This is a genomic window from Peribacillus saganii (assembly GCF_003429095.1).
GTDB lineage: Bacteria > Bacillota > Bacilli > Bacillales > DSM-1321 > Peribacillus > Peribacillus saganii.
Window position 1 is genome coordinate 1 of record NZ_QVTE01000056.1, and the last position, 57671, is coordinate 57671.

The 57671-nt window shown below is 39.7% G+C and carries 52 protein-coding genes; 20 read left to right on the plus strand and 32 right to left on the minus strand.

The annotated features are described in order from the left end of the window. Nucleotides 1-90: 90 nt before the first annotated feature. From D0469_RS18585 to hemE, 4 genes are all read right to left on the minus strand, one after another. Nucleotides 91-1626, minus strand: coding sequence for a solute symporter family protein (locus D0469_RS18585; RefSeq protein ID WP_117328230.1), 1536 nt, complete (start codon nucleotides 1624-1626; stop codon nucleotides 91-93). 14 nt (nucleotides 1627-1640) lie between these two features. Continuing rightward, nucleotides 1641-1982 (minus strand): DUF485 domain-containing protein, encoded by a 342-nt coding sequence (locus D0469_RS18590; RefSeq protein ID WP_117328231.1) that lies wholly within the window; start codon nucleotides 1980-1982, stop codon nucleotides 1641-1643. 307 nt (nucleotides 1983-2289) lie between these two features. Then, on the minus strand, nucleotides 2290-3219 hold the full coding sequence (hemH, locus tag D0469_RS18595; protein WP_117328232.1) for a ferrochelatase: 930 nt from the start codon (nucleotides 3217-3219) through the stop codon (nucleotides 2290-2292). Nucleotides 3220-3307: 88 nt separating this feature from the next. Then, nucleotides 3308-4351, minus strand: a complete 1044-nt coding sequence (hemE, locus tag D0469_RS18600; protein WP_117328233.1) for a uroporphyrinogen decarboxylase — start codon at nucleotides 4349-4351, stop codon at nucleotides 3308-3310. A gap of 471 nt (nucleotides 4352-4822) precedes the next feature. Between hemE and D0469_RS18605 the strand changes: the two genes are divergently transcribed. The 4 genes from D0469_RS18605 to D0469_RS18620 all read left to right on the plus strand — a co-directional run bounded on the left by D0469_RS18605 (nucleotide 4823) and on the right by D0469_RS18620 (nucleotide 9366). Further along, entirely contained in the window at nucleotides 4823-5335 is a 513-nt protein-coding gene (locus tag D0469_RS18605) for an antibiotic biosynthesis monooxygenase family protein (protein WP_117328234.1), read from the plus strand. Nucleotides 5336-5575: 240 nt separating this feature from the next. Beyond that, the gene (locus D0469_RS18610; protein WP_117328235.1) at nucleotides 5576-6970 is read left to right on the plus strand and encodes a hypothetical protein; all 1395 of its coding nucleotides are present in this window, start codon (nucleotides 5576-5578) and stop codon (nucleotides 6968-6970) included. A 270-nt stretch (nucleotides 6971-7240) separates the two neighbouring features. Next, nucleotides 7241-8437: a M20 family metallopeptidase gene (locus tag D0469_RS18615; protein WP_117328236.1), complete on the plus strand. Its 1197-nt coding sequence runs from the start codon at nucleotides 7241-7243 to the stop codon at nucleotides 8435-8437. A 116-nt stretch (nucleotides 8438-8553) separates the two neighbouring features. Then, entirely contained in the window at nucleotides 8554-9366 is an 813-nt protein-coding gene (locus tag D0469_RS18620; protein WP_117328237.1) for a nucleotidyltransferase domain-containing protein, read from the plus strand. A gap of 206 nt (nucleotides 9367-9572) precedes the next feature. Here the strand turns inward: D0469_RS18620 and D0469_RS18625 are convergent, their stop codons facing one another. Then, nucleotides 9573-10283, minus strand: coding sequence for an EcsC family protein (locus D0469_RS18625; protein ID WP_117328238.1), 711 nt, complete (start codon nucleotides 10281-10283; stop codon nucleotides 9573-9575). A 753-nt stretch (nucleotides 10284-11036) separates the two neighbouring features. Here D0469_RS18625 and D0469_RS22190 point away from each other — a divergent pair. Further along, a complete protein-coding gene (locus tag D0469_RS22190; protein ID WP_117328239.1) occupies nucleotides 11037-11309 on the plus strand; it encodes a superoxide dismutase family protein in 273 nt (90 codons plus the stop codon). A gap of 166 nt (nucleotides 11310-11475) precedes the next feature. Here the strand turns inward: D0469_RS22190 and D0469_RS18635 are convergent, their stop codons facing one another. From D0469_RS18635 to D0469_RS18650, 4 genes are all read right to left on the minus strand, one after another. Next, the gene (locus D0469_RS18635) at nucleotides 11476-12150 is read right to left on the minus strand and encodes an NAD(P)H-dependent oxidoreductase (protein ID WP_117328240.1); all 675 of its coding nucleotides are present in this window, start codon (nucleotides 12148-12150) and stop codon (nucleotides 11476-11478) included. 1052 nt (nucleotides 12151-13202) lie between these two features. Beyond that, nucleotides 13203-13337, minus strand: coding sequence for an FbpB family small basic protein (locus D0469_RS18640; protein ID WP_117328241.1), 135 nt, complete (start codon nucleotides 13335-13337; stop codon nucleotides 13203-13205). A 547-nt stretch (nucleotides 13338-13884) separates the two neighbouring features. Continuing rightward, nucleotides 13885-14694: an endonuclease I family protein gene (locus D0469_RS18645; RefSeq protein ID WP_117328242.1), complete on the minus strand. Its 810-nt coding sequence runs from the start codon at nucleotides 14692-14694 to the stop codon at nucleotides 13885-13887. Beyond that, a complete protein-coding gene (locus D0469_RS18650; protein ID WP_117328243.1) occupies nucleotides 14691-15656 on the minus strand; it encodes a S8 family peptidase in 966 nt (321 codons plus the stop codon). The genes D0469_RS18645 and D0469_RS18650 overlap by 4 nt, the downstream gene beginning before the upstream one ends. Before the next feature lie 382 nt (nucleotides 15657-16038). On the opposite strand from D0469_RS18650, the gene D0469_RS18655 reads away from it, so the two are divergent. After that, nucleotides 16039-16281: a hypothetical protein gene (locus tag D0469_RS18655; RefSeq protein WP_117328244.1), complete on the plus strand. Its 243-nt coding sequence runs from the start codon at nucleotides 16039-16041 to the stop codon at nucleotides 16279-16281. A 556-nt stretch (nucleotides 16282-16837) separates the two neighbouring features. Here the strand turns inward: D0469_RS18655 and D0469_RS18660 are convergent. Next, entirely contained in the window at nucleotides 16838-18046 is a 1209-nt protein-coding gene (locus D0469_RS18660; RefSeq protein ID WP_117328245.1) for an ABC transporter permease, read from the minus strand. After that, nucleotides 18043-18783: an ABC transporter ATP-binding protein gene (locus D0469_RS18665; RefSeq protein ID WP_117328246.1), complete on the minus strand. Its 741-nt coding sequence runs from the start codon at nucleotides 18781-18783 to the stop codon at nucleotides 18043-18045. The genes D0469_RS18660 and D0469_RS18665 overlap by 4 nt, the downstream gene beginning before the upstream one ends. A gap of 627 nt (nucleotides 18784-19410) precedes the next feature. Between D0469_RS18665 and D0469_RS18670 the strand changes: the two genes are divergently transcribed. The 3 genes from D0469_RS18670 (at nucleotide 19411) to D0469_RS18680 (ending at nucleotide 21720) form a co-directional block, all read left to right on the plus strand. Further along, nucleotides 19411-19836: an HIT family protein gene (locus D0469_RS18670; RefSeq protein WP_117328247.1), complete on the plus strand. Its 426-nt coding sequence runs from the start codon at nucleotides 19411-19413 to the stop codon at nucleotides 19834-19836. 111 nt (nucleotides 19837-19947) lie between these two features. After that, nucleotides 19948-21054 carry a 3-phosphoserine/phosphohydroxythreonine transaminase gene (serC, locus tag D0469_RS18675; RefSeq protein WP_117328248.1) on the plus strand — a complete coding sequence of 369 codons (1107 nt, stop codon included), beginning with the start codon at nucleotides 19948-19950 and terminating at the stop codon, nucleotides 21052-21054. A 132-nt stretch (nucleotides 21055-21186) separates the two neighbouring features. Further along, nucleotides 21187-21720: a tryptophan transporter gene (locus D0469_RS18680; RefSeq protein WP_117328249.1), complete on the plus strand. Its 534-nt coding sequence runs from the start codon at nucleotides 21187-21189 to the stop codon at nucleotides 21718-21720. A 131-nt stretch (nucleotides 21721-21851) separates the two neighbouring features. On the opposite strand, the gene D0469_RS18685 is transcribed toward D0469_RS18680, so the two are convergent. Continuing rightward, nucleotides 21852-22010, minus strand: a complete 159-nt coding sequence (locus D0469_RS18685) for a hypothetical protein (RefSeq protein ID WP_407675755.1) — start codon at nucleotides 22008-22010, stop codon at nucleotides 21852-21854. A 913-nt stretch (nucleotides 22011-22923) separates the two neighbouring features. Here D0469_RS18685 and D0469_RS18695 point away from each other — a divergent pair. From D0469_RS18695 to D0469_RS18705, 3 genes are all read left to right on the plus strand, one after another. Continuing rightward, nucleotides 22924-23322 carry a YtxH domain-containing protein gene (locus D0469_RS18695; RefSeq protein ID WP_117328251.1) on the plus strand — a complete coding sequence of 133 codons (399 nt, stop codon included), beginning with the start codon at nucleotides 22924-22926 and terminating at the stop codon, nucleotides 23320-23322. A gap of 178 nt (nucleotides 23323-23500) precedes the next feature. Next, nucleotides 23501-24079, plus strand: a complete 579-nt coding sequence (locus D0469_RS18700) for an HTH-type transcriptional regulator Hpr (RefSeq protein ID WP_117328252.1) — start codon at nucleotides 23501-23503, stop codon at nucleotides 24077-24079. Between the two features lie 423 nt (nucleotides 24080-24502). Then, nucleotides 24503-24715 (plus strand): hypothetical protein, encoded by a 213-nt coding sequence (locus D0469_RS18705; RefSeq protein ID WP_199478570.1) that lies wholly within the window; start codon nucleotides 24503-24505, stop codon nucleotides 24713-24715. 172 nt (nucleotides 24716-24887) lie between these two features. Here D0469_RS18705 and D0469_RS18710 read toward each other — a convergent pair whose 3' ends face one another. Next, nucleotides 24888-24977 carry a YjcZ family sporulation protein gene (locus tag D0469_RS18710; RefSeq protein WP_117328298.1) on the minus strand — a complete coding sequence of 30 codons (90 nt, stop codon included), beginning with the start codon at nucleotides 24975-24977 and terminating at the stop codon, nucleotides 24888-24890. A gap of 207 nt (nucleotides 24978-25184) precedes the next feature. Further along, nucleotides 25185-25271: a YjcZ family sporulation protein gene (locus tag D0469_RS18715; protein ID WP_117328254.1), complete on the minus strand. Its 87-nt coding sequence runs from the start codon at nucleotides 25269-25271 to the stop codon at nucleotides 25185-25187. A gap of 194 nt (nucleotides 25272-25465) precedes the next feature. Between D0469_RS18715 and D0469_RS18720 the strand changes: the two genes are divergently transcribed. Next, the gene (locus D0469_RS18720; protein ID WP_117328255.1) at nucleotides 25466-26335 is read left to right on the plus strand and encodes a peptidylprolyl isomerase; all 870 of its coding nucleotides are present in this window, start codon (nucleotides 25466-25468) and stop codon (nucleotides 26333-26335) included. Nucleotides 26336-26461: 126 nt separating this feature from the next. On the opposite strand, the gene D0469_RS18725 is transcribed toward D0469_RS18720, so the two are convergent. The 4 genes from D0469_RS18725 to D0469_RS18740 all read right to left on the minus strand — a co-directional run bounded on the left by D0469_RS18725 (nucleotide 26462) and on the right by D0469_RS18740 (nucleotide 32086). Further along, nucleotides 26462-26641: a sporulation YhaL family protein gene (locus D0469_RS18725; RefSeq protein WP_117328256.1), complete on the minus strand. Its 180-nt coding sequence runs from the start codon at nucleotides 26639-26641 to the stop codon at nucleotides 26462-26464. A 186-nt stretch (nucleotides 26642-26827) separates the two neighbouring features. Next, on the minus strand, nucleotides 26828-27772 hold the full coding sequence (yhaM, locus tag D0469_RS18730; protein ID WP_117328257.1) for a 3'-5' exoribonuclease YhaM: 945 nt from the start codon (nucleotides 27770-27772) through the stop codon (nucleotides 26828-26830). 81 nt (nucleotides 27773-27853) lie between these two features. Beyond that, nucleotides 27854-30847, minus strand: coding sequence for an AAA family ATPase (locus tag D0469_RS18735; RefSeq protein WP_117328258.1), 2994 nt, complete (start codon nucleotides 30845-30847; stop codon nucleotides 27854-27856). A 24-nt stretch (nucleotides 30848-30871) separates the two neighbouring features. After that, a complete protein-coding gene (locus D0469_RS18740) occupies nucleotides 30872-32086 on the minus strand; it encodes a metallophosphoesterase family protein (RefSeq protein WP_117328259.1) in 1215 nt (404 codons plus the stop codon). 677 nt (nucleotides 32087-32763) lie between these two features. On the opposite strand from D0469_RS18740, the gene D0469_RS18745 reads away from it, so the two are divergent. Then, nucleotides 32764-32952, plus strand: coding sequence for a YhzD family protein (locus D0469_RS18745; RefSeq protein ID WP_117328260.1), 189 nt, complete (start codon nucleotides 32764-32766; stop codon nucleotides 32950-32952). 101 nt (nucleotides 32953-33053) lie between these two features. Here the strand turns inward: D0469_RS18745 and D0469_RS18750 are convergent, their stop codons facing one another. Beyond that, on the minus strand, nucleotides 33054-33821 hold the full coding sequence (locus D0469_RS18750) for an enoyl-CoA hydratase (RefSeq protein ID WP_117328299.1): 768 nt from the start codon (nucleotides 33819-33821) through the stop codon (nucleotides 33054-33056). Between the two features lie 298 nt (nucleotides 33822-34119). Between D0469_RS18750 and D0469_RS18755 the strand changes: the two genes are divergently transcribed. Then, the gene (locus D0469_RS18755) at nucleotides 34120-34716 is read left to right on the plus strand and encodes a biotin transporter BioY (RefSeq protein WP_117328261.1); all 597 of its coding nucleotides are present in this window, start codon (nucleotides 34120-34122) and stop codon (nucleotides 34714-34716) included. Nucleotides 34717-34891: 175 nt separating this feature from the next. Then, nucleotides 34892-35893: a biotin synthase BioB gene (gene bioB, locus D0469_RS18760; RefSeq protein ID WP_117328262.1), complete on the plus strand. Its 1002-nt coding sequence runs from the start codon at nucleotides 34892-34894 to the stop codon at nucleotides 35891-35893. A 309-nt stretch (nucleotides 35894-36202) separates the two neighbouring features. Here bioB and D0469_RS18765 read toward each other — a convergent pair whose 3' ends face one another. The 12 genes from D0469_RS18765 to D0469_RS18820 form a co-directional block, all read right to left on the minus strand. Next, a complete protein-coding gene (locus D0469_RS18765) occupies nucleotides 36203-37483 on the minus strand; it encodes an MFS transporter (protein ID WP_117328263.1) in 1281 nt (426 codons plus the stop codon). Nucleotides 37484-37987: 504 nt separating this feature from the next. Then, complete coding sequence (locus tag D0469_RS18770) at nucleotides 37988-39151, minus strand: levoglucosan dehydrogenase (protein WP_117328264.1); 1164 nt, start codon at nucleotides 39149-39151, stop codon at nucleotides 37988-37990. A gap of 79 nt (nucleotides 39152-39230) precedes the next feature. After that, the gene (locus tag D0469_RS18775) at nucleotides 39231-40037 is read right to left on the minus strand and encodes a sugar phosphate isomerase/epimerase family protein (protein WP_117328265.1); all 807 of its coding nucleotides are present in this window, start codon (nucleotides 40035-40037) and stop codon (nucleotides 39231-39233) included. Nucleotides 40038-40445: 408 nt separating this feature from the next. Next, nucleotides 40446-41417, minus strand: coding sequence for a sugar phosphate isomerase/epimerase family protein (locus tag D0469_RS18780; RefSeq protein WP_117328266.1), 972 nt, complete (start codon nucleotides 41415-41417; stop codon nucleotides 40446-40448). Continuing rightward, nucleotides 41414-42586, minus strand: coding sequence for a Gfo/Idh/MocA family protein (locus tag D0469_RS18785; RefSeq protein WP_117328267.1), 1173 nt, complete (start codon nucleotides 42584-42586; stop codon nucleotides 41414-41416). Before D0469_RS18785 ends, D0469_RS18780 begins: the two co-directional genes overlap by 4 nt. Before the next feature lie 380 nt (nucleotides 42587-42966). Continuing rightward, a complete protein-coding gene (locus D0469_RS18790) occupies nucleotides 42967-43767 on the minus strand; it encodes an SDR family NAD(P)-dependent oxidoreductase (RefSeq protein WP_117328268.1) in 801 nt (266 codons plus the stop codon). Beyond that, nucleotides 43764-44084 (minus strand): putative quinol monooxygenase, encoded by a 321-nt coding sequence (locus D0469_RS18795; RefSeq protein ID WP_117328269.1) that lies wholly within the window; start codon nucleotides 44082-44084, stop codon nucleotides 43764-43766. Before D0469_RS18795 ends, D0469_RS18790 begins: the two co-directional genes overlap by 4 nt. A gap of 571 nt (nucleotides 44085-44655) precedes the next feature. Next, nucleotides 44656-45648, minus strand: a complete 993-nt coding sequence (locus tag D0469_RS18800) for an ABC transporter permease (RefSeq protein WP_117328270.1) — start codon at nucleotides 45646-45648, stop codon at nucleotides 44656-44658. Next, nucleotides 45629-47128 carry a sugar ABC transporter ATP-binding protein gene (locus D0469_RS18805; protein ID WP_199478572.1) on the minus strand — a complete coding sequence of 500 codons (1500 nt, stop codon included), beginning with the start codon at nucleotides 47126-47128 and terminating at the stop codon, nucleotides 45629-45631. The genes D0469_RS18800 and D0469_RS18805 overlap by 20 nt, the downstream gene beginning before the upstream one ends. A 150-nt stretch (nucleotides 47129-47278) precedes the next feature. Then, nucleotides 47279-48451: a substrate-binding domain-containing protein gene (locus D0469_RS18810; protein WP_117328271.1), complete on the minus strand. Its 1173-nt coding sequence runs from the start codon at nucleotides 48449-48451 to the stop codon at nucleotides 47279-47281. A gap of 428 nt (nucleotides 48452-48879) precedes the next feature. Beyond that, nucleotides 48880-49887, minus strand: coding sequence for a LacI family DNA-binding transcriptional regulator (locus D0469_RS18815; protein WP_117328272.1), 1008 nt, complete (start codon nucleotides 49885-49887; stop codon nucleotides 48880-48882). Between the two features lie 341 nt (nucleotides 49888-50228). Continuing rightward, nucleotides 50229-51599 carry a glycosyltransferase gene (locus tag D0469_RS18820; RefSeq protein WP_117328273.1) on the minus strand — a complete coding sequence of 457 codons (1371 nt, stop codon included), beginning with the start codon at nucleotides 51597-51599 and terminating at the stop codon, nucleotides 50229-50231. Nucleotides 51600-51883: 284 nt separating this feature from the next. Here D0469_RS18820 and D0469_RS18825 point away from each other — a divergent pair, with 284 nt between their 5' ends. Continuing rightward, entirely contained in the window at nucleotides 51884-52681 is a 798-nt protein-coding gene (locus tag D0469_RS18825; protein ID WP_117328274.1) for a glycosyltransferase family 8 protein, read from the plus strand. Nucleotides 52682-52986: 305 nt separating this feature from the next. After that, nucleotides 52987-53505 carry a P-loop NTPase family protein gene (locus D0469_RS18830; RefSeq protein WP_117328275.1) on the plus strand — a complete coding sequence of 173 codons (519 nt, stop codon included), beginning with the start codon at nucleotides 52987-52989 and terminating at the stop codon, nucleotides 53503-53505. A gap of 237 nt (nucleotides 53506-53742) precedes the next feature. Here the strand turns inward: D0469_RS18830 and D0469_RS18835 are convergent, their stop codons facing one another. Next, nucleotides 53743-54762: an NAD-dependent epimerase gene (locus D0469_RS18835; RefSeq protein ID WP_117328276.1), complete on the minus strand. Its 1020-nt coding sequence runs from the start codon at nucleotides 54760-54762 to the stop codon at nucleotides 53743-53745. 427 nt (nucleotides 54763-55189) lie between these two features. On the opposite strand from D0469_RS18835, the gene galU reads away from it, so the two are divergent. Continuing rightward, on the plus strand, nucleotides 55190-56095 hold the full coding sequence (gene galU / locus D0469_RS18840; RefSeq protein ID WP_117328277.1) for a UTP--glucose-1-phosphate uridylyltransferase GalU: 906 nt from the start codon (nucleotides 55190-55192) through the stop codon (nucleotides 56093-56095). Between the two features lies 1 nt (nucleotide 56096). Then, a complete protein-coding gene (locus tag D0469_RS18845; protein WP_117328278.1) occupies nucleotides 56097-57407 on the plus strand; it encodes a UDP-glucose dehydrogenase family protein in 1311 nt (436 codons plus the stop codon). Nucleotides 57408-57671: the final 264 nt, after the last annotated feature.

Sequence of the window (57671 nt, forward strand, 5' to 3'; positions counted from 1 at the left end):
GGGACTCACACCCTATAGACTGCACCCATGCCGGGCGCACAATAAAGACCCTCAGCGGAATTTCCGCTAAGGGTAATGGTTAGCCTAACTCTACAAGCTTTTAATGCCTGTGTTCGCCTTAACAAGGATTTCATCAAATTTCTTTTCATCCGCTTTTTTGCTTGATAGCAATGTGCCGACCACGGCTGCAATGAAGCCTAGCGGGATAGAAACAATTCCTGGATTGCTAAGTGAGAACAGCGGCTCGCCAACCAAAATGGCCACACCTGCTTCAGGAGACCAAACATTTGGCGATATTGCGACAAGAATAAGTGCACTAAAAAGTCCAACTACCATTCCGGTCACAGCGCCTGTCGTGTTAAAGCGCTTCCAGAAAATAGTAAGCATAATAATTGGCAGGTTTGCACTGGCCGCTACCGCAAAAGCCAGGGCAACTAAGAATGCAACGTTCATCTTTTGTGCAAACAGCGCCAGTATAATTGACAAAATGGACACCCCAATAGAAGCCCATCTTGCTGCAACCACCTGCTCCTTATCAGTAGCTTTCCCCTTTCGGAGGATATGGCTGTAAAAATCATGGGCAAATGCCGATGCTGCAGATAAAACCAAGCCAGCAACAACTGCAAGTATTGTTGCAAATGCCACTGCAGAAATAAAGGCAAACAAGAAATCTCCCCCAAGGGCTTTAGCAAGCAATGGAGCTGCCATGTTTCCTGCTGCGTTTGCTGCAACGATTTCGTCATACCCAACAAAAGCAGCTGCACCAAACCCCAAGAAAATTGTAAAGACATAAAAGATTCCAATGATCCAGGTTGCGTAAACTACCGATTGACGTGCTGTGATGGCATCTTTAACGGTGAAGAAACGAATTAAAATGTGTGGAAGTCCTGCTGTGCCCAGAACAAGTGCAAGATTTAGAGAGATTGTATCTAACGGGTTTTTAAATTTATTCCCCGGGTTTAAGAAGTTTTCACCTAAAGGAGTGGCTGTTTGCATTTGTCTAAACATTTCAGCTACACTGAAGTCAAATTTTGCAAACACGATGAAGGAAATGATAAATGTGCCTCCCATTAATAAAACAGCCTTAACAATTTGTACCCATGATGTTGCCATCATGCCCCCGAAAACAACATAAATAGTCATAAGAATTCCAACGATGAGGACGGAATAAACGTAATCGATTCCAAGCAAAAGCTTTATTAAAGCTCCTGCACCAACCAATTGAGCTATCATATAAAAAATAGAAATAGCGATGGTATTCATGGCCGCTACGCCCCTGACCTTTTTCTCATCAAACCGGGCCGCAATCATGTCAGCCATAGTATACTTACCCAGATTCCTCAAAGGCTCAGCTACTACATAAAGAACTACCAAGTAAGCAACGAGGAAACCAATGCTGTAAAAGAAGCCATCAAACCCTGAAAGCGCTACCATTCCAGCGATCCCTAAAAATGATGCAGCTGACATATAATCACCAGCAATGGCCAAACCATTTTGCCAGCCTGTTAAGCTGCCATCTGCAGTATAAAAGTCGCTCGAGGTTTTTGTCTTTTTTGAGGCCATATACGTGATTACCAGTGTTAATGCAACAATGATTAAAAATAATGTAAATGCTAATCCATTCATACTATAGCCCCCTTTTATTTACCTGTTTCAGCGCTTATTTTTTCTACAATTTCATCAAATTTGGCGGCTTTTCGTGAATATATTATGCAAAGTGCCCAAGTCATAATAAACTGCGCCCCGGCAAATACCCAAGCCCATGAAATGGCTCCTATTGCCGGCTTATTTAGAACGGAAGTATAGGATGTCAGAACAGGCAACGTAAAATAGAAAATCATAAAGAAGATTGACATAGGTAAAATAAAATTGCGTTTCTGGCGCATCAGTTCTTTAAAAGAAGCTGAAGCCACAATGCTTGAATAGTTAACTGATTCCGTTTCCGAGCTTTTTTTCGCAAGCGAATTTTGATTATTCACCATGATAATCCCCCATTCATGTTTTGTATAAAACTGCCCTCCTTAATAGATTTTTCTTGTACGATAATATTATAATATAATTCAGAATAGATTGTAAATTCTGTGCTATAACAAAAGACATTTTTACCATAATGTAAATTATATTAACCATGCTTCAAGATAGCTGGAGCATATTGAAAAACAAGCAAGGCTATAACTTTAGATGTAAAAAAAACCGCCCGTTAATACGGACAGTTTCTGTCTGAATCATGTTTTCAGTAAATATGGCGTTCACGATTTTTTGTTTTGCTTTTGAGATTATAAACTCGTGTTATGCTAGTTTCTTTAAAATAACCTCAGCCAATGCATCGATGAATTCTGGATTTGTGTTTGGCATGTCCGGACGGTAGTAGGAAGCACCGATTTCATCAGTAACAACCTTGCATTCATAGTCGTTGTCATAAAGTACTTCCAGATGTTCTGAGACAAACCCTGCCGGCACATACACAAACGCTTTATAGCCTTTTTCACGGTATAGCTCCCTAGTCAGGTCCTGAACATCTGGCCCTAACCAAGGTTCTGGCGTATTTCCTGCACTTTGCCAGCCTACCGCATACTCGGTAATCCCCGCTCCATCAGCAATCATTCGAGCTGTTTCCTTAAGCTGATCAGGATATGGATCTCCCAATTGGAGTATCTTTTCAGGCAAGCTGTGGGCCGAAACGATCAAAACAGCCTGATTGCGTTCTTCTTCCGTCATCTTTCCGAAAGTTTCTTTTACTCGTTCTACCCAATAGCCGATAAACTTCGGCTCGTCATACCAGCTCTCGACGGATGTCAGCGACATCCCGCCAGCTTTTTCAATTTGTGCCTGTGCCCGTCCATTATATGATTTTACGCTGAAAGTAGAAAAGTGCGGTGCAAGTACAATGCTGACAGCTTCAGTTATTCCGTCTCGCTTCATTTCGTCTACTGCATCTTCCACAAATGGTTCAATATGCTTAAGCCCCAGGTAGGCCTTGAATTCTGCTTCATCTTGTATTTCATTGAGACGTTTTTCAAGAGCAACTGCCTGGTCCTGTGTAATTTTTGCAAGCGGTGATATTCCGCCAATTGCTTCATAACGGTTCTTTAAATCTTCGAGCATTTCAGGAGAAGGTGACCGTCCATGCCTGATATGTGTATAGTAACGTTCGATATCGTCTTCTTTATAAGGAGTTCCATATGCCATTACAAGGAGTCCTAATTTCTTTTTCGCCATTATAAATGACACCCCATTCTTTTTTGTCTATTCCTATATTTTTGTATATCCTCGCTGTTTTTAGCAATAAATTTGCTTATGGGCGTGCTTACTTAAGCTGGCTTTGGGAATATTCATGAATAAAAACTGTCAATCGTTTCAGTGTTTCCGGTTTGACCTGCGGGAACACGCCATGCCCAAGGTTGAAAATATACCCAGAAGTTTCCATCCCTTGGTCAAGGATGGCTTTCGCTCTCTCCTCAATAACCTCCCAAGGCGATAGCAGGATGGCAGGATCGAGGTTGCCTTGAACAGTTTTCGTAATGCCCATTGCTCTTGCTTCTCTGATTGGCAGTCTCCAATCTAGTCCGACAACATCAAGGGGAAGATCATGCCACTCTTTCGCCAAGTGGCTTGCCCCAACACCAAACATAATCAAAGGTACATTGTCTTCGCGTAATGCCATGAAAATACGGTTCATAACCGGCTTGATAAACGTCCGGTAATCCTCTACATTTAATGCACCGACCCACGAATCAAAAATCTGGATGGCTCTTGCACCTGCTTTAATTTGGGATTTTACATATGTAATGGTGGTTTCCCCAAGCTTGTCCATTAAAGCGAACCATGCCTTTGGTTCGGAATACATAAAGGCTTTGGTTTTATTATAATTTCTTGAAGGCCCGCCTTCGATCATGTACGACGCAAGCGTAAACGGTGCGCCTGCAAATCCAATAAGCGGAACATTCAATTGCTCAGTAGTAAGCAGCTTAATGGTTTCCAGTACGTAGGGAACATCGTCTTCAGGAGATATTTCCCCAAGCTTTTCCACATCGCTTAAGGAAGTGATCGGGTTCGATATAACTGGGCCAATCCCGGATTTAATCTCTACATCAACGCCGATTGCTGGCAGCGGGGTCATGATATCTTTATAAAGAATTGCAGCGTCCACTCCATATTGCTCAACCGGAAGCCTTGTAACATAAGCGCACAGTTCTGGCTGATGAGTAATCTCAAACAGAGAATATTTTTCTTTAATCGCCCGGTATTCAGGCTGTGACCGGCCGGCCTGGCGCATATACCAAACCGGTACATAATCCGTCTTTTCCCCCCTTGCCGCTTTTAAAAATGTTTCATTTATTTCCATAGCCATAAAAATCCACCTTTCAACCTAATAAACCGTTCTCATTATTTTAATATACTCTTAATAGAATATCATGGGCAGATAAATTTACAAATGATATATTTAAGTAAAGAGCAAGCCCCTTGGTATAAGGAAAGTCAAGGCCAGAACATCCTCACAAAGCTGTCCCTTTGTTTCGTGGCAATGTAGCGCTGCAGAAGCTTTCCTCGTCCTGCAGTAGCTCGTCGTGTAAGTCGGGCTTTATTTCTACTACGTTACTGGCCGCTGGAGCTGTACAACTGTACATGTATATATTGAGAAGGTTATAACTTCTAATACCTTAAAATATAGCCTTTTTTTACTATCCATGTATAGATAACAACACCAATTGTCAAAAATTCTCCGTTTTTGGAAAAGGGGTTTTTGTTTTTTTAAAGAGGGAAACATTAAAATATGTCTAAAACTAATGATGTTATGTAATTAGTGAAAAGAGGTGATGGTGTGTACATCTATATGACGAATGGGACCTACGAATTTATGAAAAATAAGAAAGATAAAGCAGCGGGTGAAAACATGATCTTGATGCAGAACATGGAAACAACGCTGCTGCTTCATGAAACGAACGGTAAAACAATATTTAGTTCCCCCCGTAAATTTGAATCAATCGATTCGGTTGGCGAATTGCGGCAGGGCGGCTTTATTGTGATGAATAACATACCGGTTACTGATGAAGGAAGACCAGTTTTTGAATACCGATTCAAAAACCGGGCCGGGATGATCGAGAAAGAATCTGGATTTATTGCAATCCGGGTGCTCCGCCCGCTTAATTCAGATACGTATGTAATTTTAACGCAGTGGGATAACGAACAGTCATTCCGAAATTGGCAAAATTCAAAGAGCTTTGAAAATGCCCATGCAAACAAAGCCCCTGGAGCAGGAGGCGACACTGCCAAAAAGATTTTTTCCGGTTCCTCCTATGTGACCCACTACGTATTGGCAGAGGAAGATAATTAGAAAAAACAGCTAAATTTTTATGGAACCTTGTTATATTTACTGACAAGGTTTTTATTATGTATTAGTAAACAGTTTATCTCCCCCGCTATTCCCACAGCCTTTCATTTTTCCGAGCAAAAATGAATTTGCAGTCTGTTTTCACAAACTTTTCTCATTTTCATATTGTGTAGTAGGGATTCACACGGGCGTATGTCACGGTTTGCGCTCTTTGTTTCACCTATCACACAAGGAGGAATGTTTATGGGCATAGAGCTTGTGGCTCTTCACTGGATATATATCCTGTTTATTGTTTTAATCATAGGTTTTATGATAGCACGAAGAGATACCACTCTCGTTTGTATCATAGGAATTTTCACTATTGCCCTGACTGCAACAGGAAGTTTGCCTGCTTCTGTTAGCGGCATTTTTGGGAGCTTTATCTATGCGATAACTGAGCTGCTGCCGACGATTGTTGTCATTTCGCTGATTGTGGCTATGAGCCGCGTGCTGACGAAAACCGGGATCAATGATGTAATGATTTCCCCATTTGCAAGGCTGATCAGAACTCCGGGTCTTGCTTATTGGACGATTGGAATTTTAATGATGCTGATATCCTGGTTTTTCTGGCCCTCTCCTGCAGTTGCATTGCTCGGGGCAGTATTACTCCCTGTAGCTGTACGGGTTGGGCTTCCTGCTCTTGGCGTTGCGATTGCGATGAACCTTTTCGGCCACGGGATTGCCCTTTCAGGTGACTTTATCATCCAAGCTGCGCCAAAACTGACTGCTGACGCTGCTTCCCTTCCTGTCGGAGAAGTGATAAGCGCGAGTGTACCACTTGTATTCACAATGGGCCTTGTTACAACCGTGACTGCTTTCTTTCTATTAAAAAGAGATATGAAACTGGGAAGGCTTTCAACAAAAGTGGTGGAAACAGAAAAGGATCATGATACCAAGGTTGACCACTCTTTACTTTCAAGCGGGCAAAAGAAGTTTTTCGCTTTGCTTATTCCGGTAGCCTTTATTCTGGATGTAGCTGCAATGTCTATCCTAAACCTGCAGGGTGGAGATGCCACTGCGCTGGTTGGAGGAACTTCTATATTCATTTTAATTCTTCTCTCTCTTGCAGCGCATAGCCATCGTGGACTTGAAAAAACGACAGCCTATTTAATAGATGGTTTTCAATTTGGTTTCAAGGTATTTGGACCAGTCATTCCTATTGCAGCCTTCTTCTATCTTGGAGATTCTGGTTTTATCAAGATTCTTGGAGAACATCTGCCAGCCGAGTCCCAGGGGATTGTTAATGACCTTGGTATAGCCCTGGCCCATACCGTTCCTTTATCAAAAGAAATTGCTGCTATTACCCTCACCTCCATTGGAGCCATCACAGGATTGGACGGTTCTGGCTTCTCAGGAATCTCGCTTGCGGGCTCCGTTGCCCATCTCTTTTCTGAAGCAATTGGCTCTGGCGCTGCTACACTGACTGCTCTCGGCCAGATTGCTGCCATTTGGGTAGGCGGCGGTACCATCGTTCCGTGGGCTCTTATACCTGCTGCGGCAATCTGTAATGTAGACCCCTTTGAACTGGCGCGAAAAAACCTTCTCCCGGTCGCAATCGGTCTTGTAGTCACAACCATAGTTGCGATGTTTTTAATGTAAAATGTCTGAAGCTGTATCCAGGTTGGTTTACAGGCGGAAAGCAATGCGCCTGTGCTCACCGGTGCAGCTTTTTCCATTAATAAGCTGAGGAAATTGTAACTTTTCTTTTTTCTTTTTTATTCAATTTCCACTAAGTTTTTATTTAATTTTCCTCAAGATAAACGCTTGCTTCCTTTGCTGATGAGGTGGTTTACATCCCGCTTTTTCTGCCACTGTGCTATAATTGTCATAAAATTCAACTTACTCAATTTTAAAAAAGGAGGCAGAATCATGTGTAGCAAACTTGAATCTCTTTTAGAAGACTCTATGGAAGAAATGATTTCAATTCGCCGCTATCTACATAGACATCCTGAATTATCCTTTCAGGAAAAGCAGACCGCAGCTTATATTTCCGATTACTACACAAAGCAAGGCATCAAGCATCGGACAGGTGTCGGAGGCAATGGGGTAGTTGCCAAAGTAACAGGCGCAAAACCCGGTAAGACAATAGCGCTGAGGGCTGACTTTGATGCACTGCCAATCCAGGATGAAAAAGAAGTGGCGTATAAGTCTACGGTTCCTGGCGTAATGCACGCTTGCGGCCATGATGGCCATACTGCCGCATTACTTGTCCTGGCTAAAGTGATGAACCAGATGAAGAGTGAGCTTGAAGGTACGTATGTATTCATACATCAGCATGCAGAGGAGTATGCTCCAGGAGGCGCAAAGCCAATGATTGAGGATGGCTGCCTTGACGGAGTTGATGCTATTTTCGGCACTCACCTATGGGCTACAGTTCCAACCGGAAAAATTCTTTATCGTGTTGGTCCCATAATGGCAGCAGCAGACCGCTTTGAAATCGAAATTAAGGGTCAGGGCGGTCATGGTGCACAGCCTCATACTACAAAGGATTCAATCGTTATTGCATCCCAGTTAGTACTTGCCCTGCAGCAAATAGTCAGCCGCCGTATAAATCCAATCGAACCAGCTGTTATCACTATAGGTTCTTTTACAGCCGAAAACGCGTTCAACGTGATCGCCGACAAAGCCAGGCTGATTGGGACAGTAAGAACGTTCAGTGAAGAAGTCCGTGATTTTATTGAAGCAGAAATTGAAAAAATCACCCGTGGAATTTGTCTTGCATCCGATAGTGACTACAATTACACGTATTTCCGTGGCTACCCCCCTGTGGTTACACACGAAAAAGAGACACTTCATTTAGCCGAAGTATCCCGAGGAATAAAAGAGGTCGATTTAGTTGAAGAAAAAGAACCTGAGATGACTGGCGAGGATTTCGCCTACTATTTGCAAAAGGTGAAAGGAACCTTCTTTTTCACCGGAGCAAAGGCAGAGGGAGTCGAAGTTGCCTATCCCCACCATCATCCCAAGTTCGATTTTGATGAAAAGGCAATGCTAATAGCCGCTAAAACCCTTGGAATAGCAGCGATTACTTATCACGTGAAGGAAGCCCAAAAAGCATTGGTATAAAAATTCAATCTGGCAATAATACAAAGGAATCGATGATTTTGACATTAAAGTCCACCACAAAATGAAAACTAATGCTCTTGCGCAGCTAGGGATCGAGCGAAACGAGGATAGATTTGATGAAGGAACATATTGTTAAAACCCTCAAACAAATCGAAACAGAGCATGAAGTTAAAATTCTTTATGCCTGCGAAGCAGGCAGCAGAGCCTGGGGATTTCCATCAAAGGGCAGTGATTATGATGTGAGGTTTATCTATATCCATAAAACAAATTGGTACCTATCCATCGATCAAAAAAGAGATGTGATTGAAATTCCAGCACAAGATTCTATTTCTGCCACTGTACACAATTTGCTCGATATCACCGGTTGGGATTTAACCAAAGCATTGAGGCTGTTCAGGAAATCCAATCCCGCTTTACTTGAGTGGCTTCGCTCAAATATTGTCTATTACGAAGCTTATTCAACAATTCCAAGGATGAAAGCTTTAACTAAAGATATTTTTTCACCTGTTTCATGCTTGCATCATTATTTAAATATGGCCAAAAAGAATTTACGTGCCTATTTGCAAAGCAGTGAAGAGAAAACAAAAATATATTTTTATATGCTTCGTCCTGTTATGGCTGCCAGATGGATTGAAAAGCACAACTCTATTCCACCGATAGAATTACAAAGCTTGTTAGAGGATGTTCTTCCAGAAGGGGATCTTAAAGAAGAAATTACAACTATTATCAAGCGGAAAATAGCTGGAAAAAATCTTAAAACAAAACCGAGGAATGAGGGGATTCTTCATTTTCTAACTGAAGAAATAAACTTTCTTGAAACATACACAAGGAACTTAAAGACAGAAATTCCCGATCCAACTAAACTGCTTGATCAATTATTCAGAGACTCGTTGAAAGAAATTTGGAATGAATCCACTCGCGATGACTAATAGCGGTTAGGCGGAATTATTCTATGGGCATTGGGTGCTGTCTCCCATCAATACACATAAAAAATAAAAAAACCTCCTGTGCAATGAGCCAGGAGGTGAACCATTTTTTTATTTAAGCTGCGGACTTACTATAAAATATGCAGCCGGAGGACGAGCGTATAGACACATGTCCTTATGGTGAGAAATTTTCTTATTTTTAAATGTCACTATTTATCTAACATCCTCATCCTATAACAGTTCATTGCGGTATTTCCGAGGTGCTGCACCAAATTGTAATTGGCATACGCTCCAACCATAGCTCCTATACCGGGAACCATCTGGAACATTTTTATCAAATCAATATAATCCCGGTATTCCTGCTGAAACACCCTCCAATCAACCTCAAGATACTGTTCTTTTTCTTGCTCCCAGTTTTCCAAAATACGGTATGTTTCCATTCGTTTTTCATCGCTGGAAAAAGCAAGCTGAAACACATAAAGCAGATATACACGTTCCTCATAGTCCTTTACATTAAAACCATATAGGGTTGCCATTTCAAAAAGAAGCTTCATTTTTATACTTAACAGCAGCGGGAAGTCTGCAAGTCCGAGCAAGAGTCCTCCCGCACCTGTCCCTGCGCCTTCAATCGTTGCAGTCTTCTGGTAGACAGCAATCTTCTTCATAACTTCCTTTTCCTTTTGTTCAAAAGTAAACCCGGTTACATCTTTGGCTTTTGTTGTTAAATCACTTCCGGCTAATGTTGTCTTCACCATGTTTTTTATACTTTCCGTGATTATCCCATGAATTTTTTCCGGTATAACGCTATTAATCTTATTTTGGGTAGTTTTTGAAAACCTTGATAACATCCCAGTCCGTTTCATTAGCTTTTTCTTCCATGCCTCAACTTCGTGATAAGCATTTATTTCATATACTTCCATTTAACTATCTCCTTTAATTTTCCTTTCATTATTTACGTTTATATTAATAAATAAGTTTCATTATGATCGTTCAGAACTAAAAAAGACGGGAAGCGGTTTTTAGGATGTGTGTAATTAATGAAGTTGTTTTATCGGTTCTATTTCATCCTATGTATAGCTGGGTTCAGTTTAATTAGAATCTAAAAAATAAACCATTATAAATCAATAAACGTTTTCTTCTGCTGCTAAAATTTTATTCAATGTACTTTTACTGCACTTCAGTTGATCTTTTCATTATTCACTCCATGTTTCCGTATTTTAATCGAATTATTGTTAAGCTTTCCATTTGTACCTTTGTTCTTTTTGCAGGTATACCTTGTTGTAAAACCATGGGATAATATTGTTGCTAAAATGCGCTATATTGTAAATGCTGTTAAATTTTTTCTCGTCACATTTATTCGGTAAAAATCGGGGAACTACTTTAAGGAATACATAAGTTTGTAGAGAGGGGCAAAACAAATGAGTAAATGCTCGGAAAAAGCTCTACTGCTGGCAGGCATACTCTTATTGCTTGCTGGATGTAGTGGATAGGATACGAAAATCCAATAGATGTGGAAACAGAAGAATCAGCTGCAATGTCCAAGGGAAAATCTATACAGAAGAACGTCAAGGCTTCAGCAGAAGTTAAAGATATGGAAGGCAATAAGTTCGGCAAAATATAATTTTCAGTACATGATAATCATATTATTGAAGCAAGCATGAAAGGATTGAAGCCTGGCTCATGGGTTTCATCTTCATGAAACGGGTGTTTGTGAGCCAGATGCTCCAGATGGACAATTTGCTACAGCGGGTTGCCACTTTAACCCGGCTGGTGAAAAGCATGGCGACCACAGCGGTGACATGCCGCTTCTTTATGTGAATCCAGACGGCACAGCTGAATTCTCTGCAGCTTTCAATCGTTTTACGATCGTACAATTGATGGAAAATAAATTGGCCGTGATGATACATAAAAACCGGATAACTTCGGAAATATACCTGTTCGATTAAAGGAACATACAGAAAGAAGCTGGAGAACTATGATCTGTTTTCTCCAGTTTTTTTACTGTTTTAGATAACTAATCAATGCCGTTGCTATTAAATAATGACATTTGACCGGCAAAACCTCCTGCCTTATATCGGTTCGGTTAATATCCTCGTACTAAGTTTTATTAAGTTAAACCCACAGAACTATATCATCCCTGTCCTTTCTAGTTTTAGGACGGGGTTCATTTTTCCGGTAACCGAATGCTGCCATTACGGAGACAGCTAAATGACCATCTTCAAGCAAACCTTCCTCTGCTAAAATCTTTTGGACCTTGTTAAAATGAAATCCTTCAATCGGACAAGAATCTATTCCAATTAGAGCCGCAGCTGTCATCATATTCGCCAAGGCAAGATACGTCTGTTTACTTGCCCAGTCGAATGCCGTTCGTTCATTCTCAAGAATATTGAGATCCTCTTCCTGAAACTCCCTGTATCGGATTTTCATTTGCTCAAAAACATCTTCAGGAATCTGTTTTACGCTTAGCATCTGGTTTTTTACATATTCACTATCATATTTAGTGTCTTTAATCGTTCTTGCAAGTATAACGATGAAATGGCTTGCTGTTGGAAGCTGTCCACGTGCTCCCCATGAAACTTCCCGCAGCTTATCCCGCAATTCTTTGTTTTGAATAATTAAAAATTTCCATGGTTCATAACCGACTGAGCTAGGCGACAGCCTGGCTGCTTCTAAAATAAAGTTAAAGTCATCTTCAGATATTTTTTTATTTGGGTCAAATTCTTTTGTTGCATGCCTGAATTGAAATGCTTCAAGTATTTCCTGCTTTTTATCCTCACGACTTCCCATCATGCATTCTCCTTTTGCTAAGATTGATCTTAGATAAATGAATGTGAACCGATATATTTTACAGATTACATTAATGCTCAAGTGCGTCTTCACATGATGAGCTCAATATTGCCTTCAACTCCTCTGCACTGAATTCAAGGGATATTATTGTCAATTTTAAATCTAACTATTACCAGGTCGATTATAAAGAAAGCAAAAGAAAAGACAATTTATATGCCTATGTTTTGTGAGGTGTTCTTCAGAAAGGGTTAGACAAAGGAAAAAAGAAGTAAAAGGTTGAAACATACCCTTATAAAGCCATATAAAAGTTTATTTCCTGTAAGAAAGAGAAACAAACAAAAAGCGACACTCCTTGAGTGCCGCAGTAGTTAGTTACACATGAATTGTCGTGCTATTAAAATAATGACATGTGTAATCACGAAATAAGATTCATATCAATTTACCATATTTATTGTTAATTTTAACTTTAATAACCCTTTGAAACAAAAGTGTAACTCCTCTTTATTATGAATGTCACTTCCCAGTAATGTTATATTGATATACTCAATCCATATTCCCCTTAAATATAAAACTTTGGTTGGTAAAACTGATCCAGCTTTCGGGCTGGATTATTTTATTTTAAACAAGTTATCCTTATTCTTGCCCCTCCAAAATGAGGAATTTTCATAGCCCTTTGCAGCTAATCCCCCGAAAAACCGATGCTACTCCTTTAACATTAATGTTTTAATTTACTAATTATTTCCCCCATACTAAATTAGTAAAATCTTACAAGGAGGAATAGTAATGAAAAAGCTGGTTAAATTCTCTTTCTGAATCATTTTAGTTTTTGCTTAATTAATATCAATAGGAGCGAATTTCAAAGAAGCTGTGTGATCCCGCTTCAAAGTAGATAGTCAAAACCCGATATCGTACCAATTGTCCCTCCTTCACTGAATCTGAACAAGAAAAAACACAGCTTTTATTGTCCACGGAACATGGGTTCTGGTTCAATGATATTAAAAAGCGATCAGATGTTTGATCTGACCGCTTTTTTAGAAATGTGTACTAGTTATTCATGCAAGTTTTTTAATTTCATGACGTTTTTCAATTCGTTTTTCTATACTTTCAATTGCTTTTCTGTCGTTAAGTAATTCTTGTTTATTCATTTTAACTAGTTCTTGGAACGATTTTGTATTTTTTCGGCGCATTGAGGACTCCAATCTTCTACTAAAGTAGTAATATTCAGAAAATAATTATATTTCAATAATACAACAACTTAGTGTCCTTCCACTTTAAAGTTATGACAATTTTATGAATATTTCGTGATAATCCGGCTGAAATTAGGAGAATATATGCCTATAGACTACACTCTACTATTTTCTGGCTACCGACATTACAAAAGTAACCTAAAATTCCTTTGCTTTGAAAAGATGATTCTATACCACTGCCTTTAGGCCATATGCAGACTATAAAATGACCGGAAATTTCTTACCCGCATCCTTTTTCCATATACCTCAAACAACTTACAAAATTAATCCAAATCCTTCTTAAAAAGGTTTTGACTATTTATAAACAAAAACAAAACACTCATTCTCATGAACAAAGACATGTGTATTTAGAGAACACATCCGTTCAATACAAATAAGTGTTTTCATTAATCTCTTCTGCAAATACTTTCCTTTGCACACGGTACTATAATACTGCAGTACTCAAACGACTACTGTAGATTCTCCACTTCAAGTGAGTATAACACAGTTATAATCCTAACATCTTTTCAGCCATTTCCGGATAATCTATAAATGGGTTCCTGTTTCCCTGCAGTTCATAGACTGCCAGATTGCGGTGCTTTTCATAAACTGAAACAGAAAATTGATTATGCCATTTAATTAGTAGAGGAATATTGACGTTTTTGCTGTCAATCAAGTTTATATATCGAATTAAAAAATACAATGTTGCCCTGGCGACAATTCCTTTACCGTATTCCGGTTCGAAATGGCCATCCTCTGCCTTGCCACAGCCTTCCTTTACTCCCAATATCTGCGTTTCCGGGATATAATCAGTGAAGTCAAAATAAGGATTGTTTCCGCGGCAGCTGTTGCAGCCGGGTTCACAGGCAAAAAGATGATGGAGGTCACCCCTCATCGGCTCTTTTTTGTTAAACCAAGATTGAGGAACAACATGCTCACAGTTTAATAGATTGGTTCCAGAGAAGGCGCTAAAGCCGCTTTTCCGTAATTCGAGGAGCCTGATATCATGTTCAATAACTGCTGCCGGCTCCATCCCTTTACCTGAATATAAACTCTTCAGTTTACCGTTCTCCTGTAAATCGACCCATGGGTAAACATAACGATGCGGGGAGTAATTGAGTTTTTCTGTATGCGTTTTATCCAGCAACCTATGCATACTATTTATAAGTTTATTATCATCAAATGAGATACTCTTATAGTACATATACCTGATATCGATGTCTTTATTTGCATCATAGTAGGTGCGTTTTTCTATATTCTCTTTTACAGCCATCGTCAATTCTTCCAACTCTTGTGACAGGAAGTTTGAACTTTTCATGATATATTCATCACTTGGGCGGTTAATTTCTGGCTGAATACTTGAGATAAGTGGTCAACTACGGTTAAATACAACAAACCATTTCCTTCAAGTTTTGGCGAGTTCCCCAATGGCACTGTCCGTTTAATCAGCTGTGCATATAGCTCAGGTACTGTAAGGTTTCGTTCGAAGCTTCTGTTGGAGATTTCTTTTATAAGAGCAAGGGCCCCGGATACATGCGGGGTAGCCATCGAGGTACCTCTTAATGTTGCATACTTTCCATCTAAATAGGTCGATAGTATACCTTCACCGGGAGCAACCAAGTCGACTTCGTTATTCGAATTTGTAAATTGTGAGGATCGGCGCTCCAAGTCAATCGCTCCGACACTGATAACTTCGTTATAGCATCCAGGATACGCTAACTCATCTGTTGCATCCTTTCCGTCGCCTTCATTACCCGCTGCACAGACAACAAGGATATTGTTCGCAATGGCCTTTTTAATGGCATCATGCAATTCAGGAACATCCACCGGCCCGCCCAGACTCATAGATATAACATCCGCCTTTTGTTCAATGGCGTATAAGATTCCCTTGATAATCCAATCATATTGTCCCGAACCATTCTCATCGAGAACCTTAACAATTAATAAGTTTGCTTCGGGCGAAACACCAACAACTCCAGTATTGTTCTGCACAGCTGCCACTGTGCCAGCCACATGAGTCCCATGGCCGTTGTAGTCCTTATAAATTTCAGGGTTTCCCTGGTCATCGCCAGTAAAATTCCGTCCTCCAATAATGCGATCCTTAAGGTCAGGATGGCTGATATCACAACCTGTATCCAAAACGGCTACTGTCATCCCCGCCCCCTGACTCTGTTCCCAAATCTTAGGAGCCTGAATGAGTTCAATACCCCTTGGAATTTCTGCAGCTTCATCCACTTCGTTCATAACCTGGTACGGAATTAAACGCATTTTGTGTTCCATTTATATTCCCCCTGTTTAGAATTACAATGAAGCAAACGCATGATGTTACCATTATTTTACCAGCGGAGGACACACCTAAACAGCTACCATTGGAGTGTTTTTGATAGCGGAAAGAACTATTTTCAATAGAGTGACTATAACAAAAAAATTATAGCTTCATGTTTGCAGATTGCTGAAAATGTGTATAAGTAATGAAATGAAGGTATCAGGGTTGGCATAAGGAAATATTGAAATGGTTACACCAGTGTTTTCCACAATTTGCTGTTTGACCACAAGGTTGATGGTATTCAGTCACTTGGTCTCCATGTAAATTTAACTGAATTATGAAAAAGTACGGAATCTGCAACAACCAAAATCAAACTGTACATAAGGAGGAACTAAATTGAATGAGATAACTGCCACAACCATAGGTGAACTAAAGCAGGAACTAAAACCATTTTTAACAAATAGCAATGCCCTCGATATTACAGTAAACACGAAGACACCGAATCATACAATTGATTTAGTAGGTGTGAGTGAATGGGCGAAAAGAAACTTCAAAGCTGTTCTTTATTCAGCAACAAAAGAAGATACATTAAGTAGGATGGTCCTGAAATTCAAGGAATGTGACAAAAAAATGTCCTAACGCATCTTTTCGCAAGATGGCCATGATAATATTTGGCCACTTCTTGTTTATTGCGGATTCTGGTACATCCTCAAATAAGCTTATCGCTTCCTTGAAAAATTCGTTTCCTTTTTCTATGACATTCAGTTCGACATAGTTATTCCCCTCATTGAATGTACAGTTCCTTTAAAGGATAGGTGTATCCTATTGTATGCTGAACTCAATTCCTTCTTTGCAGTCTATAAGGAAATCTCTAATCCCCTTCCGCTGTTAACGCTTGAGCCAATCCAATTAAAACCCGTAAAAACCCTTTTATATCTGTTATTTTGGAGAGCCTTTAAATACCTTTCTGAAAATTTTCGACAACTTCGGATACTTATACCACATCTTCCGAATTTTATCGTCACCTTTTACAATATATCGATTTCTCGACACACATCGGCAATTTTTGCAGTATACTGAGCAGATTCTTTAATAGAATAAATATGATTTCAACTCCCAGTAAATAAATTAAATAACCTGCCAGGAGACGGTTTCCTGGCAGGTTGACGTTATACGGTTCAATTAGATTTGCACCTTAAAGAGCAGATATTTTTTTTGCAGCATAAGACCTGAAAAACAGGATAAACGCTAATCCTGCTGCCAATGTGGCGAAGGCGGTTATCCATTCTCCTGTAAACAAAACCACAACAGCGAAAATAACCGTTTCAACGAGCAGCATAAGCTGCAATAAGTTTATGATTGACTGAAGCCGCTTTTCTTGCGGCAATGGATACAAGTTAATCCAAATTTTCATTTCGTGGTTCCGCCCCACCGCCATTAACTGCAAGCCAGTCATATACAAAAACAATACAGCTGTAAAGAGCACAGGCAACATCGATGTAAATGCGAGAATTACGAACGAACCAATTACGGTAAGCCGCAGAAAAAGGCCAAAATAATCATCTGTCCGAAGCAGTGACCTGGCATAAAGATAGGTATAGGAAGAAGTTTGCCGATACGGAATGAATGACAGCAGCCAATCAAGCCATTTCCGGCGGGACACTTTTTCCTTAAGCTTCGGCACGTCAGTAAACATATTGGCCAACCGGTAAAACGACATGAGGCGCTTGCCTTCAAGGTCGATCAGCCGCTCCCATTTTAACCCTTTTTCTTTTCCAGCCTGACGGTAATACAGCATTAGGCCAATCAGCAACGCTAAAGTAATGATAGTTAAAAATAAGTTTGCTCTTGAAAGCAAAAAGTAGAGCAGCACAATATTAATAGCAAGCCTTACACCATTATCGAGCCAAAGGGTGGAAGTTTCCTGGAATTTCAGGACATGCCAGCGAATCACCAAATTCATATACTTTATGACCAGCATGAGCATGAAAATAAGCACAAAATCCTGAAATGATGCCCCAGTTACCTTGGAGTGCATCGGGAAACCCGCAGCTAAGACCATTAAAAGCAAATACCCCTGAATCACAAGGCTCAAAATAATGGAACGCTTGAAATAATCGTCCAATCGCTTTTCTAACGGCAAAAGAAAAATCATATCCGCCTCTCTCAAGAATGTATATATTGGACTGGACGTAATCATTAAGCCAAGTAGAACTGCCAGGATAATGGCTGATGGAAATCCGCTATCAAGCGTTTTAATCCATTCGCTATAGTAATAAGCCAGTCCCCCCACTGCAAAAATGAGTACAAACAAGAGATGACCGTTAAATATATACCGTAAATATTTCTGGAGCTCCTTACTGAAGGTTTGAAACCTTTCCTTCCAAAAATTTACGCTGTTCATGATTCATTCTCTTCCTTTGTCAGCTGGATATATAAATCATCCAGGGTCGCACCTGGCATTGAAAACTGAGTTCTTAATTGTTCCAAATCACCTCTTGCACGGATCTCGCCATTATGCAGGATAACGAAAGAATCACAATAACGCTCAGCGGTTGCAAGGATATGGGTTGACATTAAGATACCCGCTCCACTTTCCTTCATTTTGCCCATTAAATCCAGAAGTGACTGAATGCCAAGCGGATCGAGACCGACGAACGGCTCGTCAACTATGTAAAGCGACGGCTGAACAAGAAATGCGCACATGATCATCACTTTTTGTCTCATCCCTTTTGAAAAATGGGCCGGAAACCATCCAAGCCGCTTCTCCATTCGGAATTCTTTTAACAGTGCCGCTATCCGTGCCTTAAAGACAGCTTCCTCAAGTCCATATGCCATTGCAGTAAGCTTTAAATGCTCTTCAAGAGTTAGCTCATCATAAAGAATTGGGGTTTCAGGGACATAAGTAAATTCTTTGCGGTATTCTTCTGGCTGTTCCGTAAAGGTTTTGCCGTTAATCATAATGCTTCCGTTTTTAGGCTCCATTAAACCGATAATATGTTTAATTGTTGTACTTTTTCCAGCGCCGTTCAATCCTATTAGGCCAACAAGCTCCTTAGGTTTTACATCAAAGCTGATGCCTTTTAGCACTGGCGTTTTTGTATAGCCGCCGGACAGATTTTGTATTTGCAATAAGGACATGTCAAGATTCCTTTCTTTTCTCATCTTCTCTATATATTATCAAAAATTCTACGGCCGTTATAGTCATCGTTACTAAAATTCCAACTTTAACCAGGTAAGTTATCGTGATGACTGGCTATCATAATTAAAGAAGCAGGGAGCTTCCTAAGATCAATTGATTCAAAATCAAATTGTGAATGGGGTGCCAGTTAAAGACCTATAACTGAAATATAAGCAGCTTCATTATTTTAACGTTTCTATGCAAGGGGATGGTCATCTTGCGCTCAAAGGTTGAAATAGACATTCTTATTTAAAATTCCTCTATTAAAAATGGGGTGTTTGTAAAAGACCAATCAGACGCTTTATACGTTGAGAAACGATATAGATGAGGAGATGGTCGCCTTGAATGTAATTTCTCCAATAGTATTTCACCTGTACACATTCTAATGTGAATGAGGTGTTTGCAAAAGAGGAGAACAGCCTGATGTAGAACGTGAAATTGAAGCCTCCCTCTTCCTCCAGCAGGGTGCAACGATCGGTTGCATCCTGCTTTTTTTTCATTTTTTTCCCAATGCTTATTATGACTAAAATTCCGCGCTATGGTAATATAAAGCCAATAAACCATTTTATGAAAGGTGCTGTGTGATTATGATCGATTGTATTTTCTGTAAGATTATTAACGGAGAAATTCCCGGTTCAAAGATATATGAAAATGAGCATGTGCTGGCGTTTCTTGATATTAGCCAGGTCACAAAGGGTCATACCCTTGTCATTCCAAAAATACATAAAGAAAATATTTATGAACTGACTCCGGAGATCGCAGGCCATGTCTTTGAAGCCGTTCCTAAAATTGCAAAGGCAATTAAAGAGGAATTTAAGCCGATTGGGCTTAATATCGTCAACAATAATGGAGAAGCCGCTGGACAAACTGTGTTCCACTATCATATGCACTTACTGCCTCGCTATGGTGAGGGAGATGGATTCGGAGCTATATGGAACACTCATACAAATGAATACAGGCCGGAAGATCTTCAAAGAATGGCTGCTTCTATTTCCAGCCATATAAACGAATAATTGCAATTGTAAAGAAAATTTCAAAAAGATTGCCCAAAAGTAGTTGCGATTCTGTTAAGATAGAAACAATTATTTTCACTTTAATGCATCACCGTATAGGGAGGGAATATTTTGAAACGAGCATACAATTTTAACGCTGGTCCTGCAGCATTACCTGAGGCAGTATTGGCCAAAGCACAAGAAGAATTTCTTAACATCAATGGATCAGGCATGTCTGTAATGGAAATCAGCCACAGAAGCAAGGACTTTGAATCCATTATTAATAAGGCTAAGAGCCTTCTGATTGAATTAATGGATATCCCAGAGGACTATGATGTGTTATTTTTGCAGGGAGGAGCAAGCCTGCAGTTTTCGATGATCCCAATGAATCTTCTGCCGGAAGGAAAGACCGCAAGCTATGTATTAACTGGATCATGGTCTGAGAAAGCATTAAAGGAAGCGGAAAAAGTCGGTACATGTGAAGTTGCTGCTTCCGCCAAGGAAACCAATTACTCAACTATCCCTGCATTGGACGAGCTGAATGTTGCAGAAAATGCCGCCTACTTGCATATCACCAGTAATAATACAATTTTCGGTACCCAGTGGAAAGATTATCCCGAAACAGTAGAAGTACCTGTAATTGCGGATATGTCCAGCGATATTCTTAGCAAAAAGATCGATGTTAGCAAGTTTGGGCTCATTTACGCCGGAGCCCAAAAGAACCTCGGCCCATCCGGGGTTACAGTGGTTATCATCAGAAAAGATTTAATTCAAAAGAATGCCGGCCTGCCGACTATGCTTTCTTTCCAAACGCATGCAGACAACGATTCCCTTTATAATACACCGCCTACTATGTCTATTTACCTGCTATCCCTTGTTCTTCAATGGGTTAAGGACCTTGGCGGATTAGAAGAGATCGAAAGACTGAATGAGCAAAAGGCAGCCTTGCTGTACAATACGATTGACGAAAGCAATGGTTTTTATAAAGGGCACGCACGTCCAGACAGCCGTTCATATATGAATGTAACCTTCACCCTGAAGAATGAAGACCTGACAAAACAGTTCCTTGCAGAAGCAAAAGAAGCTGGTTTTGTGGGCTTGAACGGCCACCGTTCTGTCGGTGGATGCCGGGCATCTATTTATAATGCGGTGCCACTTGTACATTGCGAGGAACTCGCTTCTTTCATGAAGAAATTCCAGGCGGCTCATACACGGAAAACATCTGAACAGACAGTATAAGCAAAAAGAAATAAAAGCTTCAAAATATTTAAAAGCCATGATATACTAATTAAAAGCTTTTCGCGTCAGGCAATGAGTGCACTGCCGGAGGGGCTTTTAAATTAGTTGAGCTCAGAAGAGGAGAGATGAGAATTGAATACAAAGATACTGGTATCTTTATCACTTTTAATCGGGATCGGTGCAGCGCTTCACATGTTTGTACCCGGGTTTTTCATGGGCATGAAGCCTGATATGATGCTAATCATGACCTTTTTGGGCATTATCCTGTTTCCTGAAAAAAAGAATGTACTGCTTTTAGGGCTGGCAAGTGGAATTATTTCAGCTTTGACTACATCATTCCCTGGAGGATTCCTGCCGAATATTATTGATAAATTCTTTACAGCGTTTATCTTTTTCTTTCTTTTAATGGCAATCAAAAAATTCCGCCATTCCATTATCAGTGTAGGTGCCTTAACAGCAATTGGCACAATTATTTCAGGCATTATCTTTTTAGGCTCTGCCTTCTATCTAGTTGGACTTCCTGGTCCGTTCGTAGCACTATTTGCGGCAGTTGTACTTCCGGCAGCGGCATTTAATACGGTAGCGATGATAATCATTTATCCAATCGCCGGGGGAATCGTAAAAAAATCAAACATCGGTTCCAACGTTACACATCAACATAGCTGACGCTTCGCCTACTCGGCAAGCTGATTTAAAATATCATAGAATTTCTTAAAAAAAGAATGGATAAAGCAGTTAAATGCTTTATCCATTCTTTTTATTTTGGTCTTTAACCACTTCAACTTTGCTAAAATGCTTTATTTTCCGACATGCATCCAATGTTCAGGCGTCCTTACAATCGACGGTAAGTTTGTTTGCATATCTCCCTTAGCCGAGTTCAGTTGGACCTGAGTAAGAAAAATACAGCCGGTAGATTCGCACTGCTTTAAATCAGCGTCTCTTAAGTTTGCACCGATTAGATCAGCTGAATCTCATAGCAGCTTCTCTTAGGTCTGCTGCTATAAGCAGTGTTCCCCTTAAGTTAACCTCAATAAGGTCACTCGTCATGGCAGAGGAAGTACGGCTAAGACCGCCACGCCCTAACAAAGCTGTCGCTTTGTTTCGTGCGATATATCACTACTGAAGCATTTTTCTCCTTTGGCGACGTCGGAACTGCACGTCGTGTGCGTCAGGGCTTTATTTTCCTGCGGAAAAAAGTTGCCGGGCGCTGGAGCTAGACACATGTACTTATTGAAAAACATAAATTTTACTTATCCAGGAACAAAAAATGCACCACTAATTATTAGTGATGCTCACATTTTCATATCCTGCTTGACAGCAAGGGGGTTTTTACACTACCTTTCATTTCTCCTTTTTATTACAGAGAAGGATCTTATTTACACAGAGAAATGAATTAATACAGCTATAACCAACAGCAATGCTCCTCCTAGCCCGAGGAAGCCTGCTCTTTTCCTCAACAGCTTTTTGGGAGGATAGATGCCTGGCCTTTCTGCTGACAATAAAAAATGAATCATCCCGGCAAAAAAAAGAAAACATATAGTAAATAACGCATATTCTACTGTAGCCAAGGCGCAACCTGCCTCTCTTTTAGACCAATATATGCTGACAGGCTATTTCGTATACCCAGATTCCCCTCTTTGCATTGATAAATGTGTTCAAACTATTTTTATATATTAAAAAAAATGAATTAATGTTTGAGAAAAAATTTTTGTGATATAAAAACTAGAGGGAAATTAATTTAACCTGTCCCTTTGTTTTGAAGCGCGTTTCCCGAGAATTCGATAATTAACTTTTATAGTGGCATTAAAAGGATTTTAAAATGTTTTGTAGAAAAACTAACCAATAACATTGAATGAGGTGACGAAAAATATGAAAGCCAAATCTTTATTATTCGGTTTTGTGGCTGGTACATTAGTTGCGGGTGCTGCAGTCCTCCTTTCCGCACCGTCCTCTGGAAGAGACTTGCGGGACAGGATCAAAATTAACAAAGATGAAGCAGTTGATATCTTGGCCGAAATCAAGGCCCGAGCCACAGAACTAAAGGATGATACCGTTTACGCAACAAAGGTAAGCAAAGAGACAATCAACCAATTCCTATCAGAGGTAAAAGCAAGAATTGAGTATTGGAAACTTGAGATTGAGCCTCACAAAAACGAACTTTCCAGCCAAATTCAGGAAATTGAGTCTGCTGTTGGAGAACTCGAAGGAATTGTAGGGAGTTCCCCAACTCCTAAAAAAATGGCAAATAAAGATCCTGAAAACCAGTAACTCTTTATGCGCAGCCGGCATGATTCTCTGCCTCTGCGCATATTTTTTTTCACTTCTTTTGAAAAAACAACTCTTGATAAAAAAATTTCTAAAAATTTAGCAAATTTTTATCTTTATTAATTTTTATTTTATTGTCATAATAAATGTATTAGAATTTTTTTAGGTAGGTGAGACACGTATGCAGGAAAAAAACTATACTATGAAAGAAGCTATGCTCTTTAGCCAGAGAGTCGCCCAACTAAGCAAGGCTTTATGGAAATCTGTTGAAAAGGATTGGCAGCAGTGGATTAAGCCATATGACCTAAATATTAACGAGCATCATATTTTATGGATCGCTTATCATTTGAACGGCGCTTCCATTTCTGATGTAGCTAAATTCGGTGTTATGCATGTTTCTACTGCGTTCAATTTCTCAAAAAAACTGGAAGAAAGAAAACTGCTGCAGTTTTCTAAAAAGGAGGATGACAAACGGAATACGTATATACAAATTACCGATGAAGGTGAGAAAATTCTGCTGGCATTGATGGAAACTTATGATCCTGGGAAAAATGCCGCTTTTACCGGTGCTCTCCCACTACGGGAACTATACGGCAAATTCCCTGATATGATTGAAATGATGGCCGTAATCAGAAATATATATGGCGAAGATTTTATGGAGATTTTTGAACGTTCTTTTTCCAACATCGATAATGAATTTTCCGTGGAGAACGGCCGCCTCTCCAAAAAGAAAGCACCAAAAGAGGCAGAACCAGTATAAATAGCAATAATGCTTTCATTATTGCCCACTTCCGGGTGAGAAGAAATTGGCATTTCATATTTAGATGCCGAACCCTACTCCTTCCCCAGATTTCAAGAAGCGGATTAGAAAACTGAATCCTCCGCTTTTTGCTTTTCATCCATTATGTTCATTACTTCACAATTTTCCCATCTCCATTTGGAACTCCACCCCCTGCTATACTTAAAGTTCTTTATCTTCGTGTAACAAGCTTAACCTGAAGGCAAAATACTTTCGATTTTAATCCGCCCGAATGACATATTCATCTTAAAGATATGTAATATTAAAGTAGGTATAAGCATTCGGAATTTGAAAGGTTTGAGTTTACTTAAAACCATGGTGCACTTACATTTAGCATTCGAAGTACTATCTTTTTTTTCGATAATTTGGTATGTTAATGAATAAATGATTGGTTTAGATAAGGAGGGATTCAGGGTGATCTCATTATGGTTTATTCTTTTTTCAGGTGCAATTCTTTTCAACATCAATAGATTGACAGATACATTATGCATTCAAAAAGAGATTCCTGAAGACCGGCAGCCAAAGGTTTTTCGTACAATAAATGTTTTGATTACCATTTTACTATTATCCTCTTATATTGAGATATCATTTACATAATCTTGCATACTATTTATTGTACATCTGTTTTTCGGGAAAAAGCGCTATATCCCAGCAACATTTTTTCCTGCGGGAAAATGTTGCTGGGCTCTTTTGCGCTATCAAGCTGATCGTTTAATAATTTCCAGTTATGAAAGAAGGTGAAGCCTGCGCTCCACCTTTTGTTCATTTTTTATAGCCAGGCAGCTCCAATGATGATTAATAAGATGAATAGAACCACGATTAGGGCAAATCCACCACCGTATCCGTATCCTCCAGACATTGATTTTCCCCCTTCCTCAAAGAGACTCGCCAGCTGTGTCAGCTTTTCAGTTTCTTCCCCTTTACACATTTTGCGGGTGTTTAACACGGCAATTACTTCTTTGGCAGCTCCTTAAAAGGCAGTCTGTTTCCTGCTTGAAAGCGTCGCTGTTAATGCTGCCAACTGCAGGGACAGAATCACGTGCTGCATTCAGCAATTACGGTCAGCTTACCAACAGAATGCCGCACCTACGATTACAAGCAAGATGAATAGCACAACTAATAACGCAAAACCGTTGTTGTAACCTTCACTCATTGTTCATTCCTCCTTTAGTAACTTCGATTTATCATATGTAACAGAATGAAAAGTGGGTAGGTCATTCACCTATTTTTTTAAATAATCTAAAAAGATTACCAACATATTTTTTTGCCTATTATCTGTTTTATGTTATAGTAGGACTTGTGGATTTACAGTAGCCCCACCAATTTACAAAACAGGAGTTGCATGGCATGAAGAAATGGTTATTATCCCTTGCCGTAACAGCCGGCGTTCTAGGTTTAACCGCATGTACTGATAGCGGTAAGTCTGAAGTAGTTGTTGAAACAAAAGCTGGCGATATTACGAAGGATGAACTTTATAACACTTTAAAAGACCGATTCGGTGAACAAGTGATTCAAGAGCTTGTATATCAAAAAGTACTTGAAGATAAATATAAAGTGACAGATAAAGAGCTTGATGAAAGAGTGAACCAGTTTAAAGCTGATTTGGGCGAGAATTTTGAAATGGCCCTTTCTCAATATGGATATGAAAATGAAAAACAATTCAAAGAATCATTAAAGATTGGCATGCTTCAGGAAAAGGCAGCTCTTAAAGGCGTAAAAGCTTCTGAAAAGGAAATGAAGGAGCGCTATGAAGAAATCCGCCCTGAAATCCGTGCCCGCCATATCCTTGTAGCTGACTTGAAAACAGCCCAGGAAGTAAAGAAAAAACTCGATGCAGGCGGTAAATTTGAAGATTTGGCTAAGCAGTACTCAACTGATCCAGGCTCAAAAGAAAAAGGCGGAGACTTGGACTGGTTTGGACCGGGAGCAATGGTTCCAGCCTTTGAAGAAGCCGCTTATGCATTGGAAAAGAATGAAATTAGTGAACCTGTCCAATCTGAACATGGCTACCATATCATCCAGGTAACAGACAAGAAAGAAAAGAAACCTTACGATGAAATGAAAAAGCAACTTGAGTATGAAGTAAAATCTGCAAAAATTGATCAGGAAAAAGTAAACAAAGCAGTCGATAAAGAATTGAAGGCAGCTAATGTCGAGATAAAGGATAAAGACTTGGAAAAAGCACTCGATAGACCTGAACAGCCTGCCGCACAATAAATAGATACCTGACTGAGTGTTAAGAGACGAGCAACAGCGACCTGCTCAGTTTCTATATCATTAGTTTTCAAATCTAGAAGGCGCGTACCAAAAATGGTACGCGCCTTCTGTATAGTGAATTCCGGCTTAAGCCTCCGGCTGAAATTCATTTTTCTTTTCTTTATCTTCCCTGATACGGTCAATATACTTTTGGCCTTCCTGCTCAATCCACTCTTGTTCCTGTATTCTCTCCAGCCTCGCTGTCCGGACTGCCATCACTGCACTTACAATGATTCCTGCCACTACGAACCAAATCCAAATTGGCATTATTCCTGCTCCCTTCAATCTAACTTGTCCATCCCGTTAATAGAGAATATGCTGCAATGAAATTAAATATACTTCCCTAAATTGGTATTTGTGGAAAGAGAGTCCACTTTTTAGAAATGCAAAAAACCTCCTATTTTGGCGCGTATAGGAGGTTTAGCGAAATATCATAACTTATTTCCTTGTAATCTATTTCTGAAACTGAGGCTTATAAAACGATCTGTTTTCGAGTGCAAATACCCTTTCCGTGAATTCGCCTGGCTTCACTTTATCCAGGGAACGATCCATCATATTAATTTTTGCATCCAGGTTATCGATATAATGAAGTACTTCAGCTTCCCTTACCATAGGCGGTTTCGGGCTGCCCCATTCAGCCTTGCCATGATGGCTCAGCACTAGGTGCTGAAGAATCATGATTTCTTCTCCGCTAATGCCCAGCTCATCTGCAGCCTTGCCGATTTCATTGACCATAATTGTAATATGCCCGAGTAAATTGCCTTCCACCGTATATACAGTTGAAGCGGGGCCGGATAGCTCCATTACCTTGCCTAGGTCGTGGAGTATTACACCTGCGTACAGCAGGTCTTTATCAAGCTTCGGATACAGCACGGCAATTGCCTTTGCCAGGTCGAGCATGGAAACAACGTGATAGGCGAGCCCGGATAAAAATTCATGATGATTCTTTGTTGCAGCTGGATAAGTAATAAACTCAGCCTGATGTTTTTTTAGTAAATGACGGGTAATCCGCTGAATGCTGGGATTCGTCATTTCAAAAATATACTGCGTGATTGTCTGCATCATTTCATCCTGGCTAATTGGGGCAGTTTGAATCAGATCAGCGAGATTCACCGCATCTGCTTCCGTTGTAACCCTTATATTGCGAATCTTGAGCTGGTTCCTGCCTCTATAATTCTGGATCTCTCCCAAAATACGAACTGCTTTTTCTGCAGCATACTGACGTTCATCAGCTTCTGAAATATCCCATAGCTTGGCTTCGATTTCTCCAGTCTTATCTGAAAGCACCAGTGACAAAAATGGCTTTCCATTGCTTGCGATCCCTTTTGTGCTTGATTTTATATACATATATGTATCTATTGCGTCACCGACTCCATACTGATAAATGCCATTTTCCATTTGAATCCCCCGTTCCGATATCGTAACAACAGTATACCATATCAGGCTTTCAGCTGGTTTTTCCTTTTTTTATTAGTTTTATTACAACACTTGTTTTTCTTCCTTTTTTAATTCAATAAGTTTCGCCTTTGAAAAGCTGGAAAGCAAATGACTGTGACAGGTGAAGAAGATAACCTGGCGGGTTTCCGACAGCTTTTCAAGTAAAGAAATCATGCGTTCCGTTCTTGTAAAATCAAAATTTACAAAGCTATCATCAATGATTATTGGAAACGGATCTGCCTCGAAGGATTGGTTGGCGAGCGCCATTCTGATGGAGGCGTATACTTGCTCTGCCGTTCCCCTGCTTACTTCGCTTGCTCCAAAACGAATTCCATCGCCTCTTTCCAGCTGAATTTGCTGGTCCTTTCCCAGAACAATTTTTCTGTACCTCCCGTCTGTCAAAAATGACAGAAACTCCTCTGCCTTCTCTAAAACAACCGGCAAGCGCTCTTCAGTAAATTTATGGATTGTTTGCTGGAGCAATGCTTTTGCAATAGCAAATTTAGCCCAATCCTTTGCTTCTTCCCGGAAGGCCGCCTTTTTTTCATGAAAGAGATGGGATAGTTCATCAAATGCCCCGCCCTCTTCCAGTCTGCCTATCTCCAGTTTTAATGAAGCAAGTTCATCCCGATGTGCCGATAATTGGTCTACCAATTGCAGTCTGTTTCGGTCCAGCTCTTCGATTGTGTATTCACTAATTCCTTTTTCGATTAACTCTTGTCTTTCATGCCTGGCCAGTGAAACGTGCTGAAGCTGAATTGCAATTAAACCTGCCTTCTCTTGAAGACGCTCCCTTTCGGCTGCCAGCCGGGCCTTCTCCCTGAATTCTTCTCCATCTTTGGCATTTGCCAACTCAAATAGTTTTTGAATTTCAATTTCTGTCTGCTCATAAGAAATTGACAAATCTAGTATTTCGGAATCAAATCGTGCTAGTTCTTCCCTCATTTGGTTCCGTTTCAATTTATTTTCAAGTGAAATGTTCATAGCCTTTCGCAGCTCTGTGATGGCTTCCTTCCAGGAAAGATCAGCTAAGCCGCAATGAGTGGCTAACGAATGTACATCTTGGACTCTAGAAGAGAATTCCAGATTTAAAAGCTTGTATTCTTCCTCTGATGTATTCTTTTCTTCTATCATTTTTTTGAGCATAACAATTTTTTCGAAGGCAATGCCTGCATTCGAAACGACAGTATGCTCTGAAATGCCCCATTCCTTAACAATAGCATCAATCATCTCTTCATTTTGATTTACTTGCTTTTCCCACTCGGAATATGCATCGATCGAAAAATGGAATGCTTCTTCATATTCACGATATTTTTGGTTTTCAGAAGCAAGCTGCCGCTCTATTTCTGCATCTTGTTCAAGCAGCTCATGAACGGCTTTCATTTCACTTTCTCCCGCAGGCCTTATCCGGTCGAGCTCACCTTTTTTTCGTTCTGCCTCCTTGAGCTGCTCCGTAAGTTCATTTTGTTGGTCATCCTGTTTCGTATAGAATGAAAAGCCTCCGAGAATCAGCGCAGCCAGCACAGCTGCGGCGGATAACAAAAGCTGATGCTGAACCGCTCCATATACTGCAAGTAATGTTAATAGGAAAAGGAAAGAATAAAATATTCTATTTTCCCGTTTATTTTTTTGCTTTATTTTTTCCTTATGTCTTTGAACCCTTCTCTTTAGCTCAGAAATTTGTTCATCCAAGAGCAGCTTTCGCATTTCTGTCTGATTGGTTCCTTCCATGGAAGCTATTGATTTTTCCAGCTCGTTTTTTTTTTCAGCTGGAAGCAGGCGCTTTGATAAGTCCTTAATACGGGATTCACAGCGTTCAAGCATGCCCTTTTGCTTTTTATATATTTCATCCAAATGAAATTTGTCCGCTTCCAGCCGATCCTTTTGCTTCTCAAGCTGTCCAACGCGCTCCTTCAAAAAGGAGCTTGTATCGAGCAAAAGAATATCAGCCTCATCCAGGTTAATGCCAATATCTCCTTTTAGCAGGGCTATCTCTTTTCTGGCAGAATCAAGACTGTGCAGAAGCCTCCACTGTTCATAATCCATTTTTTCCAGCAATGCCCCGTTTTCCAAGGTTGTTTGTATTTTCTCTTTATTTTCGATTATGAAACTATTGACCTCTACTTCTTTTACTATACCCTTTAACTCTTCTGTTCTTTGCTGCTGGGAGGTTAATTGGGATTTTACTGATAGGAATAACTGTTCTGCAGCCTCCAGCCTTTTAACCCCAGCCTCTGGAAAGGACCATTCTCCAATTTCTAATATTCTCGCCTGTAACACCGTATATTCTTCGTCAAGCGGCTTTATGCGCAGGAATTCTTTGTAGAGGAGCAGCTGTTTTTCGATTTCACTAATATGACTTTTCAACTCTGCCAGCTGCTTTTCCTTTTGCAGGCGCTTTTGCTGTAAGGAATCGTATCCTTTTTGATTTTCATCAGCTTTTTTTAAAAGCTGATGTGAATGCTGCAATTCCTTCGCTATAATGTTAAGTCGGGGCTTCTGACCTGATGGTTTAAAACGGGCATCAAGCTCCTTTTGAATCCTTGTTTCTGCATCCATCAATTTATCGCTGCCTATCATTCCAGCAGACAGGAGATATTTGCTTATCGATCTCTCATCAAGACCATCCAGGCCTTGCAGCCCATTCAAGTCAAATGAAAAAACAGACTGGACATAAGTTTTATCAATCCCCTGGACAATCAACTGAAGATCATCTTCATACCCCGTTGTTCCGTCGGGAAAAGTAACTGTAACATCACCGGTGGCCTTTCCCTTTACTCTCTCTACAGATACCAATCCATACCTTTTAGATTCCACAGTCAGTTTTCCCCCATATTTAACAGTGTTCCTCGGTTCATAACGCTGTTCGGTTTGGGCCTTGGTAGGAAATCCAAATAAAATGCTGTGGATAAACGACATAATCGTAGACTTGCCGGACTCATTTTCACCATAAAAAACAAGAACGTCTTCCATCGTGTTAAATTTAGCATCCTCCATCTTCCCGTAACCATATATATGGATATCTCTTAATTTCATGCTGTCCCCCTTTCTGCCTGCTAATTAATTAAGCAGCTGCCTTAGTAAAAACTTTGCGTCCTCGAGCAGTTCGTCATATTCCTCGCTTGTTAGCTCATCTAAATATCTTCTTGTCTTCGGATGAGAAAATAACGGCTGCACCGCATCTATGGAGCCATCAAAAGAGGAAGCAATACTAAGCATCTCCTGGATAAATGGGGTTCCATGCTTGCCAGGCTCGTTTTGGGGTAATGAAGAAATAAGCTTGATTTTATATACCCAAACAAAGTCCTCTCTGTCATCCTCACCGTCATTCAAGATATCCAGAAGCTGATCGATAAAAACCGGAGTAAAAATATTTGCTTCACCAGCAGATGAGATTGAAACTATAAATTCAAGCAAAACTCCAGTATTCCTGGACCTGTATTCTTCTTGCTTATTCCTGCACAAATGGAGAATTTCATCAAAAGGAAGTGTTGCAGGAAATTGCATATCTGCAGCCTCCCATAATATATCTGCTGAATCTATAAACGTATAATCTTGTGAAATCTGACCCAGCCTAACCAGAAAACTGCCCTTTTGCCCGCTTTCTTTCCGGTGCCGTCCTTGTAAATTGCCAGGGTAGACGGACAGCGGCTGTTTTGTAACAATTTGAGTTTTATGTATATGGCCCAGAGCCCAATAATCCATTCTTTTTTCAATTAAATTCTTGATTGAAAAAGGAGCATATGGGCTATGGCCGCTGCTGCCTTCCAAATTCCCGTGCAAAAGGCCGATATGGTAATCCGCACCTTCCCGGATGGCATATGAGTCAATCATCCTTTCAGCTACGTGCCGTCTCGGATAACTGCAGCCATACAGGTTTACAAGAGTCCCATCTTGTCTCTGAAATGTTTTCACTTCGACAGATGCATTAAATATATGTACATTTTCCGGGAACTCCATCGTCACCCATGTGCCATCCATATGATCATGGTTGCCATGAATGATATAAACCTGAATTTGGTGCTGATTCAGCCTTTCCATTTCTTTTTTAAATCTGGACTGTGTACGCAGGCTCCTATTTTCTCCATCATATAAATCACCTGCTAGTAAGAGAAAATCAACATTATGCTCAATGCACGCGTCAATCATATTTTGAAACGCTTTAAATGTGCTTTCCCTAAGCCTTTCAACGATCGGGAATGGAAGACCCTTCAGGCCCTTAAACGGACTATCTAAATGGATATCTGCAGCATGCATAAAAACAATCTCACTCATATCTACACCTCACTAGAACTTATTCTATCATAAAGGGAACACACTTTCCCATCAGTATACAGAATGGTAGGTTATATATTTAAATTTCGAAAATCGTTTAATAGTTCTCCCTGGGCCAGCGATAGGAGTATCTATCCACCAGCAAAAACAACCCTGCCCCATTTAACGGCACGGCTGTTGTACGAAAATAGTATTTCCATCAGTTTTCAATCCCCTCCGCCGCCTCCATCTCCACCACTTGATCCTCCACTGTCAGAATCACTGCCCGAATGTGTAAAGAAGTCCGCCAATGTCCAGTTGATATTATCAGAGGTGCTGTAGCTTTTCTTCCTTTTTGATTTCTTATATTTAGAGGTTAATAGCAGCTTTTCTATTTAGACGCATTCCAAAATAAATGGTTGCGCATACGATAATCAGCAAAATCAACATTCCCGAAAACCAAGGCACATTATTTCTCCCCCCGAGCAAACATCTCATAAAACACTATTGACTAATTAATCTACGGCTAATACTTGCAGAAGTTTCAAATAAAACCCTGACTTAATTATAAAGAAAACAAGAATTCAAAAAAATACTTAGTTAACTTCTTTTTTCATTTTGCGAATACACTTTACAAACCATAAAATGATATGCAAAAATAAATGATATCTGAATTTTTAAACAAAGGGGTTTACATAATGGGTAGGACATATAAATTAACTGTATTTGAGCAAGATGGAGAAAAGCTGCTAGATGAATCTTTTCAGGCGGAAACTGATGAGCAGGCAAAGGAACTCGGAGAAACCCTATTAAGAGAAAAAGATCTTTATGACAAAACACATCGCTGTACCTCTCCAGCAGGCAAGCTTGTTCTGTTTCACCGGTAAACAAATATCAATTAGATTACTCCTGTTTCCATGAATAACAGGGCTGGTTTTATTTTCAGCAAAGGAACCCCGAGTCAACATTTGACCGGGGTTTCCTTTTATCATTTTCCAGTAAAATTCGGCTTTCTTTTTTCAACAAACGCCGTGATTCCTTCTTTATGGTCTTCAGTTGTTCTCATTTTGTCCTGGCCGTATTTTTCAAGCTCCAGGATTTTTAGCAGCAGCGGCCGGTTTCTTTCAGCCAGTATTTTCTTCGTTTTAATCATTGCTTGGACAGGTTTGCTCAGCCATTCCTGTACCTTCTTTTCAACCGATAAGTCAAGGTCTTCGGCAATCTCATTAATAAGGTTCTTTTCCAGTGCTTCAGCCGGGCTCATAACTTTTCCTTCCCAAATTAGTTCTTTTGCCCTTACTTCTCCAAGCCTTCTTTCAAGGAAAAAATGCGCTCCTCCATCAGGGATTAATCCGATACCAATGAAATTCATTGCCAGCTTGCTTCCCTCTTTAGCAATCGTATAATCGGTAGCAAGCGCAATGCTTAGGCCAAGCCCAGCCGCTGCCCCATGGATAGCGCTAATTGTCAGCTTCGGCATACAATACAAGGTCGTTACTAGTTCATTAATGCAATCCATAACATTTTTGAAGTCGCCCGTGCCATTCAACATCCATTTAATATCTCCGCCGGATGAAAACGCTTTTCCATTTCCTTTTAGTATAACAATATCAATACTATCATCGCTGTTCAGCTCTTTCAGCTTACAAACCATTTCACTCAACATGTCACCATTCATCGCATTCATGGATTCCGGGCGGTTTAACTCCACCGTTGCCACTCTGCCAGCATATGTAACAATTACCGGCTGGATCATTGAAGTCGTTTCTGTACTCACTAATTTCCCTCCCGATTAACTTTTGGTTCATCGCTGCTGCTGCCAAACCTGAATATATATTAACAGGCAGCTATGATATAAATTAAAATTTCCTGCACACGTAAATTATACAGCGCTTTCATTCACTTGAAAAAGAATTTATTCCAAAAGTACCATTTTTTTAAGAAACATCACTGCCAATGCAATGATAAATGTTAACTATAATATTTTTTTGGTTGACATTAAATAATTAATTAAATTATTCTCAATATATAACTTATTTCCAAAGGAGATCACAATGAACAAAAAACTTAGGACGATTGACATTACGCTTATTGGTATGTTTGTTGCTTTGATGGCCATTGGAGCCAACATTACGACTATTGCCCCATTTCTGGTAGTGGGCGGAGTCCCCATTACATTACAAACTTTTTTTGCCATATTGGCAGGAGCAGTTCTAGGCAGCCGGCTCGGCGCAGTTGCAATGATTGTTTATACATTGGTCGGCCTAGTTGGTGCCCCGGTTTTTTCAAAATTTAGCGGCGGCATCTCCTCCATCGTGAGCCCTACCTTCGGCTTTATCGTTTCATTTATTTTTACAGCCTATATTACAGGTAAAATCATCGAGAAAAAGCGTGTTATTACTGTTTATGTCTCGGCAGCTTTAATTGGTATGGCCGTTAACTATTTGTTCGGGACGAACTGGATGTACTTTGCTTACAAATTCTGGGCTGCTGCTCCAGAAGGTTTTACCTATAAATTAGCCTGGCTATGGATGGTTGCTCCGCTGCCAAAGGATATTATTTTAGCGGTATGCGCAGGCTTTATGGGATTGAGGCTGGAAAAAACAGTGTTAGCAAGAAGCCAGTTCAGAAAATTTAACCGGGCTGCTTAAGAAAAGCCCAAGCGCCCTGGCAGAAGAAGAATGGCTAAAACCGGCACTTTCATCTCTTGTGCGTCGGGGCTTTATTTTCCTACGGAAAAAAAGTGGCTGGGCGATGGAGCTAGACATCTGTACTGGTTATAAATTTTATACTTTCTTATTTCAGAAAAAAATTGGAGGTAACATGATGGGTGATTGGAAGCAACTTTCGATAAAGGCTTTAGAAGGGCATGATTTAACGAATGAAGAAGCTTTATCTGTTCTAGACTGTCCTGACGAGGAGCTTCTTGAGCTTCTTCAAGCCGCTTATACAGTTCGAAGCCATTACTATGGAAATAAAGTGAAGCTTAATATGATTATTAATACTAAATCTGGACTTTGCCCGGAAAACTGCGGATATTGTTCACAATCCAGTGTCTCAACCGCGCCCATTGAAAAATACCGAATGGTTGATAAGGATACAATTTTAAAAGGTGCCCAACAAGCATACAACCTGAATGTAGGAACATATTGCATTGTCGCAAGCGGACGTGGTCCAAGCAACAAAGATGTGGACAATGTAGTTTCAGCTGTAGAGGAAATCAAGGAGAAATTCAACCTCAAGGTCTGTGCCTGCCTTGGACTGTTAAAGCCGGAGCAAGCAGCCAGACTAAAGGAAGCTGGCGTAGACCGCTATAATCATAATATCAATACTTCCGAGCGCCATCATGAATCTATCACAACCTCTCATACATACCAAAATCGAGTCGATACTGTTGAGCTAATCAAAGAAGCAGGAATTTCCCCTTGCTCAGGAGTCATCATGGGGATGAAAGAGACAAAGCAGGACGTAGTCGATATGGCCAGAAGCTTAAAAGTATTGGACGCTGATTCAATCCCGGTTAATTTCCTGCACGCCATTGACGGTACACCGCTGGAAGGAACTGACGAACTGAATCCTCGATATTGCCTTAAAGTTCTTTGCCTAATGCGATTTATTAACCCAACGAAAGAAATACGTATATCCGGCGGACGTGAAGTCAATTTAAGAAGCCTGCAGCCGTTAGGACTTTATCCGGCAAACTCCATATTTGTCGGGGACTATCTCACAACAGCCGGCCAGGAAAGCACCGCTGATCACCAGATGCTGAAGGATTTGGGGTTTGAAGTAGATTTTGTAAAAAGTGACAGCGACGCAGTTTACAGTTAAAAAAAAGATTTGCATGTAATTTGTTAGTTTTGGACAGCGGATCAAATATGTTCGCTAGTAAACCAGCAATTTTAGCTAGTAATTTAGAGTTGTTCAAAAATTTTTTAAAAGCTATTGTGTTGAATCGTTTCTTTTGCATACTGCTTATTGCTAGTAATGCCACTTAAGAGCGATTCTTCTTTTTGTGCAACATACAAGAGGTCTGACCCACTGTTATTATCCGAACATGAAGTTTCATGCTTTGGATTAACTGAAAGCCAGACCCCTGCTTTTATATTTACAATAATTAATTTACATTGAGAGTATTTTTTACACGTTTTGTTCCTTTAATGCAACTTTTCTCTCCATTTGTTCCTCTTCTTCAGGCAGTTTCATGAATTTCATTAAAACGGCTCCGCTAAAATATAGGATAGCGAATATCCAAATTACCCCTTCAGCACCAATACTATTGATGAACAAACCAACAATTGCCGGAGCGATGAAGTAAGACATCCCTGCTCCAAAGCTTACAATAGCCATTGCTGATCCTTTTTGATCGGGTGCTAAAGCAGTTACTAGCGCGGAAAGTGGTACGAAGCCACAAAGAACAATTCCAAAAATAATTGCCACCAATGTCATGACCCAGAAATTATGGCCAACGATCTGCGGTGTATAAAATATTACCAATGTCATGACACCGCAGCCGACACTGCCGAGCCATTGAACTGTCCTGCGCCAGCCTAACCATCTGTCACTGATGTATGGGATGATCAGGTTAAATATGATGTTCGCAAACCAAAAGGTTCCCCAAATTGTCAGCCATTCTCCAGTGGTATAATTATATTCGGAAGCCAAATAAATAGGGAAAAAGATAGGAAGTGCCCCTACTCCGACTGAATTGATGATACGAACCAGTCCGCCAATTGCTACTTTTGGCTTTTCAATGCAGACCGTAAATCCGCTCAATAGACTTTTAAGTTTATCCTTTGCGTCACCCTTGTTCTCGCTAACTTTGTCATTGCCGACAACTAAAAGCCCAGCAATTCCGCCAACCAGAACCCAGATAACCGCACTCCACAACAGTCCCATATATCCAATGCGATCAGTCATGAAAGCAGGGAAATAACTTCCTACCACATACAGTCCGCCGCTCCATGCAGCCCAGAACAGGCCGACTGCCGTAGCCATAATTCGCTTCGGACTGCGATACGTTACCCACACTAAAAACGAATAACAAAAGAAAGGATAGCCAATCCCACGGAGCGCATAGGTTGGAAGCATCGCTGCATAACTATGCTGCTTTAAACCTAATTCAATGAAAAGGATTTGGCCAATCAGCCAGGTGACCAGCCCGATAAGCATTACCTTTCTTGGCCCCCACATTTCCGTAAGCACTCCTGAAAAGTAAGCTGCAACCGCCAATACTGCTCCATAAGCTGTAAAAAGTGTTGCTGCCTGTTGAACGGTCAACCCCTGTTCAATTAAATAAGGAGACAGCCATGCATGTTCGAGACCATCACCAGCCATAAAGACAAGCATTGCGACAAAGCCCCAAACCATTTTTGTAGGCAGGCCGCCAATCGTACGTGTATTGTCTAAGCCTGGGTTCATTTCTTAACACCTCATTGTTGTAGTTTATTCCTTAGTTGCCAGGCACCCCTCATCGAGTGTCTACATTGGGTATAAACAAGAATTTATTAATTGCGCACAATTTAATTACTGCTTGAATCCATTTTCCACTTGTTTTTCATAGATTTTCAAGATCGCATCGGTGCCACATTGAAATATGACAGATAAATTGAAAAATCCGACTAGGCGGGACATATATTTGAACGGAAATACCAGAAATCAGAGCTTCCATTACATTCGTTATGAAAAAAGCACGAATCTTTTAATAATTTTTTTCTGGAAGACAAGGGAATGTTCCTTGGCTCCGTGACATACTGTTTTGTTTCTTAATTTCACTGATAACTTGTAATTATTATGATGGATATCATTATTTTTTGTGTAAACGTTTTCGTAAGTAAATAAAAATTGCCGTTCCACATCAAAATCTTAAGGAGGCTGCTTGAAAGCAGCCCCTAGTACATTAAAATCTGCCCACTTTGTTTCTATTTACAGCTTTACCCATTGACCTTTTTCAGCTGATTCAAGGATGGCATCCGCAATCAATTCGATTTGATATCCATCATTGAAGTTTGGGGAAGCTTGCGTGTCTTCTACAATCGCTTTAAAGAAGTCGTGAGTTTCAATGATTTTTGTTTCTCCGTAACCAATACCGAGTGCAGGAATTGGCCATAATGCTTCTCCATATGGTGTAGCCGGACCAGTATAAACTGTTCTAAAACCTTTTGCATCGCTTGGATCATCAGCGAAAGATACTTGAAGCTCGTCACGGCGCTCATAGTTGAAAACAAGGGAACCTTTTGTACCATGGATTTCAAAAGTAAGGAAGTTGTTGCGTCCCCATGCATTACGTGTTGCTTCAATCGTTCCGATTGCTCCGTTATCAAACTTAACCATTGTGATGAACTCATCATCTACATCTACGGTTCCTTTTGGAGTATCTTCTGCACCACTCTTAACAGTACCAAGCTTGTCTACTCCGCCGGATTGTATTGGACGTTCCGGAATCCATGTTTTTGTCATGGCATTTACGTCTGTAATTTCCCCAACAAGATAGCGGGCAAAATCAACTACGTGTGTTCCGATATCACCTAAAGCTCCAGATCCGGCAATTTTCTTCTGGAAACGCCATGAAAGCGGTGAGTTTGGATCAGCAGACCAATCTTGCAGATATGTGCCGCGGAAGCTGAGGATTTCTCCGATTCTTCCTTCTTCAATATATTTTTTAGCAAGTGCAACAGCAGGGGTTCTTCTATAATTAAAAGCAACCGCATGTTTTACGCCTGCAGCTTGTACAGCTTCCAGCATAGTTTTTGCTTCTTCCGCACCGAGGGCAAGCGGTTTTTCAGAAATAATATGTTTTCCGGCTTTTGCCGCGGCAATTGCAATTTCAGCGTGAGTATTGTTTGGAGTACAAATGTCAATGATATCGATTTCCGGATCGTTGACTACCGCTCTCCAATCAGTTGAGTAATTATCAAATCCTAATTTTGCAGCTGCATCTTTTGCCAATTCTTCATTAACATCCACAACTGTGTGGCGGTGCGGGATTGCCGGTGCCGGCCAGAAAAACATTGGCATTGCTGCATATGCAAGTGCATGCGCTTTCCCCATAAATCCTCCGCCAATCATACCTACGTTCAATTTTTTCATGATTTTGTCCTCCTCTAAATTAACTGATAATGATTTAAGTTATTCTGTCATATATTCATGAAACTTCTGGATTATTTACCTACACAAGGTCCGCCAAAAACTTACGGCTAATTTCAGCGCCTTTTTTTGGATCAGCATAGCTGTCTAACTCTACAGTAATCCAGCCGTCATAGCTTGCTTCATTTAGAACTTTCAGCATTTCATCAAATTTTTGATTTCCTTCGCCTAATGGCAAAAACTCACCGTCTTTATAATCTTTAAAATGTACGTATTTAATACGATCTGCGTATTTTTTAATAACCTCAACCGGATCTCCGCCGCCTGCTTCAATATGAGCAGTGTCCGGCACTAAATTTATCTTTGTTAATGGCATAAGTTTATCTAGCTGTTCAGGAGCTTGGACACATGTACCAAGATGCGGATGATAGCTTGGTACAAGGTTGTATTTTTCAGCGATCTCTATAACTGTGTTAAGAGCATCCCCTAATGCTTTGTAATCGCTCTCTTTAACGCCATTGCTACGGATGGCTCCACCGCCGATAACAAGATGTTCGGCGCCTAGTTCAGAAGCAAATGCGGCAACGCTTTCAATTTTGGCCAATTCTTCTTCTAATATGTCAGGAAAAATAAAGTTTCCACCGGTATACACGCCAACAAATTTCAAAGAGAGTTCATTCATTAGTGACTTGAATTCTTCTTTCTTATCTATATACTGCATTAGGTTTCCATCAAATAGTTCGAAACCTTCATACCCTGCAGCTGCAATATCCCTTAGTGCTTCTTCTGTAGAACCTGGAGTAAGATAATACAGATCCTTTACTGAAGTAACGCCGGCAGGATGGCCAACTACGCCGCCCCATGTATTTGTTTGATAGCCTAGTTTCATTATTTATCCCTCCACTATTATTTAAAAAGGTTTTGTTATGAATTGAAGCTGCGTGCCGCCTCACCTCCTAAGGTCTTCATAACATCACAGATTGTTAGTCATCTGAATGTATCCCGAAAAACATGTAATCGATTACATCAACTTTTAAAAAAAGATTGATAATATTCACAAACACATATCATTCATTTTTTTGTCTTTTAGTATAATGATACCGTTTTCAGCCTTCATATCGATTGAACATTGTTTGAACAATTAATACTGTATGAAACTATTGTAATCGATTACATTGATAAATACAATCTTTTTATCTTACTTTTTAATTTCCTTTTTTGGACAAATTACAATTCTATCAATCTATAAATAACACTGCCTCATTTTAGCAGCTCTGTTGTTTATAGATGAAGAACCTTACGCCCACCACATTTCTGTCATTTGTTCCTTGAACATCACGCTTTTAAGCAAGCCGATTGCCTTACCTAGGCCTTCATCAACGGAAGCAAGCATATCCTCATGCTCAATTGATATCACATAGTCATAACCTATAGCCCGAAGAGTACTTACGATATCCTTCCATGCCTTTTCATCCTGGCCATATCCTACTGACCTGAATGACCATGAACGGTTTACAATATCACTGTAATGCTTGGTATCCAAAACACCGTTAACTTGAATATTAGCTTGATCCAAATACGTATCTTTGGCGTGAACATGAAAAATTGCTTTTTCCTGTCCAAGTTTTTTTATGGCCTCTACCGGATTTATTCCCTGCCAAATAAGATGGCTTGGATCAAAATTCGCACCAATTACTGGTCCTACATTCGCTCTTAATTTCAATAATGTTTCAGGATTATAAACCACAAACCCCGGATGCATTTCAAACGCAATCTGGTTGATTCCATGAGACTCGGCATACTTTGCTTCTTCTTTCCAATAAGGTATTACTATCTCATTCCACTGCCAATTTAGAATTTCTGTATACTCAGGTGGCCAGGAACACGTTACCCAGTTTGGAAATTTTGCGCCAGGATGGTCGCCAGGACATCCCGAAAAACCATTAATTACTGGAATCTCTAACCGTTCTGCCAGCAAGACAGTTTTTTTCCAGACTTCATGTGATTCTTTTGCTACCTTTTTATCTGGATGAAGAGGGTTGCCATGACAACTTAAACCACTAATCGTCAACCCCCTGCTATTGACTGCATTTTGGAATAACTTTAATTTTTCCGGGCTGTTTAATAACTCATCCGGGTTACAATGGCTGTTCCCCGGATAATTACCTGTCCCCAATTCAACTGTCTCTACTCCCATTTCAGCAAGCTTATCCAGCATTGCTTCAAAAGGCAGATTCTGATAAAGCGGAGTAAATACACCTAGTTTCATGATTGAACCTCCTGTTGAACTTTTACCCATTTTTGCTGTTGATGGCTTTCCAGAATCGCATCAGTAATGCACATTGAAATATGACCATCTTCAAATGTCGCAAAATTTGTTTTATCCTTCGCCGGATCTTTGCCTTCTCTAATGAAGGTATAATAATTCAGCATCATATTTTTTAAAGCATCTGGCCAGCCTTCATTATGGCCGCCAGGATGATGGATCGCTGATCTTGCTTCCGGTGAAAACAGAGCTGCGTCGGCGAGAAGCATTTCATTTGGATTGTCTCTATGACCAATCCACAGCTTTTCAGGTTCTTCCTGATTCCAGAATGCAGAGCTTTTGCTTCCGGAAATTTCAAAGCTAAGTCTGTTTTTCCGTCCAGCACTTACTTGTGATACTGTAAATACACCTTTTGATCCATCTTCAAAGCGGACAAGCACGGATGCATAGTCCTCTGTATGAATCGGAACATCTTCATATATGACTTCTTCAGTGTTCTGTGCGCCAAATGTAGCTACATTCGACATTGGCTTCTTTCTTACCGGAATCACTGTGGCTAAATCGGCAAATACCTCGACTATTTTTTTCCCGGTCACATATTGAACGGTGTCGCACCAATGGGAACCGATGTCCGCGACAGCACGTGTTTTGCCGCCTACCTCAGGGGCTAAGCGCCAATTATAATCTGTTTCATACAAAAGCCAATCCTGCAGATAGCTTCCATGGACCAAATTCACCTTGCCCAGATCTCCGTGTCCGATTTTTGCATGAAGGTTTTGCACGCTAGGGAACTGTCTGTAATTAAAGTTAACACCGTGGACGACACCATGCTCTTGTGCCAATGCCAGTAACTCGGCGGATTCTTTGCTGTCCATAGCGAGCGGTTTTTCAGATAGCACATGCTTACCTGCCAAGATAATCTCTCTATTAATCTCAAAGTGGAGATTGTTCGGCGTACAATTATGGACAACCTGAATTTCACTGTCCTTCAGCATGTCGCGGAAATCGCCATACGCTTTTGGAATTCCAAGTTCAGCCGCTTTTTTTTCCGCTGATTCCTGGCTGCTCCCCGCCAGAGCCACTACTTCTACAAAACCAAGCCTTCTGATTGCTTCAATATGAGTTGGTCCGATAAAACCCGTTCCGATAACTCCCACTTTAATTTTTTCCATTGGTTGTCCTCCTCATTACCATACTAGTGCTCTATAATACGTATTTGCCATCAGACATGTAAGTTATTCTATTTCGAGACTAAGAATTAGTTGTAATCGATTACATTTTAATAAAAAAATTTTTTCACTAGTGTTATATTGTTGCTTGATCAATCTATATGTTTATTGTAATCGATTACATTTAATCAAGCAACACTTTTGCATTGTTTTTTCAAAGCCTTTTGCAAAATACCGCTCTTATATCCGGCAGACATAATGTAAGGCTGACCAAAAGCTATGTATAGGTCAGCCCACCTTAGCGTATTCTTGTTAATTTGTATCGAAAACGACTTAATAACTACACAAACCCACCATGCGACGCGAATTTTAATTGTCTCTTTTTATTGACTTGCTACAGAACCGCCATCTACACGGAGGTTGACTCCATTAATAAAGGAAGCTTGACTTGATGCAAGGTACACTACTGCGGAAGCCACTTCTTCTACTGTTCCTGGACGTTTTACTTCAACATGAGGCCTATTTTCCTTTAAAAATTGCAAAACCGCGTCCTCATAGGTTATTTTCTGTTTTTCGGCATTATCTTTTAACAGGTTCTCCAGCATTGGAGTCATAATGAAAGCCGGAGAAACGGTATTTACTAAAATTCCCTGATCGGCATATGCTTTGGATAGGCTTTTCGTAAAATTATTAAGCGCCGCTTTTGAAGCATTATAATGAGGCATAAATGCATCGGGCTGCATGCCAGATTCCGAAGATATATTAATAATCCGACCGTATTTTTCTTTTTTCATATAAGGGATTACCGCTTTTGTTATGCGCACCGCTCCAAATAGGTTAATATCAAAAAGCCTCTGCCAGTCCTCTATTTCCAAGGATTCAAAATCATCAAAGCCACTCGCGACACCTGCATTATTGACAAGAATATCAATTGTTTTGTAGCGTTCAATAGCTCCTGAAACCAGTTTGTCCACATCATCCTGTTTGGATAAATCCGCTTGAATTGAAAGGACGCTTCCACCGCTCTGCTTTATTTCAGTTTCTGCTTCGTTCAAAGCTTCGATGCCCCGGCCACAGATAACAACATTGGCTCCTTCAGCTGCCAAAGCCTTTGCAATGGCTTTACCAATTCCCTTGCTTCCCCCGGTTACAAGGGCTGTTTTGTTCTCTAAATCCAGCTTCACTCGTTATCATTCCTTTCATCATCTTTATTCAAAGCTGATGCTTCGAAAGATTCTACATATATGGCTTCAAGCAAAAAGCACTCTATATCCTTAACGAAAGATGTAAAATGAGCAGTTTCTTCATGTACCTGAATAGCTTCTTGATCTTTCCACTTCTCTACAAACACAAAAGAATTTAACTGGTCCGGTTTCTCAAAAAATTCATAGGTTATATTTCCCTCTTCAGCTTGAGATGGCGCCATTACCTGTTTAACATGTTCAAGAAATTCTTGACGCTGTTTCGGATCAACCTTGAAATATGCGTGAATGATTATCATGCAGGGTTCCTCCTCCTCCTGAGTTTCATATACGTAATACATATTATCTCCTAATTACTAAATAAAGTCTTACATTCAGCTTGATGCCTAAGCAGCTTATCCGTTTCTTAGTAAATTGTCAGAAAAGCGCAAGCGCCCGACTAAGGAACCGACTAACTTCTGCCACGTCCTGTGCCAAACGTCGACGTCAGCACATCCTCACAAAGCTGCCGCTTTGTTTCGTGCGAGGTATCGCTGACGAAGTGTTCCTTGTCCTGTGCAAGTCTGACAGAGTTGTGACGGCTTTTGGTCACAATACAGCATAAGACAAGCTGACAGAGGACCCTTTTTGCCTTCAGAAGCGATTGTTTTTGACCTCGACGGGCTGGGCGCTGAAGCTAGACATCATCCGATATCCATTTATGAGGTGAATCCTTTGCGTCATCACTGGCCATTTGTATCACAAAATTTTTATCTAATTCAATCTAGTATCAAATAAGAATCGAGTATGAACCAGCAGCAACAGAGGATGTTCCCAAATAGGGCACCCTCTGTTTGAAAATCTATGCTATGCGCATTTCACAGTCAGTCCTTATCGTTTAATCGTTTTACGACCGATAGCAACTGCTAAAATAATAATCAAACCTCTGACAATCATTTGTTGGCTAACGTCAAGTCCCATGATGATTAGCCCATTATTTATCGTACCTATCATTAAGGATCCAATAACTGTCCCTACAACTGTTCCTACTCCGCCAGCAAGGGCCGTTCCGCCCAGAATGACAGCAGCAATAACGGAAAGCTCATCGCCTTCACCAAATGTATACCGGCCTGCCTGCATACGGCCTGCGTATAAAATACCTGCGAACCCGGCTGCTAATCCTGTACCGATAAATACCATCAGTTTAACTTTCGCGGTTTTTACCCCAGAGAATTTAGCGGCGCTTTCATTACCGCCTGTAGCAAGAGTTTGTCTGCCAAATGAAGTTTTTCGCAGCAGAATATGTCCCACTAATGCAAATACAAAAGTCCAAACCAGCAAAATCGGAATCGGGCCAAGATCACCGGAACCGAAAAAGAAATTGAAGTTTTGGTCAAGAATCGGTACAGGTGCTGTATTGGTGGACCACATCGCCAATCCCCGGACAATTCCCATCATCCCAAGTGTAACAAGGAAAGAAGGGATAGCTACTTTTGTAATAAGAAGACCGTTAATGAGCCCAATTAAAATTCCAGTTCCCAAGCCAACAACAACGCCGCCAAAAAGTCCAAATCCGGCTTGTATGGCCAATGCTGTAGTCAAAGAAGCCAAGGCTGTGATGGAACCAACCGATAAGTCAATTTCACCGGTGCTGATAACAAATGTCATAGCGACTGCCATGATTGAAATCATAGCCGTTTGACGGAAAATATTCATTAAATTTTGCGATGATAAAAAGCCTTCATCAAATAAACTAATAGAGAAATAGACGAGAACACCTACGAAGGCAATATATACAATATAGTCCCGCCAATCAAATGTTTTTCCAGATTTATAAGGTGCTGCATTTATGGGATCCTTCATTTTAATATCCTTGGATAGCATGTTGAAGTTCCTCCTCCGCTTGAATTTCTTTTCTATTTAGTTCTTTAACCACTCTTCCATCGTGCAATACGATGACTCTGTCACTTACCGCGAGGAGTTCAGGAAGTTCTGATGAAATAACTAAAATCGATTTTCCGCTATCAGCAAGTTCACGGATGATATCAATAATTTCTGTCTTGGCACCAATGTCCACACCAATGGTAGGCTCATCCAATATCAGAACATCCGGATCATTTGCCAGCCACTTTGCCAGCACAATTTTCTGCTGGTTGCCGCCTGATAACAAACTGGTTGTTTTATAAATATTATCCGTCTTGATGTTGAGTTTTTTCACTAATTCATTGGATAATTCTATAGCCTTGCGATCATCAACAAATGGTCCTTTTTTAAGTTTGGAGAGGATTGGAAGGATCATATTTTCCTTAACGCTATGGGCGAGCACAAGCCCCTGCACCCTTCGATCCTCTGGAATTAGAGCGAGGCCTGCTGAAATGGCATCTGTCGGATTTTTAATCGATTGCTTTTCCCCTTTAATAAAAACCTCACCGCTGTCAATTGGGTCTATTCCAAAGATTGAGCGGGCCACTTCCGATCTTCCGCTTCCCATCAAGCCTGCAATACCCAGAATTTCACCAGGATACAGTTTGAAACTTATATCGTTGACCCTAGAACCGGAAGCTAGATTCTTCACTTCCAATATTGGGTTTGAACCGTGCGGATAAGACCGTTCCTGCCATTCAAAAGCTTTATCCATTTCCGCACCAACAATATGCTGGATCACAGTTTCTAAAGGGATATCCTTACAATTTTCCGTAACCATATTTTTACCGTCGCGTAAAATGGTAATTCGGTCACAAATCTCAAATATCTCGTCCATACGGTGTGATATATATATAATAGAAATCCCTTTTCTTTTTAGCTTGTTAATGAACTTGAAAAGAATTTCCGTTTCATTCTTGGTCAATGAAGAAGTCGGTTCATCCATAATTAAAATTTTCGCTTCTTGCGAGAGGGCTTTTGCAATTTCAGTCATTTGCCAATATCCAACTCCAAGATTTCCTACTAATTCATTTGGGTTGATATCAACCTCTAACTCTTTTAAAAGATCCCTTGTTTTTTCAACACACTCTTTGTCATTGAGCAATCCTAATGAAGTTTTTGCTTCTCTTGTTAAAAAGATATTTTCTGCAACGGTCAATGTCGGAATTAAACTGAATTCTTGAAAGATCATAGATATCTTATTAGCTCTGGCATCTTTCATGTCATTGATTGTTACCGGTTTCCCCTCAATAAATACATCTCCGCCATCAGCTGTGTACACACCGGTTAATATTTTCATCAATGTAGATTTACCTGCACCATTCCCCCCCATTAAGGCATGAACTTCGCCTTTTTCGACGGAGAAATCAACTGACTTTAAAACCTCTATCCCATTAAAGGCCTTTGAAATATTTTTCATTGAAAGCATCGTTTGTTCCAACCAATTCACCTTCTTTTTGAAGAGGCAGCTCGGCTGAGCAGCCTCTATGGTATTTGCAGTTTACGTTATTGTTATATCAAGCTAATTTTGGAAACGGCTTCAGCATTTGCTGCTCTATTCAGCCATCTTTAGTGTAAGTATTGCTAGAAATTATTTTGCGGCATTCTGGACCGTTTCAGGAGCGTCCTTAGAGTAAACTAGTTTCCAAGAGTCAAGTACATTGTCTTTAGTTACTTTTAAAGCCGGAACTGCGACATAGGCAGGGGCTTCTTTACCAAGCAAGCCATATGCAGCCAGAATGGCTTCTGAAATTCCCTGGTCAAACGGAAGCTGTGCACCCAAGCCTTTAATATTTCCACCTTGCGCGATATCCAAAGCTACATTCGTTCCAAGGTCGATCGTTGTGATAACAAGGTCATTCTTCCCTGCAGTACGAGCGGCTGCCAAAGCACCCTCAGCCGGAACGTCCCATACTACAAACATGCCATCAAGATCAGGGTTTTTTGTCAGCATACCTGAAGCGACTTTCTCACCATCATTTGGTGCAGCAATTCCACCACGTGCCACAATTTTCATTTCCGGATATTTTTCTTTTACTGTTTTTTCAAATGCTTCTGTACGCTGTTTAGTTACAAAATAATCAGCATCATGATAGATCACACCAATCTTCCCTTTTTCACCCAGCTCTTTTGCCATGATATCGGCAGCCTGTACCCCATTACCGTAGTTATCAGCAGAAACAACGCTGACATAATCCTTGCCTGCTGTTAAGCCACTTGGCGTATTGTCCATGAATACTACTTTAACTCCTGCATCTGATGCTTTTTTAAATGCTCCTGCAGTTGACACTGGGTCAACTGGGATCCCTACTATAATATCCGGCTTTTTAGCTAAAACAGTCTCGATATCTGAAACTTGTTTTTCAGCCTTGAACTGCGCATCGGTAACTGCTACAACTTCTACTCCAAGTCTTTGGAACGCTGCTTTTAACCCGTCAATTTGAGCCGTTGCCCAGTCATTTCCGGCATAGTGCATAACAATCGCAGCTTTATATTTGCCTTCCTTTACTTTGGCAACTTCTTCTTCGGTCAGCTGCAAGGTTTTTGCAGAAACCGCCGTTTCACCATTAGGTCCCTTACTCAAGATTTCCTGATCTCCGGGAATATCCTGGTTAATTGTAAGCGGTCCGGTAGTTGAAAGCGTTACTTCCGGCTCTTTATTCTCCTTGCCTCCTGACGTAGAAGCGCTTTGTTGACCGCAGCCTGCCAAAACAATACTGCCAGCAAATAGAATCGATGCGAATTTAAAATAAGTTTTTTTCATGGTAACCCCCCGTTAATAGTTAGCGTGTATTTCAAATGTAAGTCTTTGCTCATTTCAACGCTTTTTTAAGATTAGGACCTCTGTTCAGTTCAAACATAAACCGATCTTCACATTTGCTTCAGTAAGCACCTTAATCAATGAAGTAAACTGTGGTGCCCTCCTCCTATGGTGTTCATCATTATAAAATTCTTTTTATTAAAACATATTTGATTAATACCGTTAAAGATTAGCCAGTTCCACTGCTGAACAGCTTCACCTCCTTTAATGGACCCACAAAGTGTAATCGATTACATTTTGTGGTAAACTCTTAATACATTTTTTATGCCTTACATAGGTTTTCTTTTATTATCAAATATTATCAGAGCAGTTAGACTGTAATCGTTTACATAATTTCTACTTAAAAAGAGAACGAAAGGCTTTTATCTCCTTTACATTTCTCTTTCTAAAGCTTTGCAGGATTCTCGTACAACAAGCTTATCCTCCAGCATATACTGCTTTTTTTCCAATTCATCGTTATTCATCAGCTTCAGCAATAATTCCATCGCTATTTTTCCGAGTTCAAATGTCGGCTGGGCTATCGTGGTGATGGCAGGTTCGAAAACAGATGCAAACTTGATATCATCAAAGCCCACAACCGAGATATCTTCAGGAACCTTTAATCTCTTGGATTTGATGGCTTTAACCGCTCCGATCGCCATCTCGTCATTTGCGGCAAACACCGCTGTCGGCGGGTGCTCTAAAGCCAAGAATTTCATCATGAGGTTGAAGCCGCTCTCAAATGTGAAGTCTCCCTCCTGGACAAGGAATGGCTCAACAGTGAGGCCGTTCTGAATCATCGCTTGCTGGAATCCTCTTAACCGGTCCCGTCCCACTACTACTCCAAGAGGGCCGGAAATATGCGCAATCCTCTTATGGCCTAATCCAATTAGATAATCTGCAGCCTTTCTGGCGCTGCTGATATTATCTATTGAAACGGTCGGAAGCTTCGAGCCTTCAATGTATTCGCATGCCAGCACTACAGGGTATTCTTGAGCTATTTCCTCCAATAAATTCTGACTGCTTCTCGCTGTTAAGAGGATCATGCCGTCCGCCTTTTTTTGGCGGATAATAGTTAAGTAACCGCTTTCTCTTTCAACAATATTCTCGGTGTCTCCAAGAAGAACCTGATAGCCGTGTTCACTTGCAATTGCCTCTATTCCTCTCAGGACATTGGAGAAAAAAGTATTTGTAATATCAGGAACAACGACAAGAATTGTTTTTGTTTCCAGTCTTCTTAGCTGTCTTGCAAGCAAATTGGGCTGATAGTTCAGTTTTTGAATCGCCTCTAAAACTTTTTCTGCGGTACCGCTCTTTACACTCCCAGTGTTGCTTATCACCCTGGATACTGTTGCTGTAGAGACATTTGCCATTTTGGCAACATCAACTATTCTTACCATTTTGTATTTCCCTTCAAAATTACTATCTTATGAAGTTATTGTAACCGATTACATTTCAGTGCGCAATCTTTTGTTACAAAATTTATTATAATTAGAATTTGTTTAAAAACATACATCTGTCAACATGGATATCCTCTTTGCCTGTAAATAAAAACACATGTCAGATTAATTAAAAATATAAACATAAGGTAGAATTTGTCTATCCTAGAAACTTTTCCAGTTTCCGATTCTACGGAAACTAATAGCATTATCTTTAATATGAATAAATGATTTGGGATCAATATATTTATGGTAAAAACTAAAACTCCCTGTAGGCTGCAGGGAGTTTTTTTCTATACAAATTATTTCCATTCCTGATAGGATTGGGGGTCGATATTTTTTACCTGTTTCAAAAACGACGATAATAAACCCAATCTTTTTAAATGTTCCATCAGAATCTCAGGCCTGTCAACCTTTTTTTTAAAATGAGTCACAAGGTCTATTACTTTAAGCTCCCCTTGGTTAGTTACATAGATGTGGTTTAACCTAGCATCCAACCTGGTAAATTTTAATCGCTTCATTTCTTTTAGTAAGAATAGGATTTGATTGGTAATTTTTTCGGTTAAAACTCGATTTGCTTTAAGATATTCGTACAAAGAAGAACCCTCAATGTACTCCATAACGATATAGTTTTCTCCAGCTTCATAAAGTTTTGGAACAACAGGGGAATCTTGTGCAGCTTTTAATACTTCGCTTTCGTTCAGGGCGTTCCTTTTTTTGGGGTAAATTTTTACGCATTTATCCGAAGAAATTTTAAAAACGGCACCCTGCTTCCCCCGTCCAACTAATGGATAGGAGGTTGGATTATGAACAATTTCAACTTTTTCCCCTTTCCTACGGTTAACACTAATAGATTTAAAATCTCCCGCCATTTCAACTCCCTGAATAAGGTCACTAAAATAGGTTTCAATTGTTTCTGAGCTCAAGTATTTCTTTACGTCCTTAATAGGAGAACGCTTTTGTTCACTTTTAATATCTAAGATACCATGCTTTGTCATAAACATTTGTCTATAAAATTCGTATTCTCGATTCCGATATTCGTTATACTCACCATTTGAACGGTCGTTTGTATGAAACAGAAAAATTTCCGGATGCATCGCTACTTTAAGATTTCCTTTATGACTTAAGAAAAAATCCCAATGTTCCCCCAATTTTAGCCTTTCATCCCATATATGGTTTTGTAATTTATCTGTTTTTGCCAAAAAAAAGTTGGCAACATTATCATACAATTCCACCTCACCTTCTTTTCCATACGGCGCAGCTTTTAAAATGAGCTCATTATTTTTTATCTCAAAAACTGCTTGTGAATTTCTTACCCCGTTTGTCTGAATATAACGACCACCAACAATATCTATATCAGAATTTTCAAGAACATCAAGCAAAGATTCAATTTTAGTCTCGTTAATAAAAAAATGATCATCATCAAGCAATAAAAAATATGGAGTTTTCACTTGCTTCACTAGAAAATTACGACCTTTTGACAGGCCTCCATCAAACGGAAGAACATGATACTCTACATCTGTGCGGGGAATCGGAGATTTACTATCATCCGCTACAATAATAGGCAGGCTAGGATAGAATTCCTTTATACTCTTTATGAGCAGATCCAGGCAATGTGGACGTTCAAATGTTTTAATTATGGCGGTAACTTTCTCGCTTACGTTGACTGACATTTTGTCAGCTCCTTTACTTATTACTTTTTCTTTTTATTTACATTATGTAAAATCAGACTTCTTGACATGGATAAATGTTTAAATATTAAAAAAGTGATCTCCGGTCTAGAAGTAATTAGGCATCTTTACCACACTAACCACGCTGTTTTTGAATAGAGTATATAGATAGTCGATTTTATAGGCAAAACGGAGAACACAAAAGTCCCTAGTTAGAAACACTAGAGTCAATAACAGAAATGAAATTCCGAGAAGTTTAAAACATTGAATAAAGAGGTGGGAGAACAGTGAGCACGATTCATGTTGTAACAGCCGTGAATGATGATTTTGCCAAACATCTTGGAGTTATGTTATATTCCATGCTAGAAAATAAGGCATCTACGAATCCTGTCATCATTTATATTATTGATAGTCAAATCTCTAAGAAAAATAAATCCCTCTTAACGGAAATTGTTAAACGATTCGACGCTGAAATCAAATTCTTAACCATTGATCCGACCCTATATGATGGCTACTTCCTTACTCAGCATCTTACTCAGGAAACATATCATCGAATTTCGATTCCAGACCTGCTGGAAAAAGACATTGAAAAAGTCATGTATTTGGACATTGATATGATAATTAAAGAAGACATCACTGAATTATGGGATATCGATATTGATAATTACTTTCTGTCAGCAGTGATAGATGCTTGGCAAGGGGTAAATAAGTTAAGACATTCCGACCTTTCTATTCCGGAAGATTGCGATTACTTTAATGCCGGTGTATTAGTCTTGAATTTAAAAAAATGGAGAGAGCACAACATTACAAACCAAATTATTGAATTTATGAATAAGAACCAGGAAATTATTCGTTATCCCAGCCAAGATCCGATGAATGCTATTCTTCATGATAAATGGCTTCAACTTGACGCAAAATGGAATTATCAGTCAAAACATGTTTATTTCAGTGACCTTCGGTTAGAACCGGCTATTATTCACTACACAGGGAACGATAGTAAACCGTGGTGGAGTTCAAAGCATCCTCTTCGCGATGAATACTTTAAATATAAGAAAAAAATGAAGAAGAAATTAAAGAAAAATTAAAATATCGGACCAATTTGCATACATTTATTTTTATTTCCACACACCTGTCAAATATGCCAAGTGGAAAGTTTAAATTAGCAGCTGAAACATTTAAGCAGAAAAAGATGACTCCGGTATTTGTGATGTGCCGGAGTCATCTTGTTTAGAATCCAATGTTATCATTATATAATTGCCGCTTGCCTTTGAGTGTGGGTACACAGCATACTATAAATTTAAGCCTTAATAAGCGGGCAAAAACAGTATACCCTACGAGAATTTATTCATATGTTATTATAATAAACTGATAAGCAAAGGAGAATTATGATATGTCAAAATTTCCCTTATTTATCATTACAGGTGCTAGTGGTTCGGGCAAATCCTTCGTTATCAAGGAACTACGGAGAATAATGCCAGACTATGTTGTTTTGGATTATGATGGTATTTTACAGTTTTTGAAAGACGACTCTGGCAAGGTAGACAAGCTTCAAATACAAAGCATTTGGCTTCGTGTTGCACGAAATATCGCTGAAAGTGGACGAAAAACTATAATATGCGGATTAATAAAACCTGAAGATATTGAATTATGCAAGGACTTCCGCTTTTTTAAGCACATTTACTACCTGATTTTACATTGTGATGAAAAAACCCGTGAGATACGATTACGTGAAAGAAAAACAGTCAAAGACGAAAAGATTAGGCGTATTAATAAGTTAGCAAAATGGTTTATTGAAATAGCCGATAAATATGAGCCACAAATGCCAATCATTGATACTTCCATAACCGATGTAACGGAAGTAGCTGAGCAAATAAGAGATTGGATTCATGAACAGAACAGGTTACATTGACGAATAATAAAAACCATTCTTATACTAACAGGCTTAAATGATGGGGTCCCAATTAATCAGCGTAATATGAGTAACACGACTTTTTCGTGACACGCTAAAACTTACTCTTATTACAGGAGTTGGGGACATTTTAGGAAGGTAACATATAAGCATAAAAATCACCCCTTAAAACAATGTTGCCCCAACCGGGATTTCAACATCTGCTTTAAGGGGTGCAACTTATCCAAAAGAGAAAAGTTATTTTAATTGGTCCTTTAAATGAAATTTTTTATACCAATCTACAAAATAACCTAAACCTGTTTCTAATGTTGTTGTGGGAGAAAACCCTATATTCTCTTGCAAATCCGTAATATCAGCATAAGTCTCCTTAACGTCACCTGGCTGCATTGGTAAAAATTCCACCTTTGCTTTTTTTCCAATTAACTTCTCTAATATGTGAATAAAAACCATTAACTTTACTGGATTATTGTTGCCAATATTATAAATTTTGTAAGGTGCATTGCTTGAACTTGGTTCAGGGTTTTCTTTGTCCCATTCACTATTTGATTGCGGCGGATTATTAAGTAATCTCAGTATTCCTTCAATAATATCATCAATATAAGTAAAATCTCTGCTCATGTCTCCATAATTAAATACTTTTATTTTATTCCCTTCCATAATATCTCTAGTAAATGAGTAATATGCCATATCTGGCCTTCCCCAAGGGCCATACACTGTAAAGAAACGAAGACCAGTGGTTGGAATATTAAATAAATGACTATAGGTATGAGCCATTAATTCATTAGATTTTTTTGTGGCAGCATAGAGACTAACAGGGTGATCAACGGAATCTGTAGTGGAAAAAGGAACCTTTGAATTTGCTCCATAAACAGAACTTGATGATGCATAAATCAAGTGCTCTACTTGATAGTGCCTGCATGCCTCTAATATATTCATAAATCCAAATAGGTTTGAATGGACATAAGAATGTGGATTGTGAAGACTATAACGAACTCCAGCTTGGGCAGCTAAGTTGATGACAATTTTGATTGCTTTTTCCTCAAATATTGAATTTATAAGGTCTTGGTTTGCCAAGTCTATTTTAAAGAACTTGAAATGATTATGTTTTTCTAATAGCTTTAACCGCTCTTTCTTTAAACGAATATCATAATATTCATTAAGATTATCTACACCGATAACATGATAACCTTGAGCTAACAATCGCTTAGAAAGATGAAATCCAATAAAACCTGCTGCTCCTGTCACTAAAATATTCATTGTTTTCCCCTTCCATTTTTTCTGATCCAGCTTACATTATTTGAAATATCTGATGGCAAATAATTCTTCGTCTCGACATTGTGTACGGGTGCTGTAATCGGATTTAAAATACATTATGCAAAATCGGGAGGAAGGGTTGGACAAATCGGAATGAAACTTTATTAAAAACATGAAATTCCTTTAAAAGTTTGGGCGCGGCTTCCTAAGCTTGCTTATTCATTCCGTTATAATATGGCGCGCTAAAACTATTCCAGCCAAACGCTTAACCTGGCTAAGGAATCTTCATAAGGACCTCAGAAATAGATGCACTTACGTAGGTCTTTACCAATAAGAGATAATATTTGATATTAATATAGGTTTTTATCGTGACCGTTGGCTGTCCCTTTGCATATAAAAAGGATTAGAAAGTCAAGAAAGGAGTCATCATATGAAAATCCGTAAGGCCATAATTCCAGCGGCTGGCCTCGGAACTCGTTTTTTGCCAGCAACAAAAGCTCAACCAAAGGAAATGCTGCCGATTGTTGATAAACCTACCATTCAATATATTGTTGAAGAAGCGGTCGCTTCGGGGATTGAGGAAATTATCATTATTATCGGCAGAGGAAAAAGATCAATAGAGGACCACTTCGATAAATCCTATGAACTCGAAGATACACTTATGAAAAAAAATAAGTTAGAAATATTAAAGGATGTTCAGAAAATATCCAATTTGGTAAACATCGTTTATGTCCGCCAAAAAGAACCAAAGGGGCTAGGAAATGCTATTCTATGTGCGAAGAGCGTTATTGGCGACGAACCTTTTGCAGTTTTGCTGGGAGATGACATCGTTATGTCCGAAACGCCTTGCCTGAAACAAATGATCAGATTATTCGAAAATCATAACAGCCCAGTGGTAGCAGTCCAGCCCGTTCCCTATAACGACGTCAGTAAATATGGAATAATTAAGCCGAAAGAGCCGGTAAACGAAGTGAATTTCTTCCATATTGAATCTTTGGTAGAAAAACCAAGCATAGAAGAAGCCCCTTCAAGATATGCAATTATGGGACGATATGTGTTAACACCTGAGATTTTTGATATTTTAGAAAAGATCCCAGTAGGACAAGGCGATGAATTGCAGCTGACAGATGCGATTAATACGCTGAATAAACAACAAGCTGTTTTAGCCTCTAAATTTGAGGGCAGACGCTATGACATTGGAGATAATATTGGATTTATTAAAGCAACCATCGATTTTGCTTTGGAAAGAGACGATACAAAACAAGAGGTTTTAGCTTATTTACAGGATGTAATTAAGAAATATAAATCACACAATAGTAAAAGAGTGATGGATTGATATGAAAATAGCTGTATTAGGTACAGGCTATGTTGGACTATCGACGGGTGTCTGTTTATCTGAAATCGGACATAATGTCACTTGCATTGATATAAATAAAGAGAAGATTAAACATTTACGTCAAGGGATTTTACCAATCTATGAACCTGGTCTAGAGGCTTTGCTAGCCTCAAATATAACAGCAGGAAGACTTCGATTCACAACGGATCGGAAAGAACTTAAGGACAAAGAAATCATTATCATTGCCGTAGGAACTCCTCAGCGAGAGGACGGAGAAGCTGACTTATCCTATATTGAGCAGGCCGCAAAGGATATATCTGGGTATATCGCCGAAAGTTCAATTATTGTCATTAAGAGTACGGTACCAGTTGGTACAAATGAATATATAAAAAAAACGATTGAGAAAGAATGTGGGTTTTCAATTCAAATCATCTCAAACCCCGAATTTTTAAGACAAGGTTCCGCGATTCACGATACGATGAATGCAGACCGAATTATCATTGGTTATGAAAATAAAGCAGCAGCCATGAAATTACAAGAAATGTACCGTCCGCTTAATTTGCCGATTTTATTGACTAGCATAAGAAGTGCGGAAATGATTAAGTATGCTTCGAACGCTTTTTTGGCGACCAAAATTAGCTTTATTAATGCAATGGCGAACATTTGCGAAGCAGTGGGAGCAAATATTGAAGATGTAGCACAGGGTATGGGGAAAGATAAAAGGATTGGAGAAGCTTTTTTGAAGCCTGGAATTGGTTATGGTGGTTCTTGTTTTCCAAAAGATGTGGAAGTATTGCATCATACTGCTAGCTTATATGGAATAAATTCATCCTTGTTAAAAGAAACAATAGAGATTAACGAGTCTCAAAAAGATCTACTCGTCAAGAAAGCGCTAATCCGTTTTGGGAAATTAAAAGGAAAAAAAATTACGATGCTTGGCCTAGCTTTCAAACCTGATACGGACGATATGAGAGAAGCACCATCCATTAATATTGCGCGATCTTTAACCAGTCTAGGAGCAGAAGTAGTAGCTTATGATCCCGCTGCAATGATAAATGCAAAAGGAATTTTAGGGGATAAGATTCTGTTTGCTAACTCAGTCGACGAAGCGGTATGGAATGCTGACGCCCTATTTATCGTGACAGAATGGCAAGAGTTTCAACAGCTCAATTTACCAACCGTATTGAAAAAAATGAAACATCCAATTATTTTCGACGGAAGAAATTGCTTTAAAGAAGATCGAATAAAAGCTTGTGAGACCATCGAATATTATTCGATAGGGAGACCCGATATGATTGTTGGAATAGCATAAATTGAAGCATGCTAAGAATAGAAATGAGAGAACCTCCATTCCGTAAAGAAGTTCGTTTTGTGGAGAAACACTGTAAAAAGCATAATAATTGGCAGAGGCTGTCCCAAAAGATTACATTGGGACAGCCTCTCTCATGCTTTAAAAGTTATTTAAAAAAAACAATGTAATTTGATATTCTAAAAAGCCAAGGCTTCAAAAAAGAGGCGCCAAATTCGTGTTTGATCCGGATTCAATCTTGTTCCATCAGGAACATCCAATCCATAT

Bases quoted from the DNA above. Each gene is read 5' to 3' on its own strand.
- D0469_RS18585 (WP_117328230.1), bottom strand. From the start codon at position 1,626: ATGAATGGATTAGCATTTACATTATTTTTAATCATTGTTGCATTAACA.
- D0469_RS18590 (WP_117328231.1), bottom strand. From the start codon at position 1,982: ATGGTGAATAATCAAAATTCGCTTGCGAAAAAAAGCTCGGAAACGGAA.
- hemH (WP_117328232.1), bottom strand. From the start codon at position 3,219: ATGGCGAAAAAGAAATTAGGACTCCTTGTAATGGCATATGGAACTCCT.
- hemE (WP_117328233.1), bottom strand. From the start codon at position 4,351: ATGGCTATGGAAATAAATGAAACATTTTTAAAAGCGGCAAGGGGGGAA.
- D0469_RS18610 (WP_117328235.1), top strand. From the start codon at position 5,576: ATGGGCATAGAGCTTGTGGCTCTTCACTGGATATATATCCTGTTTATT.
- D0469_RS18615 (WP_117328236.1), top strand. From the start codon at position 7,241: ATGTGTAGCAAACTTGAATCTCTTTTAGAAGACTCTATGGAAGAAATG.
- D0469_RS18620 (WP_117328237.1), top strand. From the start codon at position 8,554: ATGAAGGAACATATTGTTAAAACCCTCAAACAAATCGAAACAGAGCAT.
- D0469_RS18625 (WP_117328238.1), bottom strand. From the start codon at position 10,283: ATGGAAGTATATGAAATAAATGCTTATCACGAAGTTGAGGCATGGAAG.
- D0469_RS18635 (WP_117328240.1), bottom strand. From the start codon at position 12,150: ATGGGAAGTCGTGAGGATAAAAAGCAGGAAATACTTGAAGCATTTCAA.
- D0469_RS18640 (WP_117328241.1), bottom strand. From the start codon at position 13,337: ATGCGCCGAAAAAATACAAAATCGTTCCAAGAACTAGTTAAAATGAAT.
- D0469_RS18645 (WP_117328242.1), bottom strand. From the start codon at position 14,694: ATGAAAAGTTCAAACTTCCTGTCACAAGAGTTGGAAGAATTGACGATG.
- D0469_RS18650 (WP_117328243.1), bottom strand. From the start codon at position 15,656: ATGGAACACAAAATGCGTTTAATTCCGTACCAGGTTATGAACGAAGTG.
- D0469_RS18660 (WP_117328245.1), bottom strand. From the start codon at position 18,046: ATGAACAGCGTAAATTTTTGGAAGGAAAGGTTTCAAACCTTCAGTAAG.
- D0469_RS18665 (WP_117328246.1), bottom strand. From the start codon at position 18,783: ATGTCCTTATTGCAAATACAAAATCTGTCCGGCGGCTATACAAAAACG.
- D0469_RS18670 (WP_117328247.1), top strand. From the start codon at position 19,411: ATGATCGATTGTATTTTCTGTAAGATTATTAACGGAGAAATTCCCGGT.
- D0469_RS18695 (WP_117328251.1), top strand. From the start codon at position 22,924: ATGAAAGCCAAATCTTTATTATTCGGTTTTGTGGCTGGTACATTAGTT.
- D0469_RS18700 (WP_117328252.1), top strand. From the start codon at position 23,501: ATGCAGGAAAAAAACTATACTATGAAAGAAGCTATGCTCTTTAGCCAG.
- D0469_RS18705 (WP_199478570.1), top strand. From the start codon at position 24,503: ATGATTGGTTTAGATAAGGAGGGATTCAGGGTGATCTCATTATGGTTT.
- D0469_RS18710 (WP_117328298.1), bottom strand. From the start codon at position 24,977: ATGTCTGGAGGATACGGATACGGTGGTGGATTTGCCCTAATCGTGGTT.
- D0469_RS18715 (WP_117328254.1), bottom strand. From the start codon at position 25,271: ATGAGTGAAGGTTACAACAACGGTTTTGCGTTATTAGTTGTGCTATTC.
- D0469_RS18720 (WP_117328255.1), top strand. From the start codon at position 25,466: ATGAAGAAATGGTTATTATCCCTTGCCGTAACAGCCGGCGTTCTAGGT.
- D0469_RS18725 (WP_117328256.1), bottom strand. From the start codon at position 26,641: ATGCCAATTTGGATTTGGTTCGTAGTGGCAGGAATCATTGTAAGTGCA.
- yhaM (WP_117328257.1), bottom strand. From the start codon at position 27,772: ATGGAAAATGGCATTTATCAGTATGGAGTCGGTGACGCAATAGATACA.
- D0469_RS18735 (WP_117328258.1), bottom strand. From the start codon at position 30,847: ATGAAATTAAGAGATATCCATATATATGGTTACGGGAAGATGGAGGAT.
- D0469_RS18740 (WP_117328259.1), bottom strand. From the start codon at position 32,086: ATGAGTGAGATTGTTTTTATGCATGCTGCAGATATCCATTTAGATAGT.
- D0469_RS18745 (WP_117328260.1), top strand. From the start codon at position 32,764: ATGGGTAGGACATATAAATTAACTGTATTTGAGCAAGATGGAGAAAAG.
- D0469_RS18750 (WP_117328299.1), bottom strand. From the start codon at position 33,821: ATGATCCAGCCGGTAATTGTTACATATGCTGGCAGAGTGGCAACGGTG.
- D0469_RS18755 (WP_117328261.1), top strand. From the start codon at position 34,120: ATGAACAAAAAACTTAGGACGATTGACATTACGCTTATTGGTATGTTT.
- bioB (WP_117328262.1), top strand. From the start codon at position 34,892: ATGGGTGATTGGAAGCAACTTTCGATAAAGGCTTTAGAAGGGCATGAT.
- D0469_RS18765 (WP_117328263.1), bottom strand. From the start codon at position 37,483: ATGAACCCAGGCTTAGACAATACACGTACGATTGGCGGCCTGCCTACA.
- D0469_RS18770 (WP_117328264.1), bottom strand. From the start codon at position 39,151: ATGAAAAAATTGAACGTAGGTATGATTGGCGGAGGATTTATGGGGAAA.
- D0469_RS18775 (WP_117328265.1), bottom strand. From the start codon at position 40,037: ATGAAACTAGGCTATCAAACAAATACATGGGGCGGCGTAGTTGGCCAT.
- D0469_RS18780 (WP_117328266.1), bottom strand. From the start codon at position 41,417: ATGAAACTAGGTGTATTTACTCCGCTTTATCAGAATCTGCCTTTTGAA.
- D0469_RS18785 (WP_117328267.1), bottom strand. From the start codon at position 42,586: ATGGAAAAAATTAAAGTGGGAGTTATCGGAACGGGTTTTATCGGACCA.
- D0469_RS18795 (WP_117328269.1), bottom strand. From the start codon at position 44,084: ATGATAATCATTCACGCATATTTCAAGGTTGATCCGAAACAGCGTCAA.
- D0469_RS18800 (WP_117328270.1), bottom strand. From the start codon at position 45,648: ATGCTATCCAAGGATATTAAAATGAAGGATCCCATAAATGCAGCACCT.
- D0469_RS18810 (WP_117328271.1), bottom strand. From the start codon at position 48,451: ATGAAAAAAACTTATTTTAAATTCGCATCGATTCTATTTGCTGGCAGT.
- D0469_RS18815 (WP_117328272.1), bottom strand. From the start codon at position 49,887: ATGGTAAGAATAGTTGATGTTGCCAAAATGGCAAATGTCTCTACAGCA.
- D0469_RS18820 (WP_117328273.1), bottom strand. From the start codon at position 51,599: ATGTCAGTCAACGTAAGCGAGAAAGTTACCGCCATAATTAAAACATTT.
- D0469_RS18830 (WP_117328275.1), top strand. From the start codon at position 52,987: ATGTCAAAATTTCCCTTATTTATCATTACAGGTGCTAGTGGTTCGGGC.
- D0469_RS18835 (WP_117328276.1), bottom strand. From the start codon at position 54,762: ATGAATATTTTAGTGACAGGAGCAGCAGGTTTTATTGGATTTCATCTT.
- galU (WP_117328277.1), top strand. From the start codon at position 55,190: ATGAAAATCCGTAAGGCCATAATTCCAGCGGCTGGCCTCGGAACTCGT.
- D0469_RS18845 (WP_117328278.1), top strand. From the start codon at position 56,097: ATGAAAATAGCTGTATTAGGTACAGGCTATGTTGGACTATCGACGGGT.